General features: G+C 30.1%; 50 protein-coding genes and 1 tRNA gene (1 of these 51 running past the window's edge). 26 read left to right on the top strand and 25 right to left on the bottom strand.

Going from position 1 to position 57,671, the window contains the following annotated elements; all coding sequences use genetic code 11:
- Together ubiE and porT are read left to right on the top strand one after the other, a co-directional pair.
- On the top strand, positions 1-656 hold the 3' portion of the coding sequence (gene ubiE, locus ACKTTQ_RS00280; RefSeq protein ID WP_093868665.1) for a bifunctional demethylmenaquinone methyltransferase/2-methoxy-6-polyprenyl-1,4-benzoquinol methylase UbiE. The gene continues 73 nt to the left of window position 1, outside the view; the window shows 656 of its 729 coding nt (coding positions 74-729); its start codon lies off the left edge, out of view; its stop codon occupies positions 654-656.
- A 1-nt stretch (position 657) separates the two neighbouring features.
- Entirely contained in the window at positions 658-1,362 is a 705-nt protein-coding gene (gene porT, locus ACKTTQ_RS00275; protein ID WP_093868664.1) for a type IX secretion/gliding motility protein PorT/SprT, read from the top strand.
- 307 nt (positions 1,363-1,669) lie between these two features.
- On the opposite strand, the gene ACKTTQ_RS00270 is transcribed toward porT, so the two are convergent.
- The 3 genes from ACKTTQ_RS00270 to ACKTTQ_RS00260 are packed head-to-tail and all read right to left on the bottom strand — an operon-like array spanning position 1,670 to position 3,292.
- A complete protein-coding gene (locus tag ACKTTQ_RS00270; RefSeq protein ID WP_093868663.1) occupies positions 1,670-2,488 on the bottom strand; it encodes a mechanosensitive ion channel family protein in 819 nt (272 codons plus the stop codon).
- 25 nt (positions 2,489-2,513) lie between these two features.
- Positions 2,514-2,714 (bottom strand): hypothetical protein, encoded by a 201-nt coding sequence (locus ACKTTQ_RS00265; RefSeq protein ID WP_093868662.1) that lies wholly within the window; start codon positions 2,712-2,714, stop codon positions 2,514-2,516.
- A 5-nt stretch (positions 2,715-2,719) separates the two neighbouring features.
- Entirely contained in the window at positions 2,720-3,292 is a 573-nt protein-coding gene (locus ACKTTQ_RS00260) for an RNA polymerase sigma factor (RefSeq protein ID WP_093868661.1), read from the bottom strand.
- Positions 3,293-3,514: 222 nt separating this feature from the next.
- On the opposite strand from ACKTTQ_RS00260, the gene ACKTTQ_RS00255 reads away from it, so the two are divergent.
- Both ACKTTQ_RS00255 and rpe read left to right on the top strand, forming a co-directional pair.
- Positions 3,515-4,378, top strand: a complete 864-nt coding sequence (locus tag ACKTTQ_RS00255) for a sigma-70 family RNA polymerase sigma factor (RefSeq protein WP_093868660.1) — start codon at positions 3,515-3,517, stop codon at positions 4,376-4,378.
- A gap of 152 nt (positions 4,379-4,530) precedes the next feature.
- Positions 4,531-5,187 carry a ribulose-phosphate 3-epimerase gene (gene rpe, locus ACKTTQ_RS00250; RefSeq protein WP_093868659.1) on the top strand — a complete coding sequence of 219 codons (657 nt, stop codon included), beginning with the start codon at positions 4,531-4,533 and terminating at the stop codon, positions 5,185-5,187.
- Between the two features lie 56 nt (positions 5,188-5,243).
- Here rpe and ACKTTQ_RS00245 read toward each other — a convergent pair whose 3' ends face one another.
- A complete protein-coding gene (locus ACKTTQ_RS00245; RefSeq protein WP_093868658.1) occupies positions 5,244-5,666 on the bottom strand; it encodes a CBS domain-containing protein in 423 nt (140 codons plus the stop codon).
- A 160-nt stretch (positions 5,667-5,826) separates the two neighbouring features.
- On the opposite strand from ACKTTQ_RS00245, the gene ACKTTQ_RS00240 reads away from it, so the two are divergent.
- From ACKTTQ_RS00240 to ACKTTQ_RS00215, 6 genes are all read left to right on the top strand, one after another.
- Complete coding sequence (locus tag ACKTTQ_RS00240; RefSeq protein ID WP_093868657.1) at positions 5,827-6,459, top strand: Crp/Fnr family transcriptional regulator; 633 nt, start codon at positions 5,827-5,829, stop codon at positions 6,457-6,459.
- Positions 6,460-6,784: 325 nt separating this feature from the next.
- A complete protein-coding gene (locus ACKTTQ_RS00235) occupies positions 6,785-7,720 on the top strand; it encodes an ImmA/IrrE family metallo-endopeptidase (RefSeq protein ID WP_093868656.1) in 936 nt (311 codons plus the stop codon).
- Positions 7,721-7,992: 272 nt separating this feature from the next.
- On the top strand, positions 7,993-9,306 hold the full coding sequence (locus ACKTTQ_RS00230) for a TolC family protein (RefSeq protein ID WP_093868655.1): 1,314 nt from the start codon (positions 7,993-7,995) through the stop codon (positions 9,304-9,306).
- Positions 9,307-9,314: 8 nt separating this feature from the next.
- Positions 9,315-10,394, top strand: a complete 1,080-nt coding sequence (locus ACKTTQ_RS00225) for an efflux RND transporter periplasmic adaptor subunit (protein ID WP_408048119.1) — start codon at positions 9,315-9,317, stop codon at positions 10,392-10,394.
- Between the two features lie 17 nt (positions 10,395-10,411).
- Positions 10,412-13,606 carry an efflux RND transporter permease subunit gene (locus tag ACKTTQ_RS00220; protein ID WP_408048118.1) on the top strand — a complete coding sequence of 1,065 codons (3,195 nt, stop codon included), beginning with the start codon at positions 10,412-10,414 and terminating at the stop codon, positions 13,604-13,606.
- A gap of 29 nt (positions 13,607-13,635) precedes the next feature.
- A complete protein-coding gene (locus ACKTTQ_RS00215) occupies positions 13,636-13,824 on the top strand; it encodes a YgaP family membrane protein (RefSeq protein ID WP_408048117.1) in 189 nt (62 codons plus the stop codon).
- A 95-nt stretch (positions 13,825-13,919) separates the two neighbouring features.
- Here the strand turns inward: ACKTTQ_RS00215 and ACKTTQ_RS00210 are convergent, their stop codons facing one another.
- Genes ACKTTQ_RS00210 through ACKTTQ_RS00195 form a run of 4 tightly spaced genes read right to left on the bottom strand, consistent with a single transcriptional unit; the run spans position 13,920 to position 18,719 of the window.
- Complete coding sequence (locus ACKTTQ_RS00210; RefSeq protein ID WP_408048116.1) at positions 13,920-14,462, bottom strand: OsmC family protein; 543 nt, start codon at positions 14,460-14,462, stop codon at positions 13,920-13,922.
- Positions 14,463-14,479: 17 nt separating this feature from the next.
- The gene (locus tag ACKTTQ_RS00205; RefSeq protein WP_093868650.1) at positions 14,480-16,246 is read right to left on the bottom strand and encodes a PLP-dependent transferase; all 1,767 of its coding nucleotides are present in this window, start codon (positions 16,244-16,246) and stop codon (positions 14,480-14,482) included.
- A gap of 8 nt (positions 16,247-16,254) precedes the next feature.
- Entirely contained in the window at positions 16,255-17,706 is a 1,452-nt protein-coding gene (locus ACKTTQ_RS00200; protein ID WP_408048115.1) for an aldehyde dehydrogenase family protein, read from the bottom strand.
- Positions 17,703-18,719, bottom strand: a complete 1,017-nt coding sequence (locus ACKTTQ_RS00195; protein WP_408048114.1) for a homoserine dehydrogenase — start codon at positions 18,717-18,719, stop codon at positions 17,703-17,705. The genes ACKTTQ_RS00200 and ACKTTQ_RS00195 overlap by 4 nt, the downstream gene beginning before the upstream one ends.
- A 112-nt stretch (positions 18,720-18,831) precedes the next feature.
- On the opposite strand from ACKTTQ_RS00195, the gene ACKTTQ_RS00190 reads away from it, so the two are divergent.
- Entirely contained in the window at positions 18,832-19,296 is a 465-nt protein-coding gene (locus tag ACKTTQ_RS00190) for an Lrp/AsnC family transcriptional regulator (RefSeq protein WP_113786951.1), read from the top strand.
- 169 nt (positions 19,297-19,465) lie between these two features.
- On the opposite strand, the gene ACKTTQ_RS00185 is transcribed toward ACKTTQ_RS00190, so the two are convergent.
- From ACKTTQ_RS00185 to mraZ, 15 genes are all read right to left on the bottom strand, one after another.
- Positions 19,466-19,538: transfer RNA gene (locus tag ACKTTQ_RS00185), tRNA-Arg, on the bottom strand.
- Positions 19,539-19,544: 6 nt separating this feature from the next.
- Complete coding sequence (locus ACKTTQ_RS00180) at positions 19,545-19,991, bottom strand: GatB/YqeY domain-containing protein (RefSeq protein ID WP_093868647.1); 447 nt, start codon at positions 19,989-19,991, stop codon at positions 19,545-19,547.
- Positions 19,992-20,058: 67 nt separating this feature from the next.
- Positions 20,059-21,930, bottom strand: a complete 1,872-nt coding sequence (gene ftsZ / locus ACKTTQ_RS00175; RefSeq protein ID WP_093868646.1) for a cell division protein FtsZ — start codon at positions 21,928-21,930, stop codon at positions 20,059-20,061.
- Positions 21,931-22,010: 80 nt separating this feature from the next.
- On the bottom strand, positions 22,011-23,363 hold the full coding sequence (gene ftsA, locus ACKTTQ_RS00170; protein WP_408048113.1) for a cell division protein FtsA: 1,353 nt from the start codon (positions 23,361-23,363) through the stop codon (positions 22,011-22,013).
- A complete protein-coding gene (locus tag ACKTTQ_RS00165; RefSeq protein ID WP_093868644.1) occupies positions 23,350-24,090 on the bottom strand; it encodes a cell division protein FtsQ/DivIB in 741 nt (246 codons plus the stop codon). The genes ftsA and ACKTTQ_RS00165 overlap by 14 nt, the downstream gene beginning before the upstream one ends.
- 2 nt (positions 24,091-24,092) lie before the next feature.
- Positions 24,093-25,439 (bottom strand): UDP-N-acetylmuramate--L-alanine ligase, encoded by a 1,347-nt coding sequence (murC, locus tag ACKTTQ_RS00160; RefSeq protein ID WP_408048112.1) that lies wholly within the window; start codon positions 25,437-25,439, stop codon positions 24,093-24,095.
- The gene (murG, locus tag ACKTTQ_RS00155; protein WP_093868642.1) at positions 25,440-26,540 is read right to left on the bottom strand and encodes an undecaprenyldiphospho-muramoylpentapeptide beta-N-acetylglucosaminyltransferase; all 1,101 of its coding nucleotides are present in this window, start codon (positions 26,538-26,540) and stop codon (positions 25,440-25,442) included.
- The gene (locus tag ACKTTQ_RS00150; RefSeq protein ID WP_093868641.1) at positions 26,524-27,714 is read right to left on the bottom strand and encodes an FtsW/RodA/SpoVE family cell cycle protein; all 1,191 of its coding nucleotides are present in this window, start codon (positions 27,712-27,714) and stop codon (positions 26,524-26,526) included. Before ACKTTQ_RS00150 ends, murG begins: the two co-directional genes overlap by 17 nt.
- A gap of 24 nt (positions 27,715-27,738) precedes the next feature.
- Complete coding sequence (murD, locus tag ACKTTQ_RS00145; protein ID WP_408048111.1) at positions 27,739-29,073, bottom strand: UDP-N-acetylmuramoyl-L-alanine--D-glutamate ligase; 1,335 nt, start codon at positions 29,071-29,073, stop codon at positions 27,739-27,741.
- On the bottom strand, positions 29,074-30,300 hold the full coding sequence (gene mraY, locus ACKTTQ_RS00140; protein ID WP_093868639.1) for a phospho-N-acetylmuramoyl-pentapeptide-transferase: 1,227 nt from the start codon (positions 30,298-30,300) through the stop codon (positions 29,074-29,076).
- 3 nt (positions 30,301-30,303) lie between these two features.
- Positions 30,304-31,770, bottom strand: coding sequence for a UDP-N-acetylmuramoyl-L-alanyl-D-glutamate--2,6-diaminopimelate ligase (locus tag ACKTTQ_RS00135; protein WP_408048110.1), 1,467 nt, complete (start codon positions 31,768-31,770; stop codon positions 30,304-30,306).
- Positions 31,771-33,783, bottom strand: a complete 2,013-nt coding sequence (locus tag ACKTTQ_RS00130; RefSeq protein ID WP_408048109.1) for a penicillin-binding protein — start codon at positions 33,781-33,783, stop codon at positions 31,771-31,773.
- A gap of 6 nt (positions 33,784-33,789) precedes the next feature.
- Entirely contained in the window at positions 33,790-34,119 is a 330-nt protein-coding gene (locus ACKTTQ_RS00125) for an FtsL-like putative cell division protein (RefSeq protein WP_093868637.1), read from the bottom strand.
- A gap of 5 nt (positions 34,120-34,124) precedes the next feature.
- Positions 34,125-35,021, bottom strand: coding sequence for a 16S rRNA (cytosine(1402)-N(4))-methyltransferase RsmH (rsmH, locus tag ACKTTQ_RS00120; RefSeq protein WP_408048108.1), 897 nt, complete (start codon positions 35,019-35,021; stop codon positions 34,125-34,127).
- A complete protein-coding gene (gene mraZ, locus ACKTTQ_RS00115) occupies positions 35,008-35,475 on the bottom strand; it encodes a division/cell wall cluster transcriptional repressor MraZ (protein WP_408048107.1) in 468 nt (155 codons plus the stop codon). Before mraZ ends, rsmH begins: the two co-directional genes overlap by 14 nt.
- Positions 35,476-35,678: 203 nt before the next feature.
- Between mraZ and ACKTTQ_RS00110 the strand changes: the two genes are divergently transcribed.
- The 10 genes from ACKTTQ_RS00110 to ACKTTQ_RS00065 all read left to right on the top strand — a co-directional run bounded on the left by ACKTTQ_RS00110 (position 35,679) and on the right by ACKTTQ_RS00065 (position 47,524).
- Positions 35,679-36,443 (top strand): alpha/beta fold hydrolase, encoded by a 765-nt coding sequence (locus tag ACKTTQ_RS00110; protein ID WP_093868634.1) that lies wholly within the window; start codon positions 35,679-35,681, stop codon positions 36,441-36,443.
- Positions 36,444-36,459: 16 nt separating this feature from the next.
- Complete coding sequence (yihA, locus tag ACKTTQ_RS00105) at positions 36,460-37,071, top strand: ribosome biogenesis GTP-binding protein YihA/YsxC (RefSeq protein WP_093868633.1); 612 nt, start codon at positions 36,460-36,462, stop codon at positions 37,069-37,071.
- 25 nt (positions 37,072-37,096) lie between these two features.
- On the top strand, positions 37,097-37,783 hold the full coding sequence (locus ACKTTQ_RS00100) for an RluA family pseudouridine synthase (RefSeq protein ID WP_093868632.1): 687 nt from the start codon (positions 37,097-37,099) through the stop codon (positions 37,781-37,783).
- A gap of 26 nt (positions 37,784-37,809) precedes the next feature.
- Positions 37,810-38,841 (top strand): alkane 1-monooxygenase, encoded by a 1,032-nt coding sequence (locus ACKTTQ_RS00095; RefSeq protein ID WP_408048106.1) that lies wholly within the window; start codon positions 37,810-37,812, stop codon positions 38,839-38,841.
- A gap of 5 nt (positions 38,842-38,846) precedes the next feature.
- Complete coding sequence (locus ACKTTQ_RS00090; protein WP_408048105.1) at positions 38,847-40,220, top strand: aldehyde dehydrogenase; 1,374 nt, start codon at positions 38,847-38,849, stop codon at positions 40,218-40,220.
- Between the two features lie 7 nt (positions 40,221-40,227).
- A complete protein-coding gene (locus ACKTTQ_RS00085; protein ID WP_093868712.1) occupies positions 40,228-40,965 on the top strand; it encodes a nitroreductase family protein in 738 nt (245 codons plus the stop codon).
- Between the two features lie 548 nt (positions 40,966-41,513).
- Positions 41,514-42,206, top strand: coding sequence for an ABC transporter ATP-binding protein (locus tag ACKTTQ_RS00080; RefSeq protein ID WP_299136709.1), 693 nt, complete (start codon positions 41,514-41,516; stop codon positions 42,204-42,206).
- A gap of 25 nt (positions 42,207-42,231) precedes the next feature.
- Positions 42,232-44,730 (top strand): TonB-dependent siderophore receptor, encoded by a 2,499-nt coding sequence (locus ACKTTQ_RS00075; protein ID WP_408048104.1) that lies wholly within the window; start codon positions 42,232-42,234, stop codon positions 44,728-44,730.
- A 5-nt stretch (positions 44,731-44,735) separates the two neighbouring features.
- Complete coding sequence (locus ACKTTQ_RS00070; RefSeq protein ID WP_113786942.1) at positions 44,736-46,181, top strand: ABC transporter permease; 1,446 nt, start codon at positions 44,736-44,738, stop codon at positions 46,179-46,181.
- A gap of 2 nt (positions 46,182-46,183) precedes the next feature.
- Positions 46,184-47,524, top strand: coding sequence for a DUF3526 domain-containing protein (locus ACKTTQ_RS00065; protein ID WP_408048103.1), 1,341 nt, complete (start codon positions 46,184-46,186; stop codon positions 47,522-47,524).
- Positions 47,525-47,566: 42 nt separating this feature from the next.
- On the opposite strand, the gene ACKTTQ_RS00060 is transcribed toward ACKTTQ_RS00065, so the two are convergent.
- Entirely contained in the window at positions 47,567-49,951 is a 2,385-nt protein-coding gene (locus ACKTTQ_RS00060; protein WP_408048102.1) for a penicillin acylase family protein, read from the bottom strand.
- A 268-nt stretch (positions 49,952-50,219) separates the two neighbouring features.
- Between ACKTTQ_RS00060 and ACKTTQ_RS00055 the strand changes: the two genes are divergently transcribed.
- Positions 50,220-50,543, top strand: coding sequence for a hypothetical protein (locus ACKTTQ_RS00055; RefSeq protein ID WP_093868623.1), 324 nt, complete (start codon positions 50,220-50,222; stop codon positions 50,541-50,543).
- Between the two features lie 112 nt (positions 50,544-50,655).
- Positions 50,656-51,990, top strand: a complete 1,335-nt coding sequence (locus ACKTTQ_RS00050; RefSeq protein WP_408048101.1) for a sigma-54-dependent transcriptional regulator — start codon at positions 50,656-50,658, stop codon at positions 51,988-51,990.
- Here the strand turns inward: ACKTTQ_RS00050 and ACKTTQ_RS00045 are convergent.
- The gene (locus ACKTTQ_RS00045) at positions 51,983-54,388 is read right to left on the bottom strand and encodes a hybrid sensor histidine kinase/response regulator (RefSeq protein ID WP_408048100.1); all 2,406 of its coding nucleotides are present in this window, start codon (positions 54,386-54,388) and stop codon (positions 51,983-51,985) included. The two genes, ACKTTQ_RS00050 and ACKTTQ_RS00045, sit on opposite strands and share 8 nt — an antisense overlap.
- A 170-nt stretch (positions 54,389-54,558) precedes the next feature.
- On the opposite strand from ACKTTQ_RS00045, the gene ACKTTQ_RS00040 reads away from it, so the two are divergent.
- The 3 genes from ACKTTQ_RS00040 to ACKTTQ_RS00030 all read left to right on the top strand — a co-directional run bounded on the left by ACKTTQ_RS00040 (position 54,559) and on the right by ACKTTQ_RS00030 (position 57,568).
- The gene (locus tag ACKTTQ_RS00040) at positions 54,559-55,686 is read left to right on the top strand and encodes a DegT/DnrJ/EryC1/StrS family aminotransferase (RefSeq protein WP_408048099.1); all 1,128 of its coding nucleotides are present in this window, start codon (positions 54,559-54,561) and stop codon (positions 55,684-55,686) included.
- Positions 55,687-55,917: 231 nt separating this feature from the next.
- Positions 55,918-56,934 (top strand): UDP-glucose 4-epimerase GalE, encoded by a 1,017-nt coding sequence (gene galE, locus ACKTTQ_RS00035; protein WP_408048098.1) that lies wholly within the window; start codon positions 55,918-55,920, stop codon positions 56,932-56,934.
- Between the two features lie 76 nt (positions 56,935-57,010).
- Positions 57,011-57,568 (top strand): hypothetical protein, encoded by a 558-nt coding sequence (locus ACKTTQ_RS00030; RefSeq protein WP_408048097.1) that lies wholly within the window; start codon positions 57,011-57,013, stop codon positions 57,566-57,568.
- The last annotated feature ends 103 nt before the right edge of the window (positions 57,569-57,671 follow it).

The raw sequence follows: 57,671 nt of genomic DNA, 5'->3' as shown, positions 1-57,671 counted from the left end.
ATATTTCTGAGGATTATGACGGTTTAAATCGTGTTATTTCCTTAGGTATTGATGTTAGTTGGAGAAAAAAAGTTGTTAAATTAATTGGAGAAAACAACCCTAAACAAATACTAGACATTGCTACTGGAACTGGTGACCTTGCTATAATGATGGCAAAATTAAATCCTGAAAGAATTGTTGGACTAGATATTTCTCAAGGAATGTTAAATGTAGGAAAACAAAAAATAGAGAAAGTTAGCTTATCTGATAAAATAAAAATGGTAGTTGGTGATAGTGAAAACATTCCATTTGATGATAATACTTTTGATGCTATAACAGTTTCTTTCGGTGTTCGTAACTTTGAAAACTTAGACAAAGGCTTAAAAGAAATACTTCGTGTTTTAAAACCAGGAGGAAAATTTGTTGTTTTAGAAACTTCAAATCCAACTAAATTCCCGTTTAAACAAGGTTATAAGTTTTACACTAACTTTATATTACCAGTAATTGGTAAACTTTTCTCTAAAGACAAAGTTGCTTACTCTTATTTATCTGAAAGTGCAAATTCTTTTCCTTTTGGAGAAGCTTTCAACAATATTTTACAAAAAAATGGGTTTAAGAATGCAAAGAATTTACCTGTAACTTTTGGGGTTGCATCAATTTATACAGCTTTAAAATAATATGTTTAAAAATATTTTATTATTCGTTTTACTATTAACAACATCATTAACAGCTTTTAGTCAGGCAGAAAAAATACTAAACCTCCCTAGTTTTGACAAACCATTATTTCATTATGGTTTTTATTTAGGTCTAAACAACAACAGTTATAAGGTTTCTTATAAGCCAAGCGCTATAAGTTCCCCAAACATAGAAGTTAGCTCATCTGTTGGTTTTAACGTTGGTTTAATAGCAGATTTAAGATTACATAATAATATCAATCTTCGTTTTGAACCAGGATTAATGTCAAATACAAAAACTTTAGTTTTTAATCACATTGGTGGCACAAACGAAAATATAAAAACAAGAGAAGTTGGAGCAACATTTCTTCATTTACCAGTAATTTTAAAGCTAAGCACAAATAGACTTAATAATATTAGACCATATGTACTAGGTGGTTTATCCTTTGATTATAACTTTTCAAGTAATGAAAGTAGTGATGATGATAATTTTGCAGGAAAGTTTAGAACTACTACAGGAAACTTCATGTATGAAATAGGAATAGGAGTTGACTTATATTTAAATTACTTTAAATTCTCTCCTTCTATACGTGGTGTATTTGCTATAAATAATGAAATTAAATACGACAATACATCTCCTAGTCAATGGACAGACCCAATTGACTTTCTTGGTACTAGAGGTATCTTTTTACATTTATCTTTCGAATAACTCGCATTACAATAAAAAACAAATGGCTTCCAAAACTGGAAGCCATTTTTTTTAAAAGAAAATTCTTCTCTTTTAACCTTATTAGATAGAAGTCCCCCGAAATCTATCAATTATATAATAAGACACCTTTATAATTAAAAAGGTCACATATTTTTTCAAAAAAAATAAAGACTATCAAATTTGATAGTCTTTATAGCGTAAAGTTTTTACTTTACTATTAGATAGAAGTCCCCCGAAATCTATCATTAATATTATCTATAACAATAGTTTATACTGTACAAATATATGGATATTTTTTAACATCTCATCACTTCACAAAAACTATTTTACTGTTAACCACATCTTTAATTGGTAATACAACATTACCATTTGAAGTATTAATAGTCATACAAATGTTATCAATTGCAGTAACTACTCCTTCTACATCACCAACAATTACTCTTTGACCAATACCTATATTTTTTCTAGAATAATAGCCAAACAACAATCTTGTTACCACATCCTTTGCTCCTAGTCCGAAAGCTATTGTAAACGCTAATAACACAGAACCAATAACCAATGTTAAATTACTTTTTATTACTGAAGTATCAACACCTGCCTGATCTAGAGCTGTTATAGACAAGAATACTACGATTAAATAAAAAGCAATGTTACCTACTAAATTACCTCCTGAAATTTCAAGCGATTTAAACATTGACTGAATGGCCTTTTTCACCATAGTTCCTAAATATGCTCCTGCTACAAAAATTCCAAGTGCTGTTAATAATTTTGGTAAGTAAGCAAAGAAACTTTTAATTCCTTCAGAAACTGCTACAATGCCAAAAATACTTGACCCTGCCATTACAAAAATTAAGATTAAAAACCATTTAAGTACTCCTAAAATTATTTTAGTTAAAACAATATTTATTGTAGAGTTTCCAAAAATTTCAGTTTTACTTAATTTTTTAGACCATTCATCTATTTTAGTTTTTGCTAAAGCTTTTCGTACGATATACAAAAACACTTTTATAAATAGCCAAGCTATTATTATAAAACTAATGAACCCTAAAACGGTAGGTATAGAATCATTTAGGTCATTCAATATTTTTTTAAAAGGATTGAGAATATTCATTTGTAAAAAAATCATAGTAGTATTAGTTTAATTATAACAGTTATTCAGTTTCTTTATTATCAGTTTTTTCTTGAGTTCCACCACCGTTTAATAAGTCAGCTACAACGTTAGGGTATTTTACCACAAATAAATCAGCTACATCTATAGAAAGCTTAATCATTGCCACATCATTAAGTACTTTTTCCTTAAGCACCTCTGGCAATTCTTCGTTATGTAATATTTTCTTAAATGGATTATCCATAATAATTACAACTCATTATACGTTTTTACGACTTTCTCTTTAGCTCGCTTCAAACGCATTTTAACAGCGCTTTCGCCTAATTCTAACACTCCTGATATTTCTTTAATACTCATATCATCTTGATATTTCATTAATAAAATCATTTTTTCAGAAGGTGGTATCATTTCGAGTACTTTAGCCAACTTTTCTGACTTTAACTCAAATAATGTGGTATCATCAATCTCATCAAACCCACTATCTTCCTCTTTAATTTGGTCAGTTACTACTGTAACTTTTTCTTTTTTCTTTGCGCTGTTCCTTTGAACATAATTCACGCAAAAATTATATGTAAATGAATATAACCAAGTAGAAAATTTAGATTTCCCTTTAAAAGTACGCAATTTTACAAATAAACGAATAAAAAGATCGTGCGTTAAATCCTGTGCTTCCTCTTTACTTTTAGAGAAACCATAGCATTTATTATACACAACGCCAGCATATCGGTCATATAAAATAGCGAATAAATGAGTATCATTTTTCTCTACTATTTTTTTAACCAGCTCTTCGTCACTTAATTTTGTAACATCAATACTTTTCAAAGGCTAAGTTTGATTATTGTTTGTTTAGACTTGTAGTAAAATAAGACACATTCTTTTTTAACAAGTCACTTTCTTATTTTTAACTCAATCAAAATTAACAATTCTTTAACGGTTATGGAATTAAATTTAAAAAAAATAATAACTTTTGTAACATTTTTTAATAATGCTACGTATAAGTATATGTAGAGTGATTGATAATTATAAAAAAATAGTTTTTTTTACATGAGACAACTTAAGATTACAAAGCAGGTTACCAATAGAGAAACTGCCTCATTAGATAAATATTTACAAGAAATAGGAAAAGTAGATTTAATTACTGCTGATGAAGAAGTAGAATTAGCTCAACGTATAAAAGCTGGAGATCAAAGAGCTTTAGAAAAGCTAACAAAAGCAAACTTACGTTTTGTGGTATCTGTAGCTAAACAATATCAAAATCAAGGTTTAACTCTTCCTGATTTAATTAATGAAGGGAATTTAGGTTTAATTAAAGCGGCAAAGCGTTTTGATGAGACTAGAGGATTTAAATTTATCTCATATGCAGTTTGGTGGATTCGTCAATCTATCTTACAAGCACTAGCTGAGCAATCTCGTATTGTTCGTTTACCTTTAAATAAAATTGGTTCCATTAACAAAATCAATAAAATGTATGCTTTCTTAGAGCAAGAAAATGAGCGCCCTCCAAGTGCTGAAGAAATTGCTAAGAAATTAGACATGACAGTTAATGACGTTAAAGAATCAATGAAAAATTCTGGTCGTCATGTATCAATGGATGCTCCTTTAATTGAAGGTGAAGATTCTAATTTATATGATGTATTAAATTCTGGTGAATCTCCTAACCCAGATAGAACATTATTACATGAATCATTACGTATTGAAATTAACCGTGCTTTAGAAACTTTAACTCCTCGTGAAGCTGATGTTGTTAAATTGTATTTCGGTTTAGGTGAACACCAACCAATGACATTAGAAGAAATTGGTGAAACTTTCGATTTAACTCGTGAGCGTGTTCGTCAAATTAAAGAAAAAGCAATTAGAAGATTAAAGCATACATCTCGTAGTAAAATCTTAATGACTTACTTAGGATAATAACACATACAATAGCAAATAGTTATTATAACTATTCGTTTTTGGATTAATAAAAAGAAAACTCTTGAATCATCAAGAGTTTTCTTTTTTAGTTATTGCCCTTATTAGTTTTAACTATATTTGCATCACAACACAACAAACAAATACATTTAATGGAAAAACTTATTGCTCCTTCAGTTTTAGCCGCTGACTTTGGAAATTTACAGCGTGATATAGAAATGGTTAACGATAGTAAAGCTGACTGGTTTCACATAGATATTATGGACGGAGTTTTCGTTCCGAATATTTCTTTTGGAATGCCTGTGCTAAAATCAATAGTACAACATGCTAAAAAAACAGTTGATGTACATTTAATGATTGTAGACCCTGATAGATATATTGAAACTTTTGCTGATTTAGGAGCAAATATACTAACAGTACATTATGAAGCGTGTACACATTTACACAGAACTATACAAGCAATAAAAGCTGCTGGTATGAAAGCTGGAGTTGCTTTAAACCCACACACGCCTATAGCAGTTTTAGAAGATATAATTCATGATTTAGATTTAGTTTGTATTATGAGTGTTAATCCTGGGTTTGGTGGGCAGTCATTTATTGAAAACACCTATAAAAAGGTACAGCAACTAAAAAACCTTATTGAATTTAACAACGCTTCAACTTTAATTGAAATTGATGGAGGGGTAACTGATCAAAATGCCAATAAATTAGTTGAAGTTGGTGCAGATGTTCTTGTTGCTGGTAGTTTTGTATTTAAAAGTGAAACTCCTATAGAAACTATTGAAAATTTAAAAACAATTGTTAATTAAATTTTTAATTGATATAAAAAAGGCGGTAAAAAATTAATTTTTTACCGCCTTTTTTATTAGTTATATTGTTCTAATAAATAGTAAATTAAATCTGTAGTAGTAACTATACCTTTTAATTCACCTTCTTCAATTACTGGTAATGCATGAAACTCTTTTTTAGATAAAATTTCTGCCACCTCCTTTATTGTATTTGAAGGACTCACTGTTACTAAATTCTTTGCCATAACCTGTTCTATTGTAAACATATTATATACTACAGTATCTACATCACTTTCATCTTCATCAATAGCATCAGCAAAGCTAATTCTCAATAAATCAGTATAACTTAACATCCCTACTATACTCTTACCACTTACAACAGGGATATGTCGTATATCATTTTCTTTAAATAGTTTTTCAGCCATCATTAAGTCATCTGATAAATTTAGTGTGATAACATTTTTAGTCATTATTGTTTGTACTGGTGTTCTTTTTTTCATCTTAAATATGGTTTTATTATTTCTATTTCTATATCAAATTTCAGAAAATATCTCGATAGAAAAACTGATTTTTATCAGTAAAACAATAATTATATATTCGTAACTTATTAAATGCTTTTTATTTTAAAAAGTAGTATTTTTACAAAAAAGCCAACAAGTTTTGATAGAAGAATTAAAAAACAATTACGGTTATTTATTTGAAGAAGCTTTATTAGAAGAAATAAATGATGTAGCCATTTTAAAGGAATTTAAAGCTGATGTTACCATTATTGAAACTGAAAGTTATATTGTTTCGATCCCTTTATTACTAAGTGGAGCTATTAAAATTTTAAGAGAAGATGAAAATGGCGATGAACTCGTTTTATATTATTTAGAAAGAGGAGACACTTGTGCAACTACATTATCATGTTGCATGGGGCAAACAAAAAGTAAAATAAGAGCTGTCTCTGAAACTGATGTTGCTTTATTAATGATTCCTAAGCAAAAAATGTCAGAATGGTTAAGTAAATATAAAAGTTGGCAAGAATATATTTTACAAAGTTACCATAATAGATTACAAGAATTTATAGAAGCAGTTGACACTATTGCTTTTTTAAACATGGATCAACGTTTACTGAAGTATTTACGAGACAAAGCCTTAGTAAATCATAACGATATAATAAGTGTAACTCATCAACAAATTGCTAATGATCTTCACACATCAAGAGTTGTTATATCAAGACTTTTAAAATCTTTAGAAAAACAATCAAAAATAGAACTACAGCGTAATCAAATAAAAGTTTTAGAACTTTAAACACTTGATTTATATATTATAAATCATTCTTTATTTAAATAACCCTTAGGCTCTAAACGACATACACCCCTGAATATCAATTTAAAACAAAATATTATTCAATAATATTTACAATCACTCCTGCAAAAAAGAATTTTTTTCATTTTTCTAATAAAAAAGAAACTTCATTAAATATTTATTTCTCTTTTTACATAGATTTACCATGTTATCAACCTTAATTTCAACCATTTGAAAAACACAAGATAACAGTTCGATTGATCAACGAAAAAACACAAATAAAATGAATTCTATTATTTGATAGTATTAACAATAAATATTAATCGTAATGAAAAAAAACGTAATTAAATCTTCAATTGCGTTTGCAACAATAATATTGGCAATTTATTCTTGTCAAGATTATGATAACGCAAACCCTTCTAATATTGAAAATCAAAATCTAATTTCAATAGAACACCTAAAAGATGAAAACCTATTAGGAACTGCTGCAGCTACTCCATTTAATACTGGGTATTATGGCGCATACAAAACATATAAAATGGCAAGTGGCCAAAGTTACATAGAATGGGCAGTACCAAATTTAAAATGGTTTTTTGGTGTGAACCCAACAGTATATAATTGGAGAGGAACAAATACTAATAATATGTTAGCTTACTCAAACCCAGATCGTGTTTTTATTGGAGAAACTTGGTGGAATAGCATGCTATTAAACTATGATGCTTATGCAGCAAAATCTATTATTGCTCACGAATTTGGTCATATCTTACAATATAACAATAATTGGTACTGGGCTTCAGGGAAAAATCAAGAAATAGGAGCAGATTTCTTTGCTGGTTACTGGTTAGCTAGTAATGTTGGTCAGAATATTTCTTGGCAAGAAGCCTCAAACTCTTTTAAAAACTTTGCAGCTATTGGTAACGGAGTTTCTCATGGTTCTTCTACCGAAAGGCAAGCAGCTGCTAAATTAGGGTATTACACGGGCTATTATGCTAATACTAAAGGTTTTTTAGGCTGGGATAAAGTATATAAACTACTTGTTCGTTTTTGGGGATACATAGGTCAAGGTACTTATTGGTACGATAGTACTGATTATTATAGAACTAGCAAAAAAGCTAAGAGTAAAAAAATGTATGAGGGGCTTTCAAATAAAGAAGCTGATTTTTTTGAATTTATGATGCTTAATTATAATGAAATCTTAGATATCAAAAAAGGAAACGTTTCAAAAGAAGAATTTAGTAAGTTTAAACTAAAAAAAACTAAATAGACTTAAAGCCATTTCTAATTAAATGGCTTTTTATATCCGTTATGTAACAAATGTTACATTAAAAACCAATAAAAAATACTAAATTTATAATATAATAATCGGAAAATCAGATATTTATAATTTAACCTCGGATTCTATTATTACGTTTAGTCCCTCCCCTGTAAAAGCATCTTTTTTTAATGAAAAAGATGCTTTTATATTAAAACTGTAACATTGGTTACTGATTACCTTTTTTTTCAGAAGTAAATTTGCCTGCAACAAAATGTGTAAATATGAAAATAAAGCTTTTCAACTTTTTAATAGTTAGTTTTTTTCTTTCCAATACTATTAGTGCTCAAAATAATGTACTTATCTCTAAAAAAGAAGTCCTTAATAAAGTTACAGAAAACAATTCTTCTCTTAAAATAAGTAAACAAAATTATTTGCAAGCTCAAGCAAACTATAAACAAACAAGTGCTATTTTTTTACCTAACATAACCGCTTCTCATACTGGTTTTATTACGACTAATCCTTTGATGGCATTCGGAAGCAAATTAAATCAAGGAATTTTAATTCAAGCAGATTTCAATCCTCTTTTGTTAAACAATCCTAAACGCACTCAAAATTTTGCTACAAAAATAGAAATTCAACAACCGATATTAAATATTGATGGACTTTATAAACGTAAAGCTGCAAAAACCAAAATGGTGGCAACTAGTTTACAAATTCAACGTACTAAAGATTTTTTATTGTTTGAAGCTGAAAAATTATACATGCAATTACAATTGTCATATAAAAATGTATATGTTTTAGAAAAATCATTAGAAGCGGCAAAAGCAAACTTACAAGTGGCTGAAAATAGTCTTGAGCAAGGTTATTTACAACGTGCAGATATTTTAGCTATAGAAGTACAAGTTACGGAGGTCAAAAATCAATTATATACTGCTAATAATACCATAGAGAACATTTCTAACCACTTATCCTTTTTAGTCAGTGAAACACAAAACAATATTTATCAACCTGCTGATAGCTTAGAAGTAAAACCTTTTAACACATTATCAAATAAAACGCTATCTGATAACCGCTCAGATTTAAAAGCAATGCAATTAACTTCAGAAACTTATAAAAAAATGCACACTGCAAATAAAATGAGTTTTCTACCTACATTAAACGCTTTTGGTAGTTATGAATTATATGACAATAAAATTTTTAGTGCTAATAGTAATGGCTATTTAATAGGTGCTCAATTAAGTTGGAATATTTTTAAAGGTGCTGAACGCTATGGAAAAATTCAAGGAAGTAAAGCTGCTTATGAAAAATCAAAACTTGAATACCATCAGTATAAAGCTAAAAGTGAATTAGAACTAAACAAAACTAAACGCATTCTAGCATATACTGAAAAACAATTAAATTTAACAAAACTAGCGTTAAAGCAATCTTCAGAAGCATTACGAATTCGAAAAAACCGTTTTAAAGAAGGGTTAGAAAAAACCTCAGATTTACTAATAGCAGAAACTCAGTATGCTCAAAAACAATTACTGTACTATCAAACAGTATATCAATATAACTATACCAAAGCATATTTAATTTTTTTAACAAAAGAATAATTACACAAATGAAAATCATTTATAAAATCACACTTATTTCGATATTCTTATTACTTTTTAGTTGTGGTAAAAAGGAGACAAAAACACACATAAATAACAATCCGAAAACTGCTGTAAAAGTAAGTAAAGTTATTACTAACAATAATAGTCTTTTTATAACAACAAGTGGTAAAATACAAGCAGTAAACAATGCTGATTTAAGCACACGCATAATGGGGTTTGTAAACAAAACTCATGTTAATATAGGTGACAAAGTAAAAAAGGGACAATTATTAATCTCAATAAACAATGCTGATTTACAAGCAAAAAATGCTCAAGTAAATGCAGGTATTACTGAAGCTAAGGTTGCTTTTAACAATGCTAAAAAAGACTATACTCGTTTCAAAAATTTACTCACTAAAAATAGTGCCTCACAAAAAGAAATGGATGATATGACAGCACGTTTTAAAATGGCTAAGGCTCGTTTAGAATCTGCTAATCAAATGAAAAATGAAGTGAGCTCTCAATTTAAATACACAAATTTAACAGCTCCCTTTAATGGTGTGATAACAGCAAAGAATATAAAGCCTGGAGATATGGCAACTCCAGGAAAACCTTTAATATCTATAGAAAATCACGATATATTTGAAGTTATAACAATGATTCCTGAAAATGAAATTTCAAAAATTCAAAAAAACATTGAGGTCAATGTTCTTATAAAGTCAATCAATAAAACTATTAAAGGAAAAGTAACAGAAATAAGTCATTCTGCAAAAAATACAGGAGGTCAATATATAGTCAAGATAAGACTAAATAAGACTAACACAAATGTTTTATCTGGAATGTACACAGCTGTTCAATTCCCTATAACTAAAAAAACAACAACGTCTGACATTATTTTAATCCCTAAAAAAGCAATTATCACTCGTGGTCAATTGTCGGGTATCTATACAGTAAGTCAAAGTAAAACAGCAATATTACGTTGGTTACGATTAGGAAGAACTTTTGGAGAAAACATTGAGGTATTATCAGGTTTATCAGCTAACGAGTCTTATATAATTTCTTCAGAAGGCAAATTATATAATGGCGTAAGTGTTTTAATTAAATAATTATAAAAATCGAAATTATGAAAGAAGGATTAGCAGGAAAAATAGCGAAAGTCTTTATAGATTCTAAGCTAACTGTACTTCTAATGATCGTGTTTATGGTTATTGGAGTTTACAGTTCTTTTTTAATTCCTCGTGAAGAAGAACCTCAAATAGATGTACCTATAGCAGATATTTTTGTTGGATACCCAGGAGCTAGCCCCAAAGAAATTGAATCAAGAGTAATAAAACCATTAGAAAAATTAATTTCAAATATTAAAGGAGTTGAGTACGTATACTCAACTTCAATGAAAGAACAAGGAATGGTTATTGTTCAATTTTATGTAGGTGAAGATATTGAACGTTCTTTTGTAAAACTCTATAACGAAATTAATAAGCACATGGATAAAATGCCTAAAGGTGTTACCATGCCCCTTGTTAAAACTAGAGCTATTGATGACGTACCCATGTTAGGGTTAACTTTATGGAGTGAAAATTATGATGACTACCAATTAAGTCAAATAGCTCAAGAATTAGATAGTGAAATTAAAAAAGTAAACGATGTTGCAATCACTCATAAAATTGGAGGAAGAGACAGGCAATTACGAGTAGTTTTAGACAAAGATAAACTTGCTTCTAGTGGACTAGATTTTTTAACTGTTTCTGAAATGATTAAAAAAAACAACTCTCAATTAAGTTCAGGAAGTTTCTCTAAAGGTGATACAGAATTCTTAGTAAATACAGGTAGGTTTTTAGAATCAGTATCAGATGTTGAAAATTTAGTCGTTGGAGTACAACAAAATCAACCTATTTATTTAAAACAAATTGCTACAATTATTGATGGTCCAGAAATACCTAAAAATTATGTTTCATTAGGTTTTGGACAAGCTAGTCCTAAAAAAAACAACTATAAATCTGAATACCCTGCGGTTACCATTTCAGTAGCAAAACGAAAAGGTGCTGATGCCATGAAAATTGCTGAAGTCATTATTGATAAAGTTTCTCATTTAAGAAAAACTCTTATCCCTGATGATGTGCATGTAGAAATTAGTAGAAATTATGGAGAAACAGCTTCACACAAAGTCTCTGAACTTCTACTCCATCTTATTGGTTCTATTATTGCTGTAACATTAGTAGTTATGCTTGCCATGGGATGGCGTGGTGGTTTGGTTGTTTTTTTATCTGTTCCTATTACGTTTGCCTTAACGTTGTTAAGTTACTACATGTTAGATTATACTTTAAATAGAATTACACTATTTGCATTAGTATTTGTAACTGGTATTGTAGTTGATGACTCTATTATTATAGCTGAAAACATGCACAGGCATTTTAAAATGAAACGCCTAGCTTTTAAAGAAGCTGCACTATATGCTATAAACGAGGTTGGTAACCCAACTATTTTGGCCACTTTTACAGTAATAGCATCAGTATTGCCAATGGCTTTTGTTTCTGGATTAATGGGGCCTTATATGGCACCAATGCCAATTGGAGCTTCAATAGCAATGATTTTATCACTCTTTGTTGCTTTAACAATTACACCATATTTAGGTTGTATTTTTTTAAGAGAAAAAGAAAATAAAGGAGTTAAATCAAAACCTGAAAAAACAGTAGAAGAAACATTTATTTATAAAATTTATGATAAACTTGAAAGACCTTTATTAGAAAATAAAGTAAAACGTTGGTTATTTTTAGGAGGTACTTTTTTAGTACTAATAGGCACTATGTTTTTATTTTTCACTAAATCTGTAGCTGTTAAAATGCTACCCTTTGATAATAAAAATGAGTTTCAAGTAATTATTGATATGCCTGAAGGTACAACTCTTGAAAGAACTGGAGTTGTAGCACAAGAAATTTCACAGTATTTATCTACCCGACCTGAAGTATTAAATTATCAAAATTATATTGGAACATCAGCTCCAATAACTTTTAATGGTTTAGTTCGTCATTATGATTTACGAGGTGGAAGCAATATGGCTGATATTCAAGTTAATCTAATTGACAAAGGTCAACGTAATATACAAAGTCATGGCATTGCAAAATCAATGCGTTCTGATATTCAAAAAATAGCTTCAAAATATAATGCTAATGTAAAACTGGTTGAAGTTCCACCAGGACCTCCTGTTTTATCAACAATTGTTGCTGAAGTTTATGGCCCAGACTACAAGGAGCAAATTAAAATTGCAAATAGCATTCAAAACATTTTAAAAAACACGGATGATGTTGTAGATATTGACTGGATGGTTGAAAGTGATCAAATAGAATATCAATTTAAAATCAATAAAGAAAAAGCGATGCTTTATGGTGTTACACCTCAACAGATAGCATATATAATGAACATGGCTTTGTCAAATCGTCCTATTACAAATTTATACGATGAAAATGCATCAAATCAAATTGGTATAATACTAGCTTTAGATGAAAGTGAAAAATCTACTATTAGTGATATCTCTCAACTTAAAGTTACATCTCAACAGGGAAATATGATTCCTATTGGTGATTTAGTAGATATCCAACAAACCACAAGTGAAAAAAGTATTTTCCGAAAAAATCAAAAACGTGTTGTTTATGTCATGGCTGACATGGCAGGAAAACTAGAAAGTCCTGCTTATGCAATTTTAGGTATGGAGGAAAAATTAAAACAAATAAAAATTCCTGAAGGTTATAAATTAAATGAAATGTATCTCGGGCAGCCAGATTATGAAGATGATTATACTGTAAAATGGGATGGTGAATGGCAAATTACATTAGAAGTTTTTAGAGATTTAGGAATTGCTTTCCTTGGAGCTATTCTATTAATTTACATTTTAATTGTTGGTTGGTTTCAAAACTTTAAAGCACCAATCGTTATGATGGTAGCAATACCTTTGTCTTTAATAGGAATTATTTTAGGCCATTGGATGATGGGAGCTTTTTTTACAGCTACTTCGTTTATAGGAATGATTGCTTTAGCTGGTATTATGGTTCGGAATTCTGTTTTACTGATTGACTTTATCAATTTAAGATTAGCAGATGGCATTCCTTTAAAACAAGCAGCTATTGAAGCAGGAGCCGTTCGTACAACTCCTATTTTATTAACAGCTGGAACCGTTGTAATTGGAGCTTTTGTAATTCTCTTTGATCCTATTTTTCAAGGATTAGCTATATCATTAATGGGAGGTACTATTGTTTCAACAGTACTTACTTTATTAGTTGTACCATTAGTATACTATATGATAGAGAAGAAAAATCATAAATAACAAATTCCGCAACCTTAAAAGTAATAACAATGTTAAATAAATATTTCAGAACAATAGTAGGCACATTTATTTTATTAAGTATTGTACTAACAGTATATATAAATCATAATTGGATTTGGTTTACAGTATTTATTGGTCTAAATCTAATTCAATCAGCATTTACTAAATGGTGCTTACTAGAAACAATTTTAATCAAAGTATTTAAATTAAAGAATTAACCCTTTATACTTTTTAAACACCAAGAGGCTATCATTCATGATAGCCTCTTTTTAATTATGAATAATAAGTATTCATAATCAAACAACTGTAAAACTTATAAAATATTCAAACTTGCAATCATTTTTACTTTATTAGCCATTGTAGCATAATTAGGTGAGAACTTTATAACCTCATCTGCTGCTTCTTTATATTGAATTTCATTCCCATTTCCTTTTACAGTAAATGCATATTCAATAGTATCAAAACCAACAGGAGAAGTTTCATTAACACCCAAAAAACCTTGAAGGTCTAGCCCAGATTTTATCTCTAAACTTACTGATTCTAATTCTATTCCTTTAAGTGAACACATTGCTACAAAAGTAACCATCATACATCCTGAAAGCCCACCCAACATATAATCTTGTGGTGTCGGAGCTGAATGTGCTCCTAATAATTGTTCAGGTTCATCAATAGTAAATGAAAAATCGTGAGAAATAGTATCATTTCCTAAAGTAAGATCATTGGTGGTAACACCTACTTTAGTACCTCCCATCCATGTTGCTTTAATACCTCCATTATACATCCCATTTGTAGCATTTTTCTCAACTGTTGCTTTGTAAGTTCCTAACGCTTCTAAATTTAATCCGTTAATCATCATTATATTTATTTGTTTTTCTAGTTTAAATAACCGTTTTCTATTAATTGTTTTTGAACTTCTATATATGTTTCTTCATATAATTTATCTATATCATTTATAGGCATAAACGCATCAGAAAATCCAGGTTTTTCAGGATCAATCATTAATTTAATTGACTGAATAAAGTGTTTAATTAATTCCTTTGGGTTTTCATTTCCTACAGATATTCTCATCGTAGTCTTATAAATTCCTGCTTTCAATAATGCATCTTGATCTAGTTCTGAATGCGAAGTAAATGCTGGACATAATAATGTTGTATTAATTTGACCTAAACTCACTTGAAAACCAAATGCAGGTGCTAAAGTGTCGAAGAATTTTTTAAATGCTGAGTCACTTACTCCAGCTTTTTCAAAATCAATAGTAAACAATGGAGCTGCTAACTTATACTTACTAACTTTTTTCATAATGGCATTATTCTCATTATTTTCAATGGCATTACATATTACTGACATTTCTGGATTTGAGTTGAAGAATTTAGCAAGCACTAATGTATTTACACATTTTTGAGTCATCCTTAAATTCAACGTTTTCATTCCAGATAAAATTTCAAAAGCAGCATCAGCATTTAAAAAAGCACCTTTAATATAATATACATTCCAAAAGAGCGACTCATCCCAATTTATTCCATCTACTTTTTCTCCTTTTGGCACAAACATTAAACTGTTTTTTCCAATTATTCCACCCGCAATTGCATTACCTGAGCCAGTAATATCTTTTGTGTAACTATGAAATAAGAAATCTGGTCGACATTCTTCATCTTCTTCTTGTAAAGGTTTAATTAAAAACGGAGTTGCCACAGTTCCATCTAACATCACCATAGAACCATTTTGTTTTGAGTATTTACATATTGCAGGAACATCTAACATATAACCATGTGGATTACATGGTGACTCTATATATACATGTATTTTTTTTCCATTTTTTATTTCATCTTTATATGTTTCTTTTGCATTATCCATTACTGGTTTAAAATCTTCTAATGTATATCCATCAAACCAAACAACCTGAATATCCATTTTGTTCTTTTTTGCAAAAAAATCTTCTATCAATTGATAAGCTCCTCCATAAATATTTCTAGATACAATTAGAATATCTTGATAACTCAATACATTAGATAATAACGCATCTATTGCTGCCATACCACTATTAAAATTCCAAGCAGTATATTCATTTGCATATTTACCTGCTTCTAAATGAACCATATGCGTACCTAAAGCCATTGATGTTGGATTTAGTGATCTTGAATAAATATGATGAATAGATTCTTTACCATTAAAAGCATCATCTATCCACTCTGTACATGAATAATCATAAGTAGATGTTCTAGCAATTACTGGAGTTGCTGAAAACAAAGCTGCAATATTATTAAATAAAGGCATTGGGCCTTTTGCATTTAAAGTAGCATCCGATTGCTCTAATGACTGGTATGTTTGTTTCAATGGTCCTTGCAAAGTTTCCAAAACTTTAGCTATTTGAAAAGACATAAAGCGCTTTGCATTAAAATACGCTACTTTTTCACTTGCATCTAATTTGCCTACAGTGTCATTTGTAATCTCCTGAAGTTTTGATATATCAGATTGTGCGGTGTAAATATCTATAGCTGCTTTTTTTAATGTCTCTCCATAAGCGCTATTAGGATTAATTTGAAAATATGCTAACTGCTCAATTGCTAACTCTTCGATACTAGAGCAAGTTGTAGAATTTCTTTTTGGTGATAAAACCTTTGTGTTGTTTAAAGTACTCATTTTTGTAATTATTTAAGATTGAAGCAAATTATTTTAGTTGAACTCATTTCTCGTATTGCAGATCTAACACCTTCGCGTCCAATCCCACTCTTTTTTACACCTCCAAAAGGCATCATGTCAATACGATAATCTGAAGAATCATTAATCATTACCCCTCCACACTGTAATTCATTACTAGCTTTAAAGGCATGCTCTATATTATTTGTAAAAATTCCTGCATGTAATCCGTAAGGAGAATCATTACTTGCTGTAATCCCTTCTTCCAATGAATTCACTCTTGAAATTGTTGCTACTGGACCGAAAATTTCTTCTTTTCCGTTTAACTTATTATCAAAGTCTCCTTCAATAATAGTTGGCTCTATCCCGTTTCCAACTCGTTTACCTCCACATAACACTTTATATCCTCCTTTTACTAAATTTTCAATTGACCTTTCAATTTCACTAATAGCTTCTTGATTAATTATAGGCCCCATATCAGTACTATCATCTTCTGGGTTTCCTAATTTGACAGCTTTAGAAAGATTTATGATTTTTTCTTTAAAAGAATCGTAAATAGTATCATGCACATACATTCGCTTTACTCCTACACAATTTTGACCAGCTGCCCAAACCATGCCTCCTATACAATTTTTTGCAACGGCTTCTACATCTACATCATTCATAACAATTACTGGAGAACTAGAACCTAACTCCATTCCTATTTTCTTAACTCCAGCTGCTTTTGCTATAACTTCACCTGATTTAGAACCTCCTGTAAAACTTACCATATCTATTCTTGAATCTGTAACAAGAATATCTCCGAAATTATCTATAGGTCCAGTTATAATATTAAGAATATGATAAGGTAAACCAGCCTCTAGAAATAACTCTCCTAATTTTATTCCTGAAATTGGAGTGAAATCCGATGGCTTTAATATAACCGCATTACCAGCAGCTATAGCTGGTCCTAGTTTATGAGCCACTAAATTTAACGGGTCATTAAAAGGCGTAATTGCAGTAATAATACCAATAGGATCATATACATAGTGTCCTTTTTTTGAAGATCCTCCTTCAAAAGCCGCAAATGGAACAGTTTCTCCTATTACTCTTTTTGCTTCCTCTCCACAAAGTGTAAGTGTATTAATACATCGATCTACTTCTTTACCTGCTTCTCGTTTTGTTTTTACTCCTTCGTTTACAATAACCTTAGTAAACTCCTCTTTTCTTTCTTTTAAAAGATTAACTACTTTGTTAATGATCTCACTTCTGTCAAGAGGAGATAAATTTTTCGAAATTATTTTTCCTTTTTCAGCAGATTCTAATGCTTTATATACATGCTCTTCTTCTGCACAAGAAATAGAATACACATGATTTCCTGAAAAAGGGTTAAAAACTGGTAATTGCATAGGAGTATCAACCCAACTCTCTCCAATAAGCATTCCTTTTGTATTCACTTTTTTATCTAATAAATCTATTATCATAATTTCTCTTTTTTTAAAATTGATAACACATCTGAAAACACTGAGTATCCTGTTTCTAACTTACCTGCACCTGGACCAGTTATCATTAATTTCCCCAAATATTTAGTGGTAATTTCAATAGCGTTTGTTACTCCATCAATATTAGATAATGCGTCAGTTGTTGATAATGGTTCTGGTGCTACTTTTCCTTCTAAAAAATCTCCTTTTTTTTCTAAACTTCCAACCAAGCGAATATTTTTACCAGCTTTTTTTGCAGCATTTACCTCTTCTATAGAAATAGAGTCAATTCCTTTTGTCAAAATTGAATCTAGTCCTAAATCAACACCAAAAACTTTATGCGACAGAATTGCAATCTTTCCTCTTGCGTCATATCCTTTTACATCATTGGTTGGATCAGCCTCAGCATATCCTTTATCTTGCACTGTACGTAAGGCACTATCAAAAGAATCTCCTTCTGACATTTTTGAAAGAATATAATTACTCGTGCCATTAAGTATACCCCTAATTTTAAGTATTTCATCACCCGCTAAACATTCTTCTATTAAAGAAAATGTAGGTGTTCCACTTAATACAGTTCCTTCATATTGAAGAAATACATTACTTTCTTTAGCTAGTTTATTTAATTCGTTAAAATGTAGTGCTATTGGACCTTTATTAGTTGTTACTACATGTTTACCCCTTGAAAGAGCTTTTTTTATAAAAGTATAAGCAGGATCTCCAGTAGTATAATCACTATATGTTGCCTCTACAATTAAATCAACTTCTTCTACAGAGCTTACATCAGTATCTTCAGATATACTAGCATCAGTTATAAGTTCTTTGTTATTTAATTTCTCTAATAACTTATTTAAGTCTATTCCATTAGGGTTGTACATATTCCCTTTCTGAATATCTTTTACAACTACTATTTTGATCTTTTGTTCATACTTTTCTTGTAACCAAATATTCTTTTCTTGTAAAATTTCAATGAATCCTTGTGTTACTGTCCCAAGTCCTATAATACCAATATTCATGTTTAAATTATTTAATTATATTTGTACAAAATTCAATAAAATACACTTATTACTGAATTTAATACATTAAAAAAAACATAAATATGAAATTTATTCTATATAAATATTTAAAATGAAGTTAGATCAAAAAGATATTCAAATTTTGAGCTTATTACAGAAAAATGCTCGGTTATCAAATAAAGAAATAGCAGCTGAATTAGAAATAGCAGCTTCTACATGCCATGAACGCTTAAAAAGATTAACTAGAGATGGTTTTTTTAAATCTTTTAACGCTAACCTTAACTTAAATAAGTTAGAGTTTAATATTGAAGTAATGATTTCTATACAACTTAACAAACACGAGCGAGAAGTTATTAATTCATTTATAAAAAATGTTAGAAAAATTAATGGAGTAATTAAGTTATACCACATGGCAGGCAAAACTGATTTTATGCTTCATGTTGCAGTATGTAACTCAAATGAGTTACGTTCATTAATTTTAGATGAACTAACTAAATTCAACTATATAGGTCATATAGAAAGTTCAATGATATATTTTCATGATGATATAAACCAACTACTCATAAAACCACAATAAAAAAGTATTTTCTTTAACAAGAAATTAACTATTCTAGTACGTACTTATGTAACAAATGTTACAAACAACTATTTAGTAGTTATATAATTTCGCCGTCTTTAAATCCCTAATATTATATTTCCCCTTAAACAAGAAAAGCAACAGAATAATTTCTGTTGCTTTTTATTTGTGACCCAGGAAGGACTCGAACCCTCATCGTCAGAGCCGAAATCTGATGTTCTATCCAATTGAACTACAAGGTCAAAAAATTATGAAAGTTTTGCTTTTACAATTCCTGATATAATTTTACCATCTGCTTGTCCCGCTAACTTTTGTGATACAATCCCCATTACTTTACCCATATCTTTCATTCCTTCAGCTCCAACTTGACTTATAGTAGCTACTACTACTTTTTCAATTTCATCTTCACTTAAAGCTTCTGGTAAAAATTGTTCTAACACTTTAGCTTCTGCTAATTCAGGTTCTGCCAAATCTAATCTATCTTGATCAGTAAAAACTTTCGCGCTGTCTTTACGTTGTTTAACTTGTTTTTGAATTATTTTCATTTCTTCTTCTGAAGATAATTCATTTGCACCTCCTTCTGTATTTGCAAGCATAAAAGCTGACTTTAATGCTCTTAATGCAGTTAAAGCTACTGTATCTTTCGATTTCATAGCTTCTTTCATTTTATTCATTACCTCTTGCTGTACACCCATTTTTTTAGTTTTTTAAGTAAAAAATTCCTGATTACTCAGGAATTTAAAAATATTTAAAATTGTATTATTAATCTACATTATCATGTAAGAATGAGTTATTAGATTGTAACAAATCATTATTATCGGTATTCAATGCTGTATCAGATTTACTAATATCTTTATTAGTTTCAATATCTACTCCTAACCTTTTGTAAGCTGGTTGACGTTCAATTTCATCTATATTTTTACTAACTTGATCAGCAAACTTATAATTAAATCCTTTCATTTTTTCACGTCTTTCTTGAGCTTTTCTTTGTAGCTCAGAAATCGTTAAACTTAAAGGTGTTACCTCTTCATTTGAAGTATCAGTTGTAACTTTCTCTTCAGTTTTAGTTTTCACTTCAAAACGTAAAGCTTCTTCAACTTCATTTTTAATTGTTGGCGTAGAACTTTTTCCTATAGTTGGTTCAACATTAAAATCATCTAAAACATAACGCTTTTGAGTTTCTTTTACTAAAGGTTTTACTTCTTCAGCTTTCACCTCAATACTTTTAATATCTTCAGTTGTTTCTACAAGTGCTGGGTTTGGTTTTATTTCTTCATAAGAGTTTAATGGTAAATCAAACAATAAATCTTGTTGAATATACTGTTGTTTTTCTTCTTTAATCTCTTCTTTTACTTCTGAAATATTTGTAATGATAAAATCTTCTTCAGAAATATTCTCTATAGCAATCTCATCGTATACAACCTCTATATTTTTAATAACATCAGTAGTAGCTATTAAATCTATCTTTGGTTTTATTACTTCTTTTTCTTCTTCTAAAACATGAACTATTTTTTGTTCAGTCTTAGGAGTTAATGGTTGATTGATTGTTGCAGCTTTTTCTATTTTTTGCTCGTCAAAAGTATACGTTGCTTTTTGTTCATCTTCTAAGGTGTGAACAATTTTTTTAACTTCAGTATTAGTTATATTACCTTGTTGATCAGCAGCAAAACCGGTTGCAACAATAGTTAAAGATAGTCCATCTTCCAATGACTCATCTTCTCCTATTCCCATGATAATGTTAGCATCAAATCCAGCTTCTTCTTGAATATGATCGTTAATTTCTCCTATTTCATCTAAGGTAACCTCATTCGCTCCAGAAACTATTAATAGCAATACATTTTTAGCTCCAGTAATTTTATTATCATTCAATAAAGGAGAATCTAATGCTTTTACAATAGCATTTTTAGCTCTATTAGCACCTGTTTCTTTTGCTGACCCCATAATTGCAGTACCACTGTTAGATAACACAGTTTTTGCATCATGTAAATCAATATTTTGTTTATAGTGATGTGTAATTACCTCTGCTATACCTTTAGCTGCAGTTGCCAATACTTCATCAGCTTTAGAGAATCCAGCCTTAAAACCTAAATTCCCATAAACTTCACGTAATTTATTATTGTTTATAACAATTAAAGAATCTACATTTTTACGTAACTCATCAATACCTGTTTGAGCCTGTTTTGAGCGCATTCTTCCTTCAAATTGAAATGGCATAGTAACGATTCCTACCGTTAATATATCCATATCTTTTGCAATTTTAGCAATAATTGGAGCCGCTCCAGTACCAGTACCACCTCCCATACCAGCAGTGATAAACACCATTTTAGTATGAGTACTCAACATTTGTTGAATTTCTTGAATACTTTCTGCAGCTGCTTGCGCTCCAACCTCAGGGTTGGCTCCAGCTCCTAAACCTGATGTTAAGTGTGCTCCTAACTGAATTTTATTAGGTATTGGGCTGTTTTCTAACGCTTGAGAATCTGTATTACAAATTACGAAATCTACTCCGTGAATTTGTTTGCTATACATGTGATTTACTGCGTTACTTCCTCCCCCACCAACACCAATTACTTTAATGGCATTCGATTGTGTTTTAGGCATGTCGAATGAAATGTTATCAAATTCTGCGCTCATAATAACTTTTCTTTTATTAAATTTTTGTTTACTAAACTCCTCTTTAGGGGAATAAATAGGAGTAATTCTTATATAATTAATTATTCTGCATTATCTAAAAACTCTTTGAATCGTTCTGTAAACTTTTCAAAAAAAGATTTAGATTTATGTGTCTTACTTTTATTCTCTTCAACAGGTTTTTCCGGCTCTTCTATTTCGTCTTTTATTACCTCTCTTTCAAAAACTGGTTCTTCAATGATTTCTTCCTCAACATTTTCTTCTTCCTCTTTTCTTTGTTTTTCTAAACCTTCCATTAATAAACCTACAGCAGTTGCATAAGCAGGGCTAGATAAAACATCATCAGAATCTCCTGCTAAATGTTCATTAGGATACCCTATTCGTACATCCATTCCTGTAATGTACTCAACTAATTGACGTAAATGCTTTAACTGTGATCCTCCTCCAGTAAGAACAATACCTGCTATTAGTTTTCCTTTTTGAGTTTCATGCCCATAATTTTTTATCTCTAAATATACATGCTCTATAATTTCTTGAACACGAGCATGAATTATCTTTGATAAATTCTTTAATGTAATTTCTTTAGGCTCTCTTCCTCTTAAACCTGGAATAGAAACAATTTCTGTTTCTTTATTTTCTCCTGGCCATGCTGAACCAAATTTAGTTTTTAATAACTCTGCTTGCTTTTCTATAATTGAGCAACCTTCTTTAATATCTTCAGTAATTACATTTCCACCGAAAGGTACTACAGCAGTGTGCCTAATTATACCATCTTTAAAAATAGCTAAATCAGTTGTTCCTCCACCTATATCAATTAGAGCAACTCCTGCTTCTTTTTCTTCCTGACTCAAAACAGCTGAGGCTGATGCTAATGGTTCAAGAGTAATGTCTGAAAGACTTAATCCAGCACTTTTCACACATCGCCCTATGTTTCTTATAGAAGATACTTGACCAACCACTACATGAAAGTTGGCTTCTAGCCTTCCTCCATACATTCCTATAGGCTCTTTGATGTCTGACTGACTATCTACTTTATATTCTTGAGGCAATACATGAATAATTTCTTCACCTGGTAACATTACCAACTTATGTACTTGCTCTACTAAATTCTCAATATCTAACTCATCTATTACTTCATCTGACTTTTCTCTTGTTATATAGTCACTATGATGTAAACTTCTTATATGTTGACCAGCTATTCCAACTACAACCTCTTCTATTTGTTGCCCCGAAACACTTTGTGCTTCATCAACAGCTTGTTGAATAGATTGTATTGTTTGTGTTATATTATTTACCACACCTCGTTTAACACCTAAACTTTTCGCTTTACCAATACCTAAAACTTCAAGTTTTCCATATTCGTTTTTACGACCAATCATGGCAACAATTTTGGTAGTACCAATATCTAACCCAACTGCTATTTTATTGTTTTCCATCTTGATTTTGTTTTGTGCACACAACTTGATTGTGATATTTTACATTTATTTTTTTATACTTTTTTATAGTACCATCTATTAACGCTTTATTATAAAATGCTTTAAGTTTTTTAAACTTAACTTTTACGTTTTTAAGCTTTCCAAAAATTATTTTATAGCTTCCTGTACGAACTGTAAAAACATATTCGTTTTGAGCATTTTTTTCAATTGCAATGATCTCTTTTGTAAAAAAGTCATCTTTTGAAATTGTCGTTATTAACTGAATCAATTCTTTTATTTCTTCAGTACTTTTCACACCAGAAGCTAAAGGTACACGAGCCGAAAAATTTGCTGATAAAGGCATCTTAACACCATACTTATCAACATAATAGGACTCACTTTTATCAACAACTCGAACTATTGGTTTTCGTTGTTTTATGATAGTTTTCAACATACCATCTATAGTTAAAAAAACAGTTGCTTTTTCTACATATGGGTTCGCTGAAACATTAGTTTCTAGAAAGTGTAAATCTACTATTCTTTTTGGTTGGTTTTTAACAAATTCTCGACTTTGTATTAACAATTTATCAACCGCTTTGTGCGTCAAGAAGTTATTATCTCCTGCTTCAAATTCAACAATAGTATTTTTTACTTTTTTCGCATTATTTCTAGTAGACGTAAACCCGTACAAAAAGAGTAAAGCCACTACTAAAACCACTAATGATATGTATGGTACTATTTTTTTCACTTTTAAACCTTATACTTTTCTTCTAATTTAACTTTCACGTCATTTACTAACAAACCTATATCTCCTGCGCCAATCATTACTATGATTTTAGCTTCAGATTTTAAAACGTCTTGAACTATTTTTTGTTTTGTTGTTAGCTTTTTATTCTCAAGAGACATTTTATCTAATAACCATGATGAAGTAACTCCTTTTATTGGCAACTCTCTAGCAGGATATATATCTAACATTAAAACTTCATCAAACTTAGAAAGAGCCCTAGAAAAATCATCTGAAAAATCTTGTGTTCTACTAAATAAATGTGGTTGAAAAACCGCTAATACTTTTTCATTAGGATACATTTCTCTCACAGAATTTTCTATTGCATTTATTTCTGTAGGGTGATGTGCGTAATCATCAATCAACACAACGCTGTTCGTTTTTATCTTATATGAAAACCTTCTCTGAACACCTTTAAATGTTTTTAATTGCTCTTTTATCACCTCTAAAGAAACACCATATACATCCGCCATAGCAAATGCTGCTAAAGCATTCATTAAGTTATGCCTCCCTGGCAAATAAAACTCTATATTTTTTATTAATTTAGTTGGTGTTTTTACACTAAACACATAAGCTCCATCATTTATTTCAATATCGAAAGCCATGTAGTCAGCTTCATCATTTATAGCATATGTTAATCCCTCAATAGGTAATCCTTTTGCTATAATTAGTGTATCTGTAACTTTATTAGCAAACTCTCTAAATGATTGTTCTAAAGCATCAGCCTCTCCATAAATATCTAAATGATCAGCATCCATAGAAGTAATACAAGCTATATTTGGAGATAGCTTTAAAAACGATCTATCAAATTCATCTGCTTCTACAACTGAAACCTCTTCTCCACCTAAAATCAAATTCGAATTATAGTTCTCAGCTATTCCTCCTAAGAAAGATGTAGCCTTTACTGGTGCCATTATATGACCCAAAATCGAAGAAGTTGTTGTTTTTCCATGGGTTCCTGCAACACCTAAGCAAAAAGATTTTTTTGTAATCTCTCCTAATATTTCAGCCCGCTTTAAAACAGTATAATTATTAGCTTTGAAATACGTGAGTTCCTGATGTTCATCAGACACAGCAGGTGTATAAACCACCACTGTTGATTCCTTATCTAAAAACGACAACGGAATATTTTTAACAGCATCATCAAAATGAATTTCTATACCTACACTTTTTAATGAATTAGTAATTGGTGTCTCTACCTTATCATAACCTGCTACTATTTTTCCATTCACAGAAAAATAACGAGCAATAGCACTCATTCCAATACCTCCAACTCCTATAAAATAAACATTATGTATCTTATTTAAATTCATCTACTCCTTAAAATGGATTATTTTTTCTATTTCGTTTACAATATCATTTGTTGCATTAGGTAATGCTAAAGTTTTAATATTTTCACTTAAACTTTCTTGCTTTCCTTTATCTTTCAATAACGTTTCCAGTACAATTGGAAATGTATCTAATTCACTTTCTTTCACCAAAATTGCTCCATGTTTATCCACAATAGCTTTAGCATTTTTAGTTTGATGATCTTCTGCCACATTGGGAGACGGGATAAAAACCGTAGGCTTCCCTACAATACATAATTCAGAAACCGAACTTGCACCTGCTCGAGAAACAATAAAATCAGAAGCAGCATATGCCAAGTCCATTCTATTCAAAAACTGATGTACTTGAACATTTTCATTTAGATTATACTTTTTATACTCATCATAATACAACTTACCACATTGCCATATAACCTGCATATTATTCTCTTTGAAAAAGCCTAACTGAGACTCTATCAATTGATTTACTCTTCTTGCACCCAAACTACCTCCTAAAACCAATACTGTTTTCTTATTTGCTATTATTTTAAAAAACTTCTTACCCTCTTCAGTTTTAGAATGAATAAACAACAAATCTTGCCTAACAGGATTCCCTGTTTTTATAATTTTATCAGAAGGAAAAAAGCGTTCTAAATTATCATATGCTACACAAATTTTTTCTGCTTTTTTACTTAACAATTTATTTGTTATTCCAGGGTATGAATTTTGTTCTTGGATTAACGTAGGAATTCCTTTATTAGCAGCAACTATTAAAGTAGGTCCACTTGCAAATCCTCCCGTACCTATTGCCACATCAGGTTTAAATTTCCTTATAATACTATTTGCCCTCCATAAACTACTTAATAACTTAAAAGGAAACATTAAATTTTTTAATGTTAACTTACGTTGGATTCCAGAAATCCACAACCCTTTTATATCATAACCGGCTTGAGGTACTTTTTCCATCTCCATTTTATCTTTAGCTCCCACAAATAAAATACTAGCATTAGGGTACCTTAGCTTAATTTCATTTGCAATAGCAATAGCAGGATAAATATGGCCTCCTGTTCCTCCTCCACTTATTATAACCTTAATCGATTGTTTCATGTAAAATATCTAAAGGGTTATCATCTAAAATCGTTTCCTCAGTTTCATTCTTTGAAGCACTTACACTCAATATCATTCCTAAAGCAAAGCAAGTCATCCATATTGAGGTACCTCCACTACTTATTAAAGGTAATGTTTGACCTGTAACTGGTAAAATATTTACAGCTACAGCCATATTAATCATAGCTTGAAAAACAATGGGAATACCTACTCCTACCACCATTAATGTTGCAAAAATTGTTGTCGCCTTTTTTGCTGTTATCAATATTCTAAACAACAATAAGAAATAAATAAAAACTACTAAAAGCGCACCCAACAATCCATATTCTTCAACAATTATTGCATAAATAAAATCTGATGATGATTGCGGTAGAAAATTTTTCTGCACACTCTTCCCAGGACCTTTTCCTATTGGCCCTCCAGTTGCTATTGCTATTTTAGCTTTCTCAACTTGGTAACTCTCAGCTCCTTCTGACTTAGAAAAACTCTCTAACCTACTTTGCCAAGTATTAACACGGTTAGGCATAGCGTCTGGAAACGCTTTTGCTACTAGTATAAAAAACAACAATGAGAACAAGCCAATACCTAATATATAACCTATATACCTTAAAGGGTATCCACCTATGAATACCAACAATAAAATCATAGTGAAAAAGATGGCTGTAGTTGAAAAATTTGCTGGTAATACTAATATCAATACCAGTCCAACTGGCAACCATAATTGCAACAAACTATCTTTAAACTGTATTTGTTTTTCTTTATTTCTTGCTAAATATCTTGCCACATATACCATTAACACTAAGCCTGCCAATGTAGATGTTTGAAACCCTATCCCAACAAAAGGTATATGAATCCACCTACTAGCATTTGCCCCTTCAATTACAGTACCTTGTGCCATTGTAAAAATTAACAACAACACTACTATTGGAAGCATCAATACAGATCCTCCACTAAAATACCTATAAGGAACTTTATGCACTCCATAAATCACAGCAAAACCAGTAATTAATAAAACAACATGCTTTATTAAATGTCCTATAGTTGAACCATTACCAACAACATACACTAAATTTGTACTAGCACTATACACTGGCATAAATGAAAATATTGCCAACACAGTAACAATAGCCCAAATTGCTCTATCTCCTTTAATATGTTGAAAAATGGATTTCATTTACTATTTAACTCTTTTTTTAATCTATAAATTCTTTACCGCTTCTTTAAATTTCAATCCCCTATCTTCATAGCTATCAAATAAATCAAAACTAGCACAAGCTGGTGATAATAAAACAGCATCACCTTTCTGAGCAATCTTATGCGCTACCTTAACAGCTTCTTCAGCTCCAGCCGTCTGTACCAAAACATCAACCACATTTCCAAAAGTTTCAATTATCTTTTGGTTATCTAAACCTAAACAAACAATACCTTTTACTTTTTCTCTTACCAATGGCAATAAATCTGCATAATCATTTCCCTTATCTACACCACCTACAATCCAAACAGTAGCACTATCCATACACTCCAAGGCATAATATGTTGCATTCACATTGGTTGCTTTACTATCATTTATATATTGAACACCATTGATTTTTTGCACATTCTCTAAACGATGCTCAACACCTTCAAAGTCTGATAAACTTTCTGCAATAGTTTCTTTTCTCACTTTCAACAATCTTGCCGCCATAGCAGAAGCCATTGCATTTTTTGTATTATGCTTACCTTGTAATTTCAAATCTGAAACATTCATTAGAACCTCTTCTGTATTTAATTTCATTATTATTTTATCTTTTCTTACAAAAACACCATAAACCAATTCTTTCTCTAATGAAAAAGGAACTAATATTGCTTTTGTTATATTATTTTCCAACCAGTCAGTGATCACCTTATCATCAGCATCATATATTAAAAAATCTTTTTCTGTTTGATTTTTTGTTATTCTAAATTTTGACGCTATATACTTATCAAAATTGTTATCATATCTATCTAGGTGATCAGGAGTTATATTTGTTATTATAGCTATGTGAGGACTAAAATTATTAATTCCATCTAACTGAAAACTACTCAATTCCAACACATACTCATCATAACTCTGTTCTACTAACTGCTTTGCAAAACTATCACCAATATTACCCGCTACACCAACATTCAATCCAGCATTTTTTAATAAATAATGCGTAATCAAAGTGGTAGTTGTTTTACCATTTGCTCCTGTTATTCCTACTATCGTTGCCTGAGTAAACTCATTTGCAAATTCTATTTCAGAAATAACTAAAATTCCTTTTTGTTTTAATTCCTGAACCAATGGAACACTATCAGGAATCCCTGGACTTTTCATTACCACATCAGCAGAAAACACTTCAGACTCTGTATGCCTACCTTCTTCAAATTCAATAACATTATTTAAAAGAACTTTTTTATATTTTTCTGCTATCATTCCTTTATCGGTAACAAAAACCTCAAAACCTTTTTGTTTCCCTAAAAGAGCTGTACCTACTCCGCTTTCTCCACCTCCTAAAACAACCAATCGCTTCATTTATCTCAACTTTAGGGTTACCATAGCAAATACTGCCAATAAAATACCTACAATCCAAAATCTGGTAACAATCTTACTTTCGTGAAACCCGCTTTTTTGATAATGATGATGGATAGGTGACATTTTAAAAATTCGTCTACCTTCACCAAATTTCTTCTTTGTGTATTTAAAATAAGACACTTGTAAAATCACTGATAAATTCTCAATTACAAAAACCCCAGCCAAAATAGGCAACAATAATTCTTTTCGAATAGCAATAGCAATTACAGCTATGATACCTCCAATAGTTAAACTACCTGTATCTCCCATAAAAACCTGAGCTGGAAAGGTATTATACCATAAAAAACCTATCAAAGCTCCTGCAAAAGCAAATATAAAAACAGTCATTTCTCCTGACTTTGGTATGTACATTACATCTAAATAATCTGCAAAAATTATATTTCCAGATACCCATGCAAAAATTGCCAACGCAATAACCATTATTGCCGACGTACCTGCCGCTAACCCATCTATGCCGTCTGTTAAATTAGCTCCATTAGATATTCCTGTTACAATAAAAACTACAACAAAAATGAACACTACCCAACCATATTTCCTATAACCGTCTCCTAAAAAACTTAATGCTTTTGCATAATCCAATTCATTATCTTTCAAAAAAGGAACTGTTGTTTTTGTAGATTTATGCGCATCTCCAAAAACTTTCTTTTTTCCATTTTCCTGAATAGTTTGTTCTGCTAAAGGCAATTGTTCTTTTATTGTTACATCTGGATGAAAATAAAGCATAGCTCCTACAATTACACCCAAACCTACTTGACCTAAAACTTTAAACTTACCTTTTAATCCTCCTTTATCTTTTTTGAATACTTTTATATAATCATCAGTAAAACCAATAACCCCCATCCATAATGTGGTTATCAATAATATTATGATATAAATATTTTCAAGCTTTGCTAACAACAATACTGGTATTAAAGTTGCCAAAATAATGATGATTCCTCCCATAGTTGGAGTACCAGATTTTTGAGCTTGCCCATCTAACCCTAAATCACGAACAGTTTCTCCTACTTGTTGTCTCCTTAAAAAGTTTATGATTTTTTTTCCAAAAATCATAGATATCAATAACGACAAAATAAATGCAGATGCTGCACGAAATGTTATAAACTGAAACACACTTGCTCCAGTTAAATTAAATTCATTTTCTAAATATTGAAAAATATAATACAGCATTCGTTATGATTTTTTTAATTGATTAAAACAATTTATCACTTCTTCTAAATCATCAAAATGACTTCTTTCACCATTTATCTCTTGATAATTTTCATGCCCTTTTCCTGCTATTAAAATTATATCACCAGGCTTAGACAACTTACATGCCGTTTTTATAGCCTGCCTTCGATCTAAAACCGACAATGTTTTTTTGTAATTTTCAGCAGCCACTCCTACTTCCATCTCATCAATTATTACTTGCGGATCTTCAGTTCTTGGATTATCTGAAGTAAATACTACCTGAGTACTTAATTGAGATGCTATATGAGCCATTTTTGGTCTTTTAGTTTTATCTCTATCTCCACCACAACCAACAACAGTTATTACTTGTTCATTCCCTGTTCTTATATCATTTACCGTCTGTAAAACATTTCTTAAAGCATCTGGCGTGTGTGCATAATCAACAATCCCAGTTACTCTATCATCTGATACAGTGTACTGAAAACGACCACTAACACTCTCCAAATCACTCAACAATCTTAATATTTCAATTTTCTCCAAGCCTAATAAATTTGCCACACCATATATTGCCAACAAATTATACGCATTGAAAACACCTATTAACTTTGTCCAAACTTCTACTCCATTTACAGTTAACAAACTTCCTGAAAAACTTTTCTCTAAAACCTTAGCTTTAAAATCAGCTAATGTTTTTAAAGCATATGTTTGCTTATTAGCTTTACAGTTTTGTAGCATTATCTGTCCGTTTTTATCATCAATATTTACCAAAGCAAATGACGTCTTAGGTAATGAATCAAAAAACTCTTTTTTAACATCCCTATACTCAGCAAACGTTTCATGATAGTCTAAATGATCGTGAGATAGATTTGTAAACACCCCACCAATAAACTCTAACCCTTCTGTTCTTTTTTGATGAATTCCATGCGAACTCACTTCCATAAAACAATACTCAACACCTCCCTCCACCATTTCAGCTAAATACCTATTAATCATAACCGAATCTGGAGTGGTATGTGTTGCTTTATACTCTTTAGCATTAACTACAACTTTTACGGTAGATAATAAACCTACTTTAAATTCAGCCTTCTTAAATAACTGACACAAAAGTGTAGCAATAGTTGTTTTACCATTTGTACCAGTTACCCCTATTAATTTTAATTTCTTCGAAGGATTTTCATAAAAATTAGCTGAAATAATAGCCAAAGCACTACTTGAATTATCTACCTCAACATAAGTCACTCTCTCATCTTTAGCTTCTGGAGTTTTCTCACAAACAATAACAGAAGCCCCAGATAAAATAGCTTTATCTATAAACAAATGCCCATCAACAGACACTCCTCTTTGAGCAACAAAAAGATCTTTATCACCAACCTTTCTACTATCAAAAATAACTTCATTAATCCCCACATCTGTACTTCCGAAAATAGAATTTACAGATACCTTATACAATATGTCTTTTAACCTTTTCAACTATAATAATCTTAAATAAACAGTTGCTCCTTTTGATACTTTCACTCCTTTTTTTATTGATTGCTCCATCACCTTCCCCATTCCAGAGAATTTGACTTTCAACCCCATATTCTCCAACAACGAAATAGCATCCATACCACTCATATTAACAACCTTTGGCATAATTGTTTTGTACTTCCCTAATTTCTCATAATAATCCTGATACTGTTTATCTATTTTCGCAAAAGAAATAGTATCAGAAACTGACTGATTATCAATAGGTGTAGTTGTGTATATTTTTTGTGCTATTTCTTTAAATATAGGAGCAGCAACATCCGCCCCGTAATATCCTTTTTCTTTCTTAGGCTCATGCACTACAACTATACATGAATATTTAGGCTCTTTAGCTGGAAAAAAACCAGCAAATGATGCCACATATTTTTTATTTGAATAATGACCAGCTACCACTTTTCCATCTCCATCTTTATGCCTTGGAATGTATTTTTTTGCAGTACCTGTTTTACCTGCCATTGAAAAATTAGAAGAATATATTTTTTTAGCAGTTCCTTTCTCAACTACATTCTCCATAACTTTTCTAATTTTATCTAATGTTTTTTGAGAAGCTATTTTCTCTTTCAAAACTTCTGTTCCGAAACTTTTATCAACTCTATTCCCCATCCTTAACTCTTTCACAAAATAAGGTTTAACTAACTTCCCATTATTAGCTACTGCATTATAAAAAGCTAGCGTTTGCAAAGGCGTCAACGAAACTCCATAACCCCAAGCCATCCACTCTAATGAAATAGGACTCCAGCTTTTTTCCTTCGGATTGGGTATATAAGGCTTTCCTTCTCCTTTTATTTTTACTCCAGTTTGTTTATCTAAACCAAAGGATTTAATTTTATCAATAAATTCTTTAGGGTTTTTATCATAATGCTTTCTTATTGTCTTTACAATCCCAACATTTGATGAAACCTCAAAAACTCTAGCTAACGATATCTTTCCGTACCCCCCATACTTACTATCCTCAACTTTTCTATTATTAATAAAAATTTTCCCTTTACCACAGTCAACTACCGTAGAAGTATCTGCAACTTTATCATCTAAAGCTGCCATTAAACTCGCTAACTTAAATGTTGATCCTGGTTCATGACTTTCCCATACAGCATAATTTCTTTTTTCATAATACTTCCCTTTTGAAGTTCTACCAAGATTAGAAATCGCTTTAATTTTACCAGTTGCCACTTCCATAACAACAGCACACCCATGCTCTGCATCAAAATCTTCTAACCTTTTTAATAAAGCATGATGAGTTATATCTTGAATATTAACATCGATTGTTGTTATTATATCATGACCATCAATGGGTTCTTTCTCATTTACATCATTAATCGGTTTCCACTGCCCTTTTGCAATTTTCTGTTTCAATCTCATTCCATTTTTCCCCTCCATGTAACCTGCAAAAGCTCCTTCTATACCTGCTCCTCCTCTGTAATCATCATACCCTATCGTTCTTTCCGCAATCTTACCTATTGGATGCACCCTTACAGTTTCTTGCTCAGCAATAAAACCTCCTCTATAAATACCTAGCCTTAAAATTGGAAAAGTTTTTATTTTAGCATAATCATTATACCCTATATTTCTTGCGATTAACAAATAACGGTTTTTACGTTTTTTTGCGTTTCTTAATTTTTTTTGATAATAATCTGCTGATTTCCCCAACAATCTAGACAAAGACTCTGACAACCCTCTAATATTTTTTTCAAAAACACCAGATTTCACCGTCATCACATCCATTCTTATAGTAAATTTAGACATTGAAGTTGCCAATAAATTACCATCTGAAGCATACACATTCCCCCTATTTGCGAATATTGTGTCGTTTCTAACTGTTTTTTCTTGAGATAATTTCCTATACTTATCTCCATCTATATACTGAAGTTTAAAAACCCTAAAAACAATAACCACAAAAAAAAGCGTCATTAAAATTACAACTACATAGAGTTTATTTAATATGCCTTTTTTTACCACCATTATTATTTATTCTTTTTTTAAGGTTACTTTAATTTTTTTTGGGGGAGTTTTTGCCGGCTTAAGTTTTTTTCCTTTCACCTTTTTACGAATACTACTTTCTAACTTCATCCGCATTAAAATAGTACTCGTATCAACATTTTCCGCCCTTAACCGTCTTTTCTCTCTATTCAACTCCGCTATCTTTACCACCTTTGCATCTGCACTATGCGCGCTTGAAATCATGATAAGCAATAGCCCTACTATAAAAATAAGTATTCGCCAGTTTTTAAAAGCACTTTCATCAGTAAGAAAACTACCTCTCAAAACATCATAAACACTTCTTCTAACTTTAGACATAAAAACTATTTTAGCGTTGCTATCCTCAACTTAGCACTCCTAGCCCTATTATTCTCTTTTATCTCTTCTCTAGTAGGCACAATTAACTTCCCCACCTTTTTTAAAGGAACACTTATGTTTCCAAAAAAATCTTTCTCAGGCTCACCACTAAACAATCCAGTTCTAATAAAGCGCTTAACCAACCTATCCTCTAAAGAATGATATGCTATTACACTTAATCGTCCTTCCTCATTTAACAACTGCGGCATTTGCTGCAAAAACTCCTTTAACACCTCTAGTTCTTGATTTACTTCTATACGAATAGCTTGAAATATTTGAGCCAATATCTTATGCTCTTTCGCCTTAGGAAGAAACCTTTGTAAAACCTCTTTTAATTGAAAACTTGTTTTCACTTCTTCTACCTCTCTAGCCTCAACTATTGTTTTAGCCAATACCTTAGCATTTCTAAGCTCTCCATACAAAAACAAAACATCAGACAACTCTTGCTCTCCGTAAGTATTTATAATTTTCCTAGCTGAAAGCTTTGACTTCTGATCCATCCTCATATCCAAATCAGCATCGAACCTTGTTGAAAAACCTCTTTCAGCAGCATCGAACTGATGAGAAGAAACCCCCAAATCAGCCAAAACACCATCAACCTTCTTCACTCCATAAAATCTCAAAAACCTAGATATAAATCTAAAATTCTCACCTATCAACACAAATCGGTCGTCTTCAATTTTATTAGCATGCGCATCTGGATCTTGATCAAAAGCAAACAACCTCCCATCCTCTCCCAAGCGACTCAAAATCTCACGTGAATGACCACCTCCACCAAATGTAACATCCACATAAACACCATCTTCTTTTATATCAAGCGCATCCACACTTTCCTTCAATAACACTGGACTATGATAATTCATCTACCTCTGTATTTCCCATCACCTCTTCTGCCAAATCTGCAAAATCAACAACAGCTTCATCTATTACTTTTTCGTACTCTACTTTATCCCAAATCTCAATAATATTAACAGCAGAAGACAAGACAAGCTCTTTACTCAAACCTGCAAACTGACATAAATCTTTCGGGATTAAAATCCTCCCAGAAGCGTCAACCTCCACTATCTTTACCCCCGCAGTAAATCTCCTTATGAAATCATTATTCTTTTTAACAAAACGATTCAACTTATTCACTTTACCCATCATCAAACCCCACTCTTTCATCGGATACAACTCCAAACATGACTGAAAAACAGAACGCTTAACAACAAAACCATCTTGTAACACTGATGATAATTGCTTCTTAAAAGCCGATGACATCATCAACCTTCCTTTAGCATCCATCTTACACTCATATGTCCCAATTAGGTTTACCACTTAATAAATTGATAGTTTGCATCAAAAATATAAAAAAATTACCACTTTTTACCACTTTACCCCACTTTGTTAATAAGTTTTACCACAACACTTAAAACACTGATAACAAACACCTTTACACTATCTCTTCTAATGAAAATAATAAAAATGAAAATGTGCTAAAAAAAAACTACATTTGTCGATAAGTCAAATCAAACTTTTTTATGACTGAATTTTTAAAAAAAGAAGGCAAATTTACATACGCAGAAGCTGGAGAAGGAACACCGATCATCGTTTTACACGGGCTCATGGGAGCATTGAGTAATTTTGACGCAACTTTTAGCTATTTATCAAAAAAAGGATATAAGGTTATAATTCCTGAACTCCCTTTATATTCACTTCCTCTACTAAAAACAAACGTTAAAAATTTAGCTAAGTTTATATATGAATTTATTGAATTCAAAAACTTAAAAGATGTTGTTTTATTAGGTAATTCATTAGGAGGCCATATTGCTTTATACTATATTAAACACTATCCGAAAGACATTGCTGCCCTAGTTTTAACTGGTAGTTCTGGTTTATATGAGAATTCAATGGGGAATAATTACCCTAGACGTGGAGATAAAGAATTTGTTAGAAACAAAACTCGTGATGTTTTTTACAATCCTGAGATAGCAACTGATGAACTTGTTGATCAAGTTTATGAAGTTATTAATGATAGAAATACATTAATTAGAACATTAGCTATTGCAAAAAGCGCTGTAAGGCATAATATGGCGAATGATTTGCCAAATATGGAACAACCAACATGTTTAATTTGGGGAAAACAAGATACAGTAACCCCTCCTGAAGTTGCTGAAGATTTCCATAGATTATTACCTAATTCTGATTTATATTGGATAGACAAATGTGGTCATGCAGCAATGATGGAGACACCTGAAGAGTTTAATCGTCTTTTAGAAGAGTGGTTAACAAAACGTAATATATAACAAGCTATTTATTTACATGAAAATCAAATCAGCTGATTTTATAATGAGTAACTCTAATGTTACTAAAGCCCCAAAAGATCGACTTCCTGAGTATGCATTCATTGGCCGATCTAATGTAGGTAAATCTTCATTAATCAACATGTTAATGGAGCGTAAAGATTTAGCTAAAATATCTGGAAAACCTGGAAAAACTCAACTTATTAATCATTTTAAAATTAATGACGAGTGGTTTTTAGTGGATTTACCTGGATACGGTTATGCCAAAGTTTCTAAAAAGAAAAGAACAATCTTTCAATATTTTATTGAAAATTATTTTAAAGAAAGAGAACAACTAGTATGCACCTTTGTTTTAATTGATAGCCGCCATGATCCTCAAAAGATCGATTTAGAATTTATGCAATTCCTTGGCCAAAATCAAATTCCTTTTTGTATCGTTTTTACTAAAGCAGATAAATTAGGAAGTTCAAAACTAAACAAGCAAATTACGTCTTATAAAAAGAAGCTTTTAAACACATGGGAAACACTTCCTAATTCATTTATAACTTCATCTTCAACTGGGCTTGGACGTGATGAGTTTTTAAGTTTTATTGAACAGGTAAACCATGATGTAGCTAAGGATTTTAAATAATTGGTAGCTACCTCAAAGTAACAAAATGCATTCAACCAAAGAAACCCTTGAAGTTTTACACGAAGACAATCATTTAATAATTGTTAATAAACGTTCTGGAGACATTACTCAAGGTGATAAAACTGGAGACAAACCTCTAAGCGATGTTGTTAAAGAATACATTAAAAAGAAATATAACAAACCTGGAAATGTATTTTTAGGAACGGTTCATCGGTTAGATAGACCTACTTCTGGTGTAATTATTTATGCTCGCACTTCGAAAGCTTTAGAGCGATTGAATAAAATGTTACGTGATAAAACCATAAAAAAAACATACTGGGCAGTTGTAAAACAACAACCAAAAAAAGAAAGTAACACTTTAATTAATTACCTTAAAAAAAATCCAAAGAACAATAAATCTTCAGCATACGATAAAGAAATTAAGGAAAGCAAAAAAGCTATACTTCATTATAAGACCATTAAGCGTTTAGACAATTACTCTTTATTAGAAATTGATTTAGAAACTGGTCGACACCATCAAATTAGAGTGCAACTTTCAAACATTGGAAGCCCTATAAAAGGAGATTTAAAATACGGATTTAACAGAAGTAATAAAGATGGAAGTATTCATTTACATGCACGAAAAATTGAGTTCATTCATCCTGTAAATAACGATTTTATTAAAGTTGTAGCACCTACACCTAAAGATTCAATTTGGGATGCTTGTATGTAATTTGTATATTTAGACAAATTTCAACAATGAAAGCCTTCAAGTATTTATCTATTTTAGTTTTACCACTAACAGTATATATTTCTTTTACACAAAATGGCTTATTTACTTTTTTACCACTAATTACATTTTTTGGGCTTGTACCTTTTTTGGAACTTTTTTTTTCTCCAGATAAAAAAAACCTCACACAAGATCAAGAAGATATAGAAAAAGAAAATAAGATATATACTGGCATCTTATACTTCACCGTTCCTTTACAGTTATTCTTTTTAGGATGGTTCTTTATTATAATGCAAGATCCTAACCTTACATTTACAGATACTACTGGTAGAGTTTTTGCTATGGGATTAATGTGTGGTGTTATAGGTATCAATGTTGGCCATGAACTTGGTCATCGAAATAATAGATTTGATGAATTTTTAGGAGAAGTTTTATTACTAACCTCTTTAAACACTCACTTTCTACCTTATCATAATGCTGGTCATCATTTTAATGTGGCAACCCCTAAAGACGCAGCTACTGCAAGAAAAAATGAAATAATTTACCTCTTTTGGTTTCGCTCTCATTTTCAAAGTTATTATCAGGCTTGGAAAACAGAAAGCATACGATTAAAAAACTCAGAAAAAAGCTGGTTTCACTATCAAAACAGAATGTTAATCTATACTTTTTGTAATATTATTTTACTAGGTAGCTTATTCTTTTTCTTAGGATTAAAAATGCTTCTTATATTTTTAATCACAGCAATAATAGGAATTTTATTACTTGAAACTGTAAACTATATTGAACATTACGGACTATTACGTAAGAAAAACGAAAGAGGAAGATATGAGCGTGTTAAAAGAACACATTCCTGGAACTCTGATCATGTAATCGGGAAAACAATGTTGTTTAATTTATCTCGACATTCAGATCATCATTATAATGGAAGTAAACATTACCAATTATTAAAATCATTACCTGAAAGCCCACAAATGCCTACGGGTTATCCTGGAATGATGCTACTAGCTCTATTTCCTCCATTATGGTTCAAATTAATGAATAAAAAACTAGAAGAACTCTAAGCAAAATGAACATCCCTCAACTTATTCAGCATCAAAGAAAATTCTTTACAAGCCAACAAACTAAAGATGTAGCATTTAGAAAAAATATCTTAAAGCGCTTATTAAAAGAATTAATAAAAAGAGAACGTGAAATTATTAAAGCTTTGTACAATGATTTTAAAAAACCGGAATACGAAGCAGTAATGACTGAAATTTCTATTGTGATTTCTGAATTAAGGATGACTATTAAAAATATTCATTCTTGGAGTAAACCTAAACGGGTTTTACCTTCTATTTTAAACTTTCCATCTTCTGCTAAGATTTACAAAGAACCTTATGGAACAGTTTTAATTATTGCTCCTTGGAATTACCCATATCAATTGGCTTTTTCTCCTTTAATTGGAGCTATCGCTGCTGGAAATACAATTATTGTAAAACCTTCAGAATTAACACCTAATACAAGTAAAATAACTAAAGAAATTATTGAAAATGTTTTTGACATCAACCATGTTACTGTTGTTGAAGGTGGTGTACCAGTTGCTCAGGAATTATTAGCACAACGTTGGGACTATATTTTTTTTACAGGTAGTGTTCCTGTTGGAAAAATTGTTGCTAAAGCAGCTGCTGAGCACTTAACTCCCGTAACATTAGAACTGGGAGGTAAAAGCCCATGTATTGTTGATGACACCGCTAATATTAAATTAGCCGCTAAACGAATTGTATGGGGTAAATTTATTAACGGAGGACAAACGTGTATTGCTCCAGATTATTTATTAATTCATAAAACAGTTAAAGATAGTTTTGTTCGTTATTTTAAAGAAGAAATATCAAAAGCTTATGGTGATAATCCTAGTGAATCTCTAGATTACCCTCGTATTGTAAATGCTCGAAATTTTGATCGTTTAGCTAAAATGTTAACCAATGAAAAGGTATTAATTGGTGGTGAAACCAATAAAGATAGCAACTATATTTCACCTACCTTGTTAGATGAACCTAGCTTAGATAGTGAGTGTATGAAAGGTGAAATTTTTGGACCTATTTTTCCAGTTATTTCTTATGAAAATGAAAATGATATTGAAAAAATTACTTCTAATTATGACAAACCTTTAGCATTATATGTATTTACTAATCGTAATTCTTTTGCTAAAAAAATCATAAAACGTTATTCATTTGGAGGAGGTACTGTAAATGATACTACTGTACATTTTGCAAATAACAGATTACCTTTTGGTGGAGTTGGTGAAAGTGGAATTGGAGGCTACCACGGAAAACAAACATTTGACACTTTCTCTCATAAAAAAGGAATAGTAACAAGAGGCACATGGTTAGATATTCCTACTCGATATGCTCCATATAAAGGAAAATTAAAACAACTTAAAGCTTTAATGAAACTTGGATAACCCTATTATGACACAACAAAAAACAGTATCAGAAGCTATTAATTATCGCCGTTCTGTAAGAATATATGATGAAAACAAAACAATTGATTCTTCTATTGTAAAAAAATGTATAGAACAAGCTAGCTTAGCTCCTACTAGCAGTAACATGCAACTATGGGAGTTTTATCATATAACCTCTAAAGAGGTTATTACAAAAATAGCTCCATTGTGTTTTAATCAAAACGCCGCAAAAACAGCACAAGAATTAGTTGTTTTTGTAGTTAGAAAAGATTTATGGAGGAAACGCGCAAAAGCTAATTTAGATTTTATGGATGAAGCCTTTGGGAAAAACACTCCAAAATCCAAACAAAGTAGTAGAGAAAAAGTAGCAAGAAACTATTATGGAAAACTCATTCCATTTGTATATTTTGATTTCTTCGGAATTTTAGGCATATTTAAATACCTGTTAACTTTAATTACAGGACTATTTAAACCAATATATCGTGAAGTTAAAAACAGCGACATGCGAATTGTTGCTCATAAAACTTGTGGTTTAGCTGCTCAAACTTTTATGTTATCAATGGCTTCAGAAGGGTATGATACTTGCCCTATGGAAGGTTCAGATACTTGGCGTATAAAACGTGTTTTAGGTCTACCAGTTAGTGCAGAAATCAACATGATTGTTTCTTGTGGTATTAGAAAACCTGAAGGTGTTTATGGAAAACGCTTTAGAATACCTTTTGACGAAGTTTATAAAAAAATTTAAGTTTTTAATACCAAAAATCAGTTCGGATAAAATTTTAAAACCACAATTAAGCAACAAAGTTGCGTTAGGGGAAAAAATGTATATCTTTGCCATGTGAAAAAACACAAAAAAATAGTAGGCAAATTTTTTTTAGGACTCATGATAATGATGCACCTATCTACTTTTTTTCACTCTTTTTTTCATCACAATTCAACAAAAGTTACATCTTCTAAAAATATTGTTAAAGTTAGCGATTCTGAAAACGAGTGCTCTTTCTGTTATTTAAATCTAAACAATTTATATACGAATATTGATAAACAACAATATTTTATAAATACTTTTTATCAAAGATTAAATGTATACTATATAAATTCACATTTTACAACTTCCTTTATAGGAGCTGAAAATTCGAGAGCACCACCATTTTACTTATAATATACCATTCCTTTTATAAAGCAATTAATATATAATCAAACTTTTACTTATTAAGTATATATAGAATATTTTTTATTCGCTTTTTAATCTAGGAAATTCTTTTCACAAAACAAATTATTACACAAACCTACTCAATGCTACAAGCCATAAACCTATCTATGTGCTATGGGGATAAACATGCACTAAAAGATTTAAATTTTTCAGTAGCTCCAGGAGAAATATTTTGCCTACTAGGGCAAAATGGTGCTGGTAAAACAACCACCATTAATATTTTTTTAGGACTATTAAAACCAACGTCAGGAACCGCTACTATAAACAACAGCTCTTCTCTTAATAATAGTAACGTAAGAAAAAAAATAGCTTATATACCTGAAATAGTTCAGTTATATAGAAATTTAACTGGGCTGGAGAATTTAAACTTCTTTAGTCAATTAGCTGGTTTTAAATATTCAGAAAAGGAGTTAATTACTTTTTTAAACACCGTTGGACTTCAAGAAGAGGCTCATCGAAAAAAGTTAGCTACTTATTCAAAAGGGATGCGTCAAAAAGTGGGTATTGCTATTGCATTATCTAAAAATGCTAAATATATTTTAATGGATGAGCCTACTTCTGGTTTAGACCCTAAAGCTTCTTTTGATTTTACAGAAATCTGCAAAAAACTTGCTAAAAATGGAGTAGGGATCCTTATGGCTACTCATGATATTTTTAATGCGGTAAATGTAGGATCTAGAATAGGTATCATGAAACAAGGCACAATAGTTCATACAGCTGAAACTTCAACTATTAACGCACAACAATTACAAGAATTATACATCAAAACAATATAAAATAATTCCTTTTAAATATAGCAACATGAAAATTAATAAATTAATTCTATTCGCAATAACATTTTGCGTGTATCAAATAGCCTACTCACAATCTAAAATTAGTGGAGTTCTAATAGATGCCAATAAGCAACCTATTTATGGAGCTACAGTTATAGTAATCAAAAACAATAACAAAACTCATACTGCATCTGACCTTGACGGAAAATTTTATCTTGAAACAAAAAAAGGTGGATTGCATACTATTCAAATATCTTATGTAGGTTACAAAACTTACCAACAGGAAATAACAATTACATCAAAACAAAATTATGACCTAGGAAAAATAATACTAGCTTTATCTAATGAGTATTTACAATCGGTTGAAATAATTGGTAGAACAAGAAAAGATTATAACAGTGATTATTCTTTTTCAGCAACTAAAATAGCTATCAAAAATAAAGAACTACCACAAGCTGTAGCTAGTGTAACTAAAGAACTTATTTCTGATCGTTTAGCTTTTCAATTACCAGATGCTGTAAAAACAGTAAGTAATGTATCTGCTACTGGCTTGTACAATCACTACAATATTAGAGGTATTACTCAGGCTGATGATGGTCAAATAGTTAACGGTATGCGTACTCGTCAGTATTACTTTTTACAACCAATAACATCACATTTAGAACGTGTAGAAGTTATCAAAGGACCTTCTTCTGTAACTTTCTCTAGTTCTGATCCAGGAGGAACTGTGAATATGGTTACAAAAAAACCATTATTAGAAAAACGTAGTGAAGTTTCTTTAGCTACTGGAAGTTTTGGAACAATTAGAGCTACCGCAGATTTTACTGGGCCACTAAACGAGTCAAAAACATTATTATATCGTGTTAACGCAGCTTTTCAAGAAGCAGATTCATTTAGAGATGTTGTAAATAACAATGCCATTTTATTTTCTCCTTCTTTAAGTTACATACCTAATGAAAACACTTCATTTAATGTAGAATTGATTTACAACAATGCCGAAGGTAATTTAGATAGAGGTCAGCCAATTTTTGGAGCAATAAATGGTGAGTATGATATCAATAGTACACCTATTACAATGAATGTTGGCGCATCAAACGACCATTACAAAACAAAAGAGCTAACATTTATGGCTAGCTTCAATAAAAAATTTTCTGAAAACTTTGGTTTTAATGCTCAATATATGAAGCAAACTTGGGATGAAGATTTAGCTGAACACAGAATAGACGGTTCAGCTGTTGACATTAATGGTACTATAATTCCTACACTTGCAAGAATGAGATATGATAAAAGGCAACAGTTTTGGGAAACAGATAACTTTAGTGCATATTTTAATTACGATATTAAAGCAGGAAACATTACTAATAAAATATTGATTGGTTATGATGCTTCACGTTGGGAAAGAAAAATTGGAGCAGGATTCAATAGAGCAAGACGCTATTTAACAGTTAGTGGTGGTCAAGCTAATTTTAACCCAAGTAACGCAGCTAACTTTCAACAAATGGTTGTAAATGGTGTAACAATGCCAGTCCCTGCTGTTCCTCATTTTGATTTAGAAAACCCTTTTAACGGTGCAAGAAACACAAGTGCTTACAATCTTTCTGAATTAACAATTCCTGCAAATTTAAATTCATCTGATGGAATATACATTCAAAATCAATTTAAGATTGGAAAATTCTCCGCATTAGTAAACTTAAGATATGAATGGTTTTCTGATATTTTTAATTATAAAGCGGATGAAAAAGAATTTAAAACAAATGCATTTGTACCAAGAATTGGTTTAACTTATGAAATCACTAACAATATTAGTGCATATGGAACTTATTTAGAAGGTTTCCAACCTCACACAAATACAGTTTCATTATCGCCAACAGCAGAAGGTTTCTTTTGGGCGGCTTCACCAAGCAGGTTCGATCCACTAGAAAGTAGTTTAAAAGAAATTGGTGCAAAAGGAGAATTTTTAAATGGTAGAATATTTGCAAACATTGCTTTGTTTGATATTACTCAAAAAAACATCTTATTAGGTAATACTTATGATTTAGATAATTTAACAACAAGAGGTAAGCAACGTAGTAAAGGTTTTGAATTTGATGTTTCTGGTTATATTACATCAAATTTTCAACTTACAGCTTCTTACGGTTATACAGATGCTAAAATTGTAGAAGATGCAATACCTGAATTTATTGGAGCACGAATAGGAGGAGCTCCAAAGCATAATGCAAACTTCTGGGGTCGTTACGATTTTAACAATGAAGCTTTAAAAGGTATTGGAATAGGTTTTGGTGCCCAATATGTAGATGAAAGATATACTTGGTACAACCCTACATATGCTATTAATAGAGTATTATTACCAGATTACACAGTTTTTGATGCTGCTGTATATTACAAGCCAAATAATACAAGTATGCAATTAACTCTTAAAGTAAACAATTTATTTAACAATACTTATTGGTTAGGAGGTTTGAATCCTTCAAGATTAGGTCCAGGAGCTCCAAGAAACTTCATGCTAAATGCTACCTATAAATTTTAATTACCATGAAAAGTAAACTTGTTATTTTAATAGCAAAGCAATTTTTTAAAAAGACCTTTATTACTAAAGGTCTTTTAGTGCTTTTATTTATTTATTTAGCAGTTTTAGGGTATGTTACTGCTAATAGTTGGGCCGCTTTTGAAAAAAAGCATCATTCAGTAGAACATCATCAAGAATCTTCAAGAAAAAGTTGGGATGAAAATCCAGACAAACATCCACATAGAATGGCACATTTTGGGTCATTCGTTTTTAGGGCACAACATCCTTTAAGTATTTTTGATTCTGGACTAGAAAGTTTTACAGGTAATTCTATTTTTTTAGAATCTCATAGGCAGAATACAGCAAATTTTTCTGAAGCAAGTTTATCTACAGGCTTAGTTCGTTTTGGTGATTTAAATATCACCATGTTATTACAGCTAATTCTACCTTTAATAATATTCTTTTTGGGATACGCTGCAATTACTTCAGAAAAAGAAAACGGAACGATTAAAATAATTTATATTCAGGGGGCTGGTATTAAAGAAATACTTTTGGGGAAATCTTTAGGATTATTTTTAGTTTCTTCACTTTTCTTTTTACCATCTTTATTTTCTTTATGGGGAATTTCTTTTATAGAAAATGATACAATCAATAGTGCAATAACTACAAGATCATTGTTAATAACCGTTAGTTATATTCTGTTTTACATGATTTTATGTTGTGTAACTGTAGTATTCTCAGGAAAGAGTCAAAACTCAAACAAAGCACTCTTAAGTTTATTAAGTGTTTGGTTATTGTTTTTCATTATCGTTCCTAAAATGGCACAAGTTGTAGGAAATTCAATATATCCTAACCTTTCAAAAATTGAATTTAAAGCTGCTATTGAAGAAGAAGTTTCTAAAATTGGTGATAGTCATGATCCTGATGATCCATATTTCAATTCACTCCGTGATTCAGTTTTAAAGGTACATAAAGTTACAAACATAAAAGATTTACCTTTTAATTATAGTGGGTTTGTAATGAGTAAAGGAGAAGAACAATCGTCTACAATTTATAACAATCAACATAAAAAATTGATAAATACTTATAAAAAACAAAATAGCATCTCTAATGGATTGGTATTGTTGAATCCGTACTTAGCGATTAAAAATTTGTCAATGAGTTTTTCTGGGACTGATTTTGACACCTATGTAAATTTCTTATCTCAAACAGAAAAATATAGATACAAGCAATCGCAATACATGAATAAACTTCAAATGAAATTTATTAGTAATAAAGCAACAAGCAGTGAAGGGAAAATTAATGTTATTGATAGGTCCTATTGGAAATCTGCTCCTAAATTTAGTTATAGGTATATTCCGATTCAGAAAATCATAAAAAATCAATTATTAGCTATTTCTACATTGTTTTTTTGGTTACTACTTGTACTAATTTTAATCACTAAGTATTCTAAACGTTTTAAAATTATTTAACCATGTATTCTTTATTAATTAAGCATTTTTTTAAGTCAAAAATAGTAGTATTAGCTTTTGGAATCTTAATGGTTTTAGGTTTTTTGAGTATAGGAACAGGAAAACAATTTTTAACACAAAAACAAGAAGTAATTGCCAAAGCCAAAATTGAACAAAAAAAACATATTAAAATACAGACGAATCTTCATAAAAACGATTTAGGATTACTTTTATATTATTTAAAGTTTTCTTACATCAATCCTGTAAGTTCTTTAGCTGGAATATCTATTGGCCAAAGTGATTTGAATTCTCATATACAAAATGTTACTATTTTAAACTTAGAAGGCCAAAAGTACAATACTGACTTAGTAAATCCAATGCGTTTACTTGTTGGGAATTTAGACATTAGTTTTCTCATTATTTTTCTTTTCCCACTAATTATTATCGCGTTAAATTTCAATATTTTATCGGAAGAAATAGAAAAAGGAACTTGGAAAATGATTACTATTCAAGGAAAATCATCATTCAACTTTTTGTTAAAGAAATTCTCTATAAGAATTGGTTTCGTTTTTATTATTTTAGGGTTACTTTTTTTATTCGCTAAGATTATTTTAGAAATTTCTTTTAGTGTAAATTTTCTAAAGATTATTATAATTAGCTACTTGTATATTTCATTTTGGTTTGCCATTTGTTTTTTTGTAATCATGTTTAGAAAATCTTCAAATACAAATGCAATTGTATTACTATGTAGCTGGTTACTTTTAGTAGTTTTTTTACCAGTTTTGGCAAACAATTATATAACAAACAAATATCCAGTAGATGAAGCATTTACAATGACTATTAAGCAAAGAGACGGATATCACAAAAAATGGGATACCGATAAAAAAGAAACTTTAGATAAGTTTTATGCACATTATCCTCAATTTTCAGATTATAAGTTACAGGAAAAAGGTTTTTCTTGGTTGTGGTATTATGCAATGCAGCAAATGGGTGATGATGAGTCAAAAAAAGAAAGCAACTCCTTACGCGAAAAAATACTTAAAAGAGAAAAACTAAGTAAACAAATAGCACAGTTTTTCCCTCCTATGCAAACTCAGTTAGTTATGAATGATATTGCTGGAACAAGCCTTACTAATCATATAAGTTTTTTAAATGCAACCACTGAATTTCATGAAAAACTACGTTTAGAATTTTATCCAAAAATATTTGATAAAAATTCAGCAAATAGCGTTAATTGGAATAATTTTACACCTGAAGTTTACAAAAAGAATAGCTCTACTTCTTGGGTAAAAAACATACTTCCAATCACTATAATTACTTTCCTTTTATTACTATTTGGAATTATAAAGTTAAGAAAGATTTAATTTTATAGCCTAATCATATTTTTATTATGATTGGGCTATAATTTATTTCTTTGGTATAAAAATTAACACATTTTCACTCTTCTGTATCTCCTGTTGATTCAATTTCATTTTTACAAACTTCCCATCTAAATATTTCTGTGCTTGATTTTTATAGTACGAACTAAATACATTTCCTGATTGCCCTGTTGGTAAAATAGCCATACTGTTTTCTACATCTGAAAAATCAATAATTCTTCTAGTTGATGGCCCAGCACTTACTTTATAATATCCAGTACTATCAATTTTATAAATCTGATTGTTAATTACTTGATCGCCCCCTATAGTTTTAAAAGGACCTACATTAAACAGCTTACGTAAAAGCCCTCCTGCTTTACCTATAGCATGCTCATATTCTACAGATGCTACTCTTTCCCATCTCCAATCATCAACATTTTCTCCTAATTGATTTTGTAAAAACAGTATTGCTTTCTTAAATGATTTCGTAACTATCTCTTCCTTTGTTTCTATTTTATCTTTCGTTGTAATATCATCCCACCAAACTGATACTTTCTTTTTTACTTGACTTGCTACTACTTTTTCTTCAAGAGGAGTACTTACAAATTGCTCTAAAGCATCTCCCATTTCATCTTTAAAAGTATTTTGTACAAACTCATACCATAAACGATTATAAACAACGGGAGCTACTTGTTCTTTTTCAAATACTCCATTCCATGTTTTTAATATTTGTAGTGCTTTTTTTTCACTAGGAGATAATTTAAATTTGTCAATGCTTTTTATCAAATGACCAATAACTTCAGGAGCTGTTACTGAAGTTACATCATATATCATTTTAGCTACATCTTCTTTTGTGAAATCATTTTTAGCATCTAGTAAATTCTCTATTCTTCTTGCTCTATTTTCAGGTAAATAATAACCGGGATATAGCATTCCAGCAATAGAATCTGGTTGATTATTTGCTGAATACACATAGTTGTTTTTTGGATTTATTGCTTGAGGATTTTCCTCAAAATCCAAATAACTCAATATCTCATCTTTTCCAGAAGCGCCATCTAAAATTAATTTAGTATTTAAACTGTCTCTGTATTTATATAACTTCCCTGATGCAAACCAGGCTATATTATTTTTAGCATCACCATACATAATATTCAATCCAGGTGCGTGTAATTTACTAGCTCCTTTTTTAAAATCAGATAAAGAGTTAGCATGAGACATTTCATAAGAAACATCTAATAACTCATTATTTAACTTCGTATAAATCCACTGCATAGCTATAGGACGAGTATCATCTAGAAATTCAATCAATCCATTCATTATTGGACCGTGCTTACTAACCTTTACTTGATATGTAGTGTCTTTTTCTCCTTTAACTTTTATGGTCTTATTTATCAATTTATACTTTTCATAACCTAAAGGTGTTTTATATTCTAAAGCATTATCTGGGTTATTTTGTTCATAATAAAAATCTACATCATCATTTTCAAACATTGTTAATCCGTAAGCATAATCTTTATTATGACCTAATAAAGGAAATGGAGTTAATGCTAAATTAAAACCATACATTTCATAACTAGGCGTTTTAATATGCGATTGGTACCATACAGAAGGTTGAGAAAACCCTATATGTGGATCATTAGCAAAAATCACTTTTCCTTTTTTAGTTTTTTCCGGTCCAATGACCCATGAATTACTTCCAATAAATGGAGATACTGGTAGCTTTTCTAATAAAGTATTAATTGCTTTAGCAAAACCAGCTTTTAATTCAGGATTTTTTTCGTTTTTAATAACTGTTAAATTATCAAACGTAGCTCCATTAAGTTCATCGAAATAAGCATCTCCTAATTTTTCCTTCACTTCAGTTAATAAAGGATCTGTTTTATGAGCAACAGCAAAACTAAACGCCATATAACCATACACATTATAAATATCACTTAAAGTGTACTCTTCCTTATCTACACCTACCATATAAAACTCTAAAGGTGTTGCTCCTTCTTGCATAAATTGATTTATTCCATCTAAATATGATTGTGTTAATTGATATGATTGTGAGTTTTTATCTAATCTTTCAATTGTTTTTTTTGTTGCTTCCTCAATTCCTAATCCAGAAAAAAAAGTGTCAACTCGTAATAATTCTTTTCCAAAAATTTCAGATAATCTACCCGCAGCTATTCTTCTTATTAGTTCCATTTGCCACAATCTATCTTGTGCATGAACATACCCTAAAGCTTTATAGGCATCTTTTTCATTTTCAGCATTAATATGTGGAACTCCAACTTCATCATAATATACTGTTACTTTTTCAGATATGTTGGCTAAAGCTACTTCACCATTATACACAGGCTTTAAACTATTGGTAAACAACCAAATCCCTATAAATAGTAAAATCAATAAAACTAAAATTACCTTTAATAATTTTTTAAACACAGTCATAAATCTGTTTTTCATCAAATATAAAAGAAATTTAGTTTGTTTATTATACGTCTTAACTTTTTAGCTTGGGTTTTAACAGTGTATTTTTTACACACTCATAATTTTATAATACACACTTTTTACACAAAGTATAAATAGCAAAAAAACACCCAACAAAAAACAAAGCACTGAAAGACAATACATTAAAAACTTTGAAGGTAATCTTAAAATACGATGGCATGTTTATTTCAATATCTAATGCAAATAATAATTATAAACTATTTAAGTCATGAAAAAATTAATTTTAGCTACAGCTATTTTTGCAGGAACAGTTTCGTCATATGCTATTACTAATAATGAAACACCACTTACAAACACCACATATTGTTTTAAAAACGATTCTTTTAAAGAAATCTCATTAGATAAATTGCCTTCTGCTTTAAATAAAGCTCTAAAAAAGGATTTTACTACAGCAAAAGTAAATAAAGCATATATTAATCAACACAATCAATACAAACTAGAACTTAGTATTAATAAAGAAATAAAAATTATTTATGCTGATAAAGATGGTAATTGGTTAGATGAAAAAGAGATAAGTAATCTTAAAAAATAATTTTCTGTTTTCCTTTCAATTTTCTCTTAAAAAGAGCGTTTTAAATAAAACGCTCTTTTTTTTATTCTATAAAGAGTAAACCTCACTAACTTAATAAGAGTATAACCATTTTATGAACAAGATTTTATTAATTGAAGACGATATTACTTTTTCAAAAATGTTAAAACATTTTCTTGAACGTAACCAATACATCGTTGACATTAGTTATACTATTAAGAATGCCTTTACTTTATTAAAAAAAAACTCCTACAATTTAATTTTTACAGATCTTCGTCTTCCCGATGGTGATGGTATTAACTTTTTAAAACAAGTAAAAAAAAACAATAACATTCCTGTTGTACTAATGACAAGTTATGCTGAAGTTTCAACAGCTGTTCAAGCAATGAAACAAGGTGCTTTTGATTATGTTTCTAAACCATTTAACCCTGATGAAGTTATTGAAGTAATAAAAAATGCTTTAGAAGAAAAATCAAAAAACAATATAATAACCAAAACACTAATACAAGAAAAAGGAGAAAACAACACTCAATTTATCAAAGGTATTAGTTCAGCTTCAAGAGCTTTATATGAGTATATTGATTTAGTAGCACCAACTAACATGTCTGTACTTATTAACGGTCAAAGTGGTACTGGTAAAGAAGTTGTTGCTAAAACTATTCATAAACAAAGTACACGAAAAAATCACCCATTTATAGCTGTAGATTGTGGAGCTATTCCTAAAGAAATTGCTTCCAGTGAGTTTTTTGGACACAAAAAAGGTGCTTTTACTGGCGCTACTAACCATAAAACTGGTCACTTTGAAGCAGCTAACAATGGAACTCTTTTTTTAGATGAAATTGGAAACTTAAGCTATGAAAATCAAATACAATTATTACGCGCTTTACAAGAGCGTAAAATAAAACCTGTAGGAAGCAGTGAAGAAATAACTGTAAATATTCGATTAATCACAGCAACTAATGAAAACTTATTAAAAGCTGTAGAAGAGGGTGATTTTCGTGAAGATTTATATCATCGTATTAATGAGTTTTCTATTAAAACACCTAGTTTAAAAGATAGAAACGATGACTTAATTTTATATGCTGACTTTTTTCTTAACAAAGCCAATCAACAACTTAACAAATCTGTTATTGGTTTTTCACTACAGGTTTTAACTATATTTCAATCTTATCATTGGCCAGGTAACCTAAGAGAATTATCAAATATAATTAAAAGAGCTACACTTCTAACTCAAACTAAAATCATAGAAAAACATACACTCCCTGACGAATTAATATATGTGGAGGAAGAAAAATCAACTTCAATTAAATTCTCTACAAAAGAAAATGAAAAGAAACTTATTTTAAAAGTTTTGGATAAAGTAGGAAATAATAAAACTAAGGCCGCTAAACTTTTAAACATTACAAGAAAAACTCTCTATAATAAAATAAACGAATACAACCTTAATTGAGGTAATTTTCAAGTTCTAAAACAAAGCATTCCAAATTTGCTTTAAAATTTTCATATATAGAATCATTTATTCTTGTGGTTGTTTCAAAAGCTTCTAAGAATTCTACAATATCAGTTGCTTCAATTTGTTTAAACATACTTAACATTTTATGACTGACATTGTTAAAACTAACTATGTCTTCTTCACTAATAGCCTTTTCTAAATTTGCACTATTTTTTTTTGTCTCCTTCAAAAAAAGAGCTAACATATTTTTTACTTCTGTTTCATCATTATTAAGAAATTCTTTCAAGGACAGAAAGCTGAAAGTTTTCAGCTTTAATTTACTTGGTGGTTCTAGATCTTTTTTACTAAAAAAACTCTGAATCAAGTACTCTAATTTAACCATTGAAAATGGTTTTAATAATATATCAGAAAAACCAATTTCTATATATTCTTTTTTAGAAAAACTCGTTCTACCAGTCATAGCTATTATTGGTTGCTGCTTGTACGAACTCATTTTTTTTAGCGTTTCCATAAATTGTATTCCATTCATTTTTGGAAGTTGTATATCTGTTAAAACAAAGTCATATACTAATTCATTAATACTTTTAAGAGCATTTTGTCCGTTAGTAAATAGAACAACTTGTATCCCTAATTGCTCAAAAATATTTTTTAAAAGCTCTCTTATAGTTACATCATCTTCTACAACTATAGCCTTTAATTTATTTTTAAATTTTATAGGTTGCTTCTTTTCTTCCGGTAAGGTATTTTCTGAAAATCGTATTGGGATTTTTAAAATAAAAACACTTCCTTCACCCAAACTACTTTTTAAAGTTAAAGTTCCTCCTAATAATTCTGTAAGTTTTTTAGAAATAGTTAAGCCTAAACCAAATCCTTTTTTCCCTTTTTCATTTAATTGTAATTGTGAAAAAGGCTTAAATATTTTTTCTTGCTCACTTTCATCTATTCCTAATCCAGTATCACTAACTGTAACTTCTAAATATTTTTTATTACTTATAGTTTGAAGTTTAGCTTCAATTTTTATAACGCCATTGTTTGTGAATTTACAAGAGTTAGTTACTAAATTATAAAGGATTTGTTTTATTCTAAAAGGATCACTCAATATATTTTTATTAAAAGCTTTATCGGATTTTAAAATAATTTTAACGGGTTTTTCTTTTATTAAGTTTTTAGCATTTTCAAACACTTCATTCAAAAGCTTTTCTATGTTAAAAGGAATACACTCAATACCTATTTCTCCATTTTCAAGCTTTGAAAACTCTAATAAATCTTCCACTAACTTTCTCATATACACTGAGGCAGTTTGTATATGAGTTACTTGATTCTTTTCTTTAGTATTGTTTATTGACTTTTGTAATAATTCACTGTAACCAATTACTGTACTTAAAGGAGTCCTTAAATCATGGCTTACCATTGAAATTAATTGTTCTCTACTTTTTAAAAGTGAAGACGTTTTAATATTTGCATTTTCTAACTCTATTCTATAATGTTGACTCTTCCAAAAATCATTTAGTATAATAAATGAAAAGAAAACGATTATAATAAAGCTAACTCCACCAGCTAATAAAATAATATTCTTGCTTCTACTTAGCATTTTTTGATGTTGATTATGAATATTACTTGAATAAGAAATGATGCTTTTTTCTAAACTATTAAGCACCTCTATAAGCTTTCTCGAGATTATTAAATCGTTCTCTACTAGCTCTTTTTCTTTTACTCGTAAAAATCTCTTTTTATTATTACTCTGCTTTTGAGCTTTTTGTAGTATTATTTTAGAAATAGATACTAATGAATCTATTTCTTTCTGATTTATATTTTTATCTTTATTATCATCATCAAAACTATTAATATATTTAAAATACTCTTCTAAACTTTGTTTTGTGCTTTTATCAAAAAACTTTGAGTTTTCAACAAACTCTTTAGTTGTAATTTTTCCCAAAAGAGTATCTATAGATCTAAGTTTATTGATAGCTTCATTTATAGATTTATCAGAATTATTTCTTCTAGAAATTCTATATAAACTAGTTATATTTTTATACTTTTTATTGATGCCTAATTTTATACTATCTAAAATACTCTTTTGCATAGCATTTTCTATTATAAAATTAAGTGAATCAATTTTTAACAACAATAATTTATTTTCTGTAGTATACTCATTAATTTTTTTTGCAGAATTTAATTGGATAGCTGCTCTCCCTAGATTTTCGTTTTCATAAATACTAGCAATTAAACTACTTGTTTTTAGTATTCTTTTTTTATCAGCAATACCCTCTTCTTGAATATAAATAAAGGTTTTAATTTCAGAAAACAATAATGCTCCAGAAATAATTGCTAGAAACCCCAGAATTATATATCCCATTAAAACCTTAAACGTTATTTTATGCTTTAATAATTTCATAAAAACAGTATAAAAATATTCGAATTATTCTTTTGTAACAACAACGATGCATTCTAATCTTTGTTGCTTAAAAACACCATATCTGCTAACATTACTTGTATTAATATATAATTAGTAAAAACAATAAAAGATTGTTTGTATTTTTGTAATTATAAAAATTCATTCTACCAATGAAAAAAATACAAATGGTTGATCTACAAGGTCAATATCAAAAAATAAAAGACGTTGTTGATACGTCAATTCAGGAAGTTTTAAATTCATCAGCTTATATTAATGGGCCTTATGTTAAAGAATTTCAGGCCGACTTAGAAAAGTATTTAAACGTTAAACACGTTATTCCTTGTGCTAACGGAACTGATGCTTTGCAAATTGCAATGATGGGATTAGGATTACAACCTGGTGATGAAGTTATTACTGTTGATTTTACTTTTGCTGCAACTGTAGAAGTTATTGGTTTACTTAAATTAACACCTATATTAGTTGACGTTGAACTTGATACTTATAACATAGACATTGAAGCTCTTAAAAAAGCTATAACTCCAAAAACAAAGGCTATTGTTCCTGTACATCTATTTGGTCAATGTGCTAATATGGAAGCTATTTTAACTATTGCTAAAGAGCATAATTTGTTTGTAATTGAAGACAATGCTCAAGCTATTGGTGCAGATTACACTTTTACTGATGGAACAAAAAAGAAAGCTGGTACTATGGGGCATGTGGGTACTACTTCATTTTTCCCATCAAAAAACCTAGGATGCTATGGTGATGGTGGTGCTATTTTCACTAATGATGATGAATTAGCACATACATTAAGAGGAATGGTAAATCATGGAATGTATAAACGTTATTATCATGATGTTGTGGGAGTTAATTCACGTTTAGATAGTGTACAAGCTGCAGTTTTAAAAACAAAATTACCTTTACTAGATAATTATTGTGAAGCTAGAAGAAAAGCTGCTTCGTATTATTCAAATTCATTTGCTAACAATTCAAGTATTGTAACTCCAGTTATTAGTGACTTTACCACACATGTTTTTCATCAATACACTTTTAGAGTTACAAACGGTAAGCGTAATGAGCTACATAAGCACCTACTAGATAATGGAATTCCTAATGCTATTTATTACCCTGTTCCTTTACATGCTCAAAAAGCATATCAGGATGATCGATATAATGAAGAAGACTTTAAAATAACTAACCAGTTAATTGATGAAGTAATTTCATTACCAATGCATACAGAATTAGATGAGGAACAATTAGTATTTATTACTACTACAGTTTCTGAGTTTTTAAAATAACCATTTAATTTGTCAATCGAAGAAGAACTTAACTTCAAAAAATCATTAAAAAAGATATAGTTTACATTTTTAATAGGATTTATTTGAAATTAAGTTCTTTTTATTTTTTCAAAAAATACAGCAAACTTGCTATAACTTAGTAAATAGAATATTCAGATATACTATTAGTTATAATTTTTTTACATAGTAATTATAAATAATAGCAAACAAATTCACACAAAAAATAAAGTCATGAAAAAAATTTTAGTTACTGGAGGATTAGGGTTCATTGGTTCTCATACTGTAGTAGAATTACAAAACTCTGGTTTTAAAGTAATTATTATTGATGATTTATCAAACTCAAAAATTGAAGTTTTAGATAATATTACAGAAATAACAGGAGTAAAACCAGAATTTTATAAGCTTGATCTAAAAATAAAATCTAATGTTCTAGATTTCTTTAAAAATAAAAAAATTGATGGTGTTATTCACTTTGCTGCGTTTAAAGCTGTAGGTGAAAGTGTTCAAAATCCATTAGATTATTATGAAAATAATATTGGAAGTTTAGTGTACTTATTACAGGGAATGCGTGATAATAATATTGACAACTTGATTTTTAGTTCTTCTTGTACTGTATATGGACAATCAGATGAGTTACCCATAACTGAAAATGCTCCAATTAAAACTGCAGAATCTCCATATGGAAACACTAAACAAATTGGAGAAGAAATAATTAAAGAAAGTTGTAAAGCTTATGCTATGAATGCAATTGCTTTAAGGTATTTTAACCCTATTGGAGCGCATCCAAGTATTAAAATAGGTGAATTACCTTTAGGTATCCCTCAAAATTTAATTCCTTATATAACACAAACTGCTGCTGGGATAAGAAAGGAATTATCTATATTTGGTAATGATTATGAAACTCCTGATGGAACTGCTATTCGAGATTACATACATGTAGTTGACCTTGCAAAAGCACACATAGCTGCATTAAATCGTCTATTAGAAAAAAAGAATACAAAGTCTTTTAACTTTTTTAATATAGGTACTGGAATTGGCACTTCGGTTTTAGAAATTATTAAAACTTTTGAAAAGTGCACTGGTGTAAATCTAAATTATAAGTTTGTTGCTAAACGTGAAGGAGACGTTACTAGTGCATTTGCAAGTACAAAAAACGCAAACGAACAACTTGACTGGAAAGCTGAAAAAAGTTTAGAGGAAGCTCTACTATCAGCTTGGAAGTGGCAACAAAAAAGCAATAATGTATAGAATAAATACTATCTATATAGTATCGTGAAAACTATTATCGTCTATACTTATACTAAAAAAATCAATAAACTATCTAATGAATTATTCAAAACATTGTGATTTATGTAAAAATAAACAAATGGAATTGAAAAATGGATTGATATGTAGTTTAACAAATAAAAAACCTGATTTTAAAATATATTGTACTAAAATTGATTTTAGTAAAGATTTACAACAAATATTAGAATCAGTTAATATAGAACTAGAAGTTATAAAGAAAGATAAAATATCAATTTATTTAAGTTTTTATCTTTTTTCAACAATTGGAACTTTTATTATATTTGGTGGAATATCTCTTTTAAAGTCTACTGAAAACAGCCGATATGCCATTGAAATTGTATTTCTGGTAATTAGTCTTGGTATTAGCATATTTACAATAACATATCATAACATTAAAAAATACAGAAGAAAACTACATAATGCAAAATTTGATAAATATGAAATAGATTCTTTTCTTAAAAAATATAGGATTGAATATACATCAAAAACAAGTTTTAATGATAAAGTTCACGGTACTCAACAAATAGATATTGAAATAAATTTCTTTAATAAGACAAAAAAATCAACTAGATCTTCTTATAACATAGATTGCTAATCTTATATTCAAAAGTATTATAAACTAATAGAGTCTTTCCAAGCTAATACTCCCCACAGTATTGAACTACTGCTTACTTAGGTTGTGTTTAAAAAGTAAGGTA

Source organism: Tenacibaculum halocynthiae, assembly GCF_964512825.1.
Taxonomy (GTDB): domain Bacteria; phylum Bacteroidota; class Bacteroidia; order Flavobacteriales; family Flavobacteriaceae; genus Polaribacter; species Polaribacter halocynthiae.
This window is presented reverse-complemented; position numbering and strand designations above follow the sequence as displayed.

Coding starts and splice junctions, on each gene's coding strand:
- porT (WP_093868664.1), top strand. CDS start 658: ATGTTTAAAAATATTTTATTATTCGTTTTACTATTAACAACATCATTA.
- ACKTTQ_RS00270 (WP_093868663.1), bottom strand. CDS start 2,488: ATGATTTTTTTACAAATGAATATTCTCAATCCTTTTAAAAAAATATTG.
- ACKTTQ_RS00265 (WP_093868662.1), bottom strand. CDS start 2,714: ATGGATAATCCATTTAAGAAAATATTACATAACGAAGAATTGCCAGAG.
- ACKTTQ_RS00255 (WP_093868660.1), top strand. CDS start 3,515: ATGAGACAACTTAAGATTACAAAGCAGGTTACCAATAGAGAAACTGCC.
- rpe (WP_093868659.1), top strand. CDS start 4,531: ATGGAAAAACTTATTGCTCCTTCAGTTTTAGCCGCTGACTTTGGAAAT.
- ACKTTQ_RS00245 (WP_093868658.1), bottom strand. CDS start 5,666: ATGAAAAAAAGAACACCAGTACAAACAATAATGACTAAAAATGTTATC.
- ACKTTQ_RS00235 (WP_093868656.1), top strand. CDS start 6,785: ATGAAAAAAAACGTAATTAAATCTTCAATTGCGTTTGCAACAATAATA.
- ACKTTQ_RS00230 (WP_093868655.1), top strand. CDS start 7,993: ATGAAAATAAAGCTTTTCAACTTTTTAATAGTTAGTTTTTTTCTTTCC.
- ACKTTQ_RS00225 (WP_408048119.1), top strand. CDS start 9,315: ATGAAAATCATTTATAAAATCACACTTATTTCGATATTCTTATTACTT.
- ACKTTQ_RS00220 (WP_408048118.1), top strand. CDS start 10,412: ATGAAAGAAGGATTAGCAGGAAAAATAGCGAAAGTCTTTATAGATTCT.
- ACKTTQ_RS00215 (WP_408048117.1), top strand. CDS start 13,636: ATGTTAAATAAATATTTCAGAACAATAGTAGGCACATTTATTTTATTA.
- ACKTTQ_RS00210 (WP_408048116.1), bottom strand. CDS start 14,462: ATGATGATTAACGGATTAAATTTAGAAGCGTTAGGAACTTACAAAGCA.
- ACKTTQ_RS00205 (WP_093868650.1), bottom strand. CDS start 16,246: ATGAGTACTTTAAACAACACAAAGGTTTTATCACCAAAAAGAAATTCT.
- ACKTTQ_RS00200 (WP_408048115.1), bottom strand. CDS start 17,706: ATGATAATAGATTTATTAGATAAAAAAGTGAATACAAAAGGAATGCTT.
- ACKTTQ_RS00195 (WP_408048114.1), bottom strand. CDS start 18,719: ATGAATATTGGTATTATAGGACTTGGGACAGTAACACAAGGATTCATT.
- ACKTTQ_RS00190 (WP_113786951.1), top strand. CDS start 18,832: ATGAAGTTAGATCAAAAAGATATTCAAATTTTGAGCTTATTACAGAAA.
- ACKTTQ_RS00180 (WP_093868647.1), bottom strand. CDS start 19,991: ATGGGTGTACAGCAAGAGGTAATGAATAAAATGAAAGAAGCTATGAAA.
- ftsZ (WP_093868646.1), bottom strand. CDS start 21,930: ATGAGCGCAGAATTTGATAACATTTCATTCGACATGCCTAAAACACAA.
- ftsA (WP_408048113.1), bottom strand. CDS start 23,363: ATGGAAAACAATAAAATAGCAGTTGGGTTAGATATTGGTACTACCAAA.
- murC (WP_408048112.1), bottom strand. CDS start 25,439: ATGAATTTAAATAAGATACATAATGTTTATTTTATAGGAGTTGGAGGT.
- murG (WP_093868642.1), bottom strand. CDS start 26,540: ATGAAACAATCGATTAAGGTTATAATAAGTGGAGGAGGAACAGGAGGC.
- ACKTTQ_RS00150 (WP_093868641.1), bottom strand. CDS start 27,714: ATGAAATCCATTTTTCAACATATTAAAGGAGATAGAGCAATTTGGGCT.
- murD (WP_408048111.1), bottom strand. CDS start 29,073: ATGAAGCGATTGGTTGTTTTAGGAGGTGGAGAAAGCGGAGTAGGTACA.
- mraY (WP_093868639.1), bottom strand. CDS start 30,300: ATGCTGTATTATATTTTTCAATATTTAGAAAATGAATTTAATTTAACT.
- ACKTTQ_RS00130 (WP_408048109.1), bottom strand. CDS start 33,783: ATGGTGGTAAAAAAAGGCATATTAAATAAACTCTATGTAGTTGTAATT.
- ACKTTQ_RS00125 (WP_093868637.1), bottom strand. CDS start 34,119: ATGTCTAAAGTTAGAAGAAGTGTTTATGATGTTTTGAGAGGTAGTTTT.
- rsmH (WP_408048108.1), bottom strand. CDS start 35,021: ATGAATTATCATAGTCCAGTGTTATTGAAGGAAAGTGTGGATGCGCTT.
- ACKTTQ_RS00110 (WP_093868634.1), top strand. CDS start 35,679: ATGACTGAATTTTTAAAAAAAGAAGGCAAATTTACATACGCAGAAGCT.
- yihA (WP_093868633.1), top strand. CDS start 36,460: ATGAAAATCAAATCAGCTGATTTTATAATGAGTAACTCTAATGTTACT.
- ACKTTQ_RS00100 (WP_093868632.1), top strand. CDS start 37,097: ATGCATTCAACCAAAGAAACCCTTGAAGTTTTACACGAAGACAATCAT.
- ACKTTQ_RS00095 (WP_408048106.1), top strand. CDS start 37,810: ATGAAAGCCTTCAAGTATTTATCTATTTTAGTTTTACCACTAACAGTA.
- ACKTTQ_RS00090 (WP_408048105.1), top strand. CDS start 38,847: ATGAACATCCCTCAACTTATTCAGCATCAAAGAAAATTCTTTACAAGC.
- ACKTTQ_RS00085 (WP_093868712.1), top strand. CDS start 40,228: ATGACACAACAAAAAACAGTATCAGAAGCTATTAATTATCGCCGTTCT.
- ACKTTQ_RS00080 (WP_299136709.1), top strand. CDS start 41,514: ATGCTACAAGCCATAAACCTATCTATGTGCTATGGGGATAAACATGCA.
- ACKTTQ_RS00075 (WP_408048104.1), top strand. CDS start 42,232: ATGAAAATTAATAAATTAATTCTATTCGCAATAACATTTTGCGTGTAT.
- ACKTTQ_RS00070 (WP_113786942.1), top strand. CDS start 44,736: ATGAAAAGTAAACTTGTTATTTTAATAGCAAAGCAATTTTTTAAAAAG.
- ACKTTQ_RS00065 (WP_408048103.1), top strand. CDS start 46,184: ATGTATTCTTTATTAATTAAGCATTTTTTTAAGTCAAAAATAGTAGTA.
- ACKTTQ_RS00060 (WP_408048102.1), bottom strand. CDS start 49,951: ATGACTGTGTTTAAAAAATTATTAAAGGTAATTTTAGTTTTATTGATT.
- ACKTTQ_RS00055 (WP_093868623.1), top strand. CDS start 50,220: ATGAAAAAATTAATTTTAGCTACAGCTATTTTTGCAGGAACAGTTTCG.
- ACKTTQ_RS00050 (WP_408048101.1), top strand. CDS start 50,656: ATGAACAAGATTTTATTAATTGAAGACGATATTACTTTTTCAAAAATG.
- ACKTTQ_RS00045 (WP_408048100.1), bottom strand. CDS start 54,388: ATGAAATTATTAAAGCATAAAATAACGTTTAAGGTTTTAATGGGATAT.
- ACKTTQ_RS00040 (WP_408048099.1), top strand. CDS start 54,559: ATGAAAAAAATACAAATGGTTGATCTACAAGGTCAATATCAAAAAATA.
- galE (WP_408048098.1), top strand. CDS start 55,918: ATGAAAAAAATTTTAGTTACTGGAGGATTAGGGTTCATTGGTTCTCAT.
- ACKTTQ_RS00030 (WP_408048097.1), top strand. CDS start 57,011: ATGAATTATTCAAAACATTGTGATTTATGTAAAAATAAACAAATGGAA.